At 36.4% G+C, this 57671-nt stretch carries 51 protein-coding genes, 1 tRNA gene, 4 pseudogenes and 1 riboswitch (2 of these 57 only partly in view); of the genes and pseudogenes, 6 read left to right on the top strand and 50 right to left on the bottom strand.

The features are described 5' to 3' along the window. The 21 genes and pseudogenes from TTE_RS05125 to TTE_RS05035 all read right to left on the bottom strand — a co-directional run. Positions 1-206: pseudogene (locus tag TTE_RS05125) on the bottom strand (IS110 family transposase); it reaches 1013 nt to the left of the window's first position. Between the two features lie 295 nt (positions 207-501). Beyond that, positions 502-2106 carry an amidohydrolase gene (locus tag TTE_RS05120; protein WP_011025426.1) on the bottom strand — a complete coding sequence of 535 codons (1605 nt, stop codon included), beginning with the start codon at positions 2104-2106 and terminating at the stop codon, positions 502-504. Positions 2107-2229: 123 nt separating this feature from the next. Further along, positions 2230-2615, bottom strand: a pseudogene (locus tag TTE_RS13770) (transposase); the annotation flags it as partial. Positions 2616-3280: 665 nt separating this feature from the next. Next, complete coding sequence (locus tag TTE_RS05115) at positions 3281-3667, bottom strand: response regulator (protein ID WP_011025424.1); 387 nt, start codon at positions 3665-3667, stop codon at positions 3281-3283. Positions 3668-4321: 654 nt separating this feature from the next. Then, positions 4322-4513 (bottom strand): helix-turn-helix domain-containing protein, encoded by a 192-nt coding sequence (locus tag TTE_RS14610; protein WP_011025423.1) that lies wholly within the window; start codon positions 4511-4513, stop codon positions 4322-4324. A gap of 83 nt (positions 4514-4596) precedes the next feature. Beyond that, complete coding sequence (locus TTE_RS05105) at positions 4597-4794, bottom strand: helix-turn-helix domain-containing protein (RefSeq protein ID WP_011025422.1); 198 nt, start codon at positions 4792-4794, stop codon at positions 4597-4599. 85 nt (positions 4795-4879) lie between these two features. Continuing rightward, a complete protein-coding gene (locus tag TTE_RS05100; RefSeq protein WP_011025421.1) occupies positions 4880-5293 on the bottom strand; it encodes a type II toxin-antitoxin system VapC family toxin in 414 nt (137 codons plus the stop codon). Next, entirely contained in the window at positions 5277-5528 is a 252-nt protein-coding gene (locus tag TTE_RS05095; RefSeq protein WP_011025420.1) for a type II toxin-antitoxin system Phd/YefM family antitoxin, read from the bottom strand. The genes TTE_RS05100 and TTE_RS05095 overlap by 17 nt, the downstream gene beginning before the upstream one ends. Before the next feature lie 700 nt (positions 5529-6228). After that, positions 6229-6438, bottom strand: a complete 210-nt coding sequence (locus tag TTE_RS13915; protein ID WP_157858513.1) for a hypothetical protein — start codon at positions 6436-6438, stop codon at positions 6229-6231. Between the two features lie 131 nt (positions 6439-6569). Further along, entirely contained in the window at positions 6570-6740 is a 171-nt protein-coding gene (locus TTE_RS14605) for a methyl-accepting chemotaxis protein (RefSeq protein WP_407636726.1), read from the bottom strand. Positions 6741-7065: 325 nt separating this feature from the next. Next, positions 7066-7479: a methyl-accepting chemotaxis protein gene (locus TTE_RS14200; protein WP_011025417.1), complete on the bottom strand. Its 414-nt coding sequence runs from the start codon at positions 7477-7479 to the stop codon at positions 7066-7068. A 62-nt stretch (positions 7480-7541) separates the two neighbouring features. Next, entirely contained in the window at positions 7542-8891 is a 1350-nt protein-coding gene (locus TTE_RS05080; protein ID WP_011025416.1) for an HD domain-containing protein, read from the bottom strand. Positions 8892-9517: 626 nt separating this feature from the next. Continuing rightward, positions 9518-10801, bottom strand: coding sequence for an IS110 family transposase (locus TTE_RS05075; protein WP_011024548.1), 1284 nt, complete (start codon positions 10799-10801; stop codon positions 9518-9520). Positions 10802-10988: 187 nt separating this feature from the next. Continuing rightward, complete coding sequence (locus TTE_RS05070) at positions 10989-12392, bottom strand: ISLre2 family transposase (RefSeq protein WP_011025025.1); 1404 nt, start codon at positions 12390-12392, stop codon at positions 10989-10991. 121 nt (positions 12393-12513) lie between these two features. Further along, positions 12514-13239: a GGDEF domain-containing protein gene (locus TTE_RS05065; protein ID WP_011025415.1), complete on the bottom strand. Its 726-nt coding sequence runs from the start codon at positions 13237-13239 to the stop codon at positions 12514-12516. Next, entirely contained in the window at positions 13239-13868 is a 630-nt protein-coding gene (locus tag TTE_RS05060) for a SpoIIE family protein phosphatase (protein ID WP_011025414.1), read from the bottom strand. Before TTE_RS05060 ends, TTE_RS05065 begins: the two co-directional genes overlap by 1 nt. 6 nt (positions 13869-13874) lie before the next feature. After that, the gene (locus TTE_RS05055) at positions 13875-14207 is read right to left on the bottom strand and encodes an ATP-binding protein (protein WP_011025413.1); all 333 of its coding nucleotides are present in this window, start codon (positions 14205-14207) and stop codon (positions 13875-13877) included. Then, entirely contained in the window at positions 14204-14638 is a 435-nt protein-coding gene (locus tag TTE_RS05050; protein WP_011025412.1) for an anti-sigma regulatory factor, read from the bottom strand. Before TTE_RS05050 ends, TTE_RS05055 begins: the two co-directional genes overlap by 4 nt. Positions 14639-14684: 46 nt before the next feature. Then, positions 14685-15044: an STAS domain-containing protein gene (locus TTE_RS05045; RefSeq protein ID WP_035175192.1), complete on the bottom strand. Its 360-nt coding sequence runs from the start codon at positions 15042-15044 to the stop codon at positions 14685-14687. Next, on the bottom strand, positions 15034-15768 hold the full coding sequence (locus TTE_RS05040) for an STAS domain-containing protein (protein WP_011025410.1): 735 nt from the start codon (positions 15766-15768) through the stop codon (positions 15034-15036). The genes TTE_RS05045 and TTE_RS05040 overlap by 11 nt, the downstream gene beginning before the upstream one ends. A 355-nt stretch (positions 15769-16123) precedes the next feature. After that, a complete protein-coding gene (locus TTE_RS05035) occupies positions 16124-17407 on the bottom strand; it encodes an IS110 family transposase (RefSeq protein ID WP_011025409.1) in 1284 nt (427 codons plus the stop codon). 530 nt (positions 17408-17937) lie between these two features. On the opposite strand from TTE_RS05035, the pseudogene TTE_RS05030 reads away from it, so the two are divergent. Continuing rightward, positions 17938-19181: pseudogene (locus tag TTE_RS05030) on the top strand (IS110 family transposase). Positions 19182-19588: 407 nt separating this feature from the next. After that, a pseudogene (locus TTE_RS14190) lies at positions 19589-19910 on the top strand (IS481 family transposase); the annotation flags it as partial. A gap of 52 nt (positions 19911-19962) precedes the next feature. Here the strand turns inward: TTE_RS14190 and TTE_RS05025 are convergent. From TTE_RS05025 to TTE_RS04980, 10 genes are read right to left on the bottom strand one after another with little or no spacing between them, the layout of a single operon-like run. Beyond that, on the bottom strand, positions 19963-20913 hold the full coding sequence (locus TTE_RS05025) for an Hpt domain-containing protein (protein WP_022588100.1): 951 nt from the start codon (positions 20911-20913) through the stop codon (positions 19963-19965). Between the two features lie 4 nt (positions 20914-20917). Further along, entirely contained in the window at positions 20918-23383 is a 2466-nt protein-coding gene (locus tag TTE_RS05020; protein WP_226990164.1) for a chemotaxis protein CheA, read from the bottom strand. Further along, positions 23341-23712, bottom strand: coding sequence for a response regulator (locus TTE_RS05015; protein WP_102008942.1), 372 nt, complete (start codon positions 23710-23712; stop codon positions 23341-23343). The genes TTE_RS05020 and TTE_RS05015 overlap by 43 nt, the downstream gene beginning before the upstream one ends. Before the next feature lie 10 nt (positions 23713-23722). Next, positions 23723-24541 (bottom strand): CheR family methyltransferase, encoded by an 819-nt coding sequence (locus tag TTE_RS05010; protein WP_011025405.1) that lies wholly within the window; start codon positions 24539-24541, stop codon positions 23723-23725. Between the two features lie 15 nt (positions 24542-24556). Beyond that, the gene (locus TTE_RS05005; protein ID WP_011025404.1) at positions 24557-25138 is read right to left on the bottom strand and encodes a HEAT repeat domain-containing protein; all 582 of its coding nucleotides are present in this window, start codon (positions 25136-25138) and stop codon (positions 24557-24559) included. Then, positions 25116-26219 carry a protein-glutamate methylesterase/protein-glutamine glutaminase gene (locus TTE_RS05000; RefSeq protein ID WP_011025403.1) on the bottom strand — a complete coding sequence of 368 codons (1104 nt, stop codon included), beginning with the start codon at positions 26217-26219 and terminating at the stop codon, positions 25116-25118. The genes TTE_RS05005 and TTE_RS05000 overlap by 23 nt, the downstream gene beginning before the upstream one ends. 32 nt (positions 26220-26251) lie before the next feature. Continuing rightward, positions 26252-27787, bottom strand: coding sequence for a chemotaxis protein CheW (locus tag TTE_RS04995; RefSeq protein ID WP_011025402.1), 1536 nt, complete (start codon positions 27785-27787; stop codon positions 26252-26254). Between the two features lie 32 nt (positions 27788-27819). After that, a complete protein-coding gene (locus TTE_RS04990; protein ID WP_011025401.1) occupies positions 27820-29754 on the bottom strand; it encodes a methyl-accepting chemotaxis protein in 1935 nt (644 codons plus the stop codon). A gap of 37 nt (positions 29755-29791) precedes the next feature. Continuing rightward, a complete protein-coding gene (locus tag TTE_RS04985) occupies positions 29792-30367 on the bottom strand; it encodes an HD-GYP domain-containing protein (protein WP_011025400.1) in 576 nt (191 codons plus the stop codon). 52 nt (positions 30368-30419) lie between these two features. Further along, on the bottom strand, positions 30420-31352 hold the full coding sequence (locus TTE_RS04980) for a PucR family transcriptional regulator (RefSeq protein WP_011025399.1): 933 nt from the start codon (positions 31350-31352) through the stop codon (positions 30420-30422). 379 nt (positions 31353-31731) lie between these two features. Here TTE_RS04980 and TTE_RS04975 point away from each other — a divergent pair, with 379 nt between their 5' ends. After that, the gene (locus tag TTE_RS04975) at positions 31732-33015 is read left to right on the top strand and encodes an IS110 family transposase (protein WP_011025398.1); all 1284 of its coding nucleotides are present in this window, start codon (positions 31732-31734) and stop codon (positions 33013-33015) included. A 1425-nt stretch (positions 33016-34440) separates the two neighbouring features. On the opposite strand, the gene TTE_RS04970 is transcribed toward TTE_RS04975, so the two are convergent. Together TTE_RS04970 and TTE_RS04965 are read right to left on the bottom strand one after the other, a co-directional pair. Next, positions 34441-34529 (bottom strand) — tRNA-Leu (locus TTE_RS04970). Positions 34530-34793: 264 nt separating this feature from the next. Then, entirely contained in the window at positions 34794-37244 is a 2451-nt protein-coding gene (locus tag TTE_RS04965) for an ASKHA domain-containing protein (RefSeq protein ID WP_011025396.1), read from the bottom strand. A 313-nt stretch (positions 37245-37557) separates the two neighbouring features. Between TTE_RS04965 and TTE_RS04960 the strand changes: the two genes are divergently transcribed. Continuing rightward, positions 37558-39045, top strand: a complete 1488-nt coding sequence (locus TTE_RS04960; RefSeq protein ID WP_011025395.1) for an aminotransferase class I/II-fold pyridoxal phosphate-dependent enzyme — start codon at positions 37558-37560, stop codon at positions 39043-39045. Between the two features lie 33 nt (positions 39046-39078). Here the strand turns inward: TTE_RS04960 and TTE_RS04955 are convergent, their stop codons facing one another. From TTE_RS04955 to nagB, 4 genes are all read right to left on the bottom strand, one after another. Then, a complete protein-coding gene (locus TTE_RS04955) occupies positions 39079-39654 on the bottom strand; it encodes a TlpA family protein disulfide reductase (RefSeq protein WP_011025394.1) in 576 nt (191 codons plus the stop codon). Positions 39655-39666: 12 nt separating this feature from the next. Continuing rightward, positions 39667-40323: a cytochrome c biogenesis CcdA family protein gene (locus TTE_RS04950; protein WP_009611141.1), complete on the bottom strand. Its 657-nt coding sequence runs from the start codon at positions 40321-40323 to the stop codon at positions 39667-39669. Between the two features lie 83 nt (positions 40324-40406). Continuing rightward, positions 40407-41744 (bottom strand): phenylacetate--CoA ligase family protein, encoded by a 1338-nt coding sequence (locus TTE_RS04945; RefSeq protein ID WP_011025393.1) that lies wholly within the window; start codon positions 41742-41744, stop codon positions 40407-40409. 92 nt (positions 41745-41836) lie between these two features. Further along, entirely contained in the window at positions 41837-42598 is a 762-nt protein-coding gene (gene nagB / locus TTE_RS04940; protein WP_011025392.1) for a glucosamine-6-phosphate deaminase, read from the bottom strand. A 112-nt stretch (positions 42599-42710) separates the two neighbouring features. Here nagB and TTE_RS04935 point away from each other — a divergent pair, with 112 nt between their 5' ends. Next, positions 42711-44063, top strand: a complete 1353-nt coding sequence (locus TTE_RS04935) for a PIG-L deacetylase family protein (RefSeq protein ID WP_041587137.1) — start codon at positions 42711-42713, stop codon at positions 44061-44063. Here the strand turns inward: TTE_RS04935 and TTE_RS04930 are convergent, their stop codons facing one another. Further along, positions 44064-44618: a gamma carbonic anhydrase family protein gene (locus TTE_RS04930; protein ID WP_011025391.1), complete on the bottom strand. Its 555-nt coding sequence runs from the start codon at positions 44616-44618 to the stop codon at positions 44064-44066. It abuts the gene before it with no gap. Positions 44619-44838: 220 nt separating this feature from the next. Beyond that, entirely contained in the window at positions 44839-45561 is a 723-nt protein-coding gene (locus TTE_RS04925) for a creatininase family protein (protein ID WP_011025390.1), read from the bottom strand. Positions 45562-45692: 131 nt separating this feature from the next. On the opposite strand from TTE_RS04925, the gene TTE_RS04920 reads away from it, so the two are divergent. Beyond that, positions 45693-46256 carry a TMEM165/GDT1 family protein gene (locus TTE_RS04920; protein ID WP_041587136.1) on the top strand — a complete coding sequence of 188 codons (564 nt, stop codon included), beginning with the start codon at positions 45693-45695 and terminating at the stop codon, positions 46254-46256. 46 nt (positions 46257-46302) lie between these two features. On the opposite strand, the gene TTE_RS04915 is transcribed toward TTE_RS04920, so the two are convergent. From TTE_RS04915 to sdaAB, 11 genes are all read right to left on the bottom strand, one after another. Further along, complete coding sequence (locus tag TTE_RS04915; RefSeq protein WP_011025388.1) at positions 46303-47109, bottom strand: cell wall hydrolase; 807 nt, start codon at positions 47107-47109, stop codon at positions 46303-46305. After that, positions 47109-47236, bottom strand: a riboswitch (cyclic di-AMP (ydaO/yuaA leader). Its footprint overlaps the gene before it by 1 nt. 54 nt (positions 47237-47290) lie before the next feature. Then, the gene (locus TTE_RS04910) at positions 47291-48670 is read right to left on the bottom strand and encodes a sensor histidine kinase (RefSeq protein ID WP_041587300.1); all 1380 of its coding nucleotides are present in this window, start codon (positions 48668-48670) and stop codon (positions 47291-47293) included. Further along, a complete protein-coding gene (locus TTE_RS04905) occupies positions 48660-49349 on the bottom strand; it encodes a response regulator transcription factor (protein ID WP_011025386.1) in 690 nt (229 codons plus the stop codon). Before TTE_RS04905 ends, TTE_RS04910 begins: the two co-directional genes overlap by 11 nt. Positions 49350-49367: 18 nt before the next feature. Beyond that, entirely contained in the window at positions 49368-50639 is a 1272-nt protein-coding gene (gene aroA / locus TTE_RS04900; RefSeq protein ID WP_011025385.1) for a 3-phosphoshikimate 1-carboxyvinyltransferase, read from the bottom strand. Positions 50640-50648: 9 nt separating this feature from the next. Beyond that, positions 50649-51494 (bottom strand): prephenate dehydrogenase, encoded by an 846-nt coding sequence (locus TTE_RS04895; protein WP_011025384.1) that lies wholly within the window; start codon positions 51492-51494, stop codon positions 50649-50651. Further along, complete coding sequence (gene aroF / locus TTE_RS04890; protein WP_011025383.1) at positions 51491-52507, bottom strand: 3-deoxy-7-phosphoheptulonate synthase; 1017 nt, start codon at positions 52505-52507, stop codon at positions 51491-51493. The genes TTE_RS04895 and aroF overlap by 4 nt, the downstream gene beginning before the upstream one ends. A gap of 16 nt (positions 52508-52523) precedes the next feature. Beyond that, positions 52524-53357, bottom strand: coding sequence for a prephenate dehydratase (pheA, locus tag TTE_RS04885; protein WP_041587135.1), 834 nt, complete (start codon positions 53355-53357; stop codon positions 52524-52526). A 115-nt stretch (positions 53358-53472) separates the two neighbouring features. Further along, complete coding sequence (gene aroB / locus TTE_RS04880) at positions 53473-54543, bottom strand: 3-dehydroquinate synthase (RefSeq protein ID WP_011025381.1); 1071 nt, start codon at positions 54541-54543, stop codon at positions 53473-53475. Between the two features lie 56 nt (positions 54544-54599). Beyond that, positions 54600-56390, bottom strand: a complete 1791-nt coding sequence (gene pepF, locus TTE_RS04875; RefSeq protein WP_011025380.1) for an oligoendopeptidase F — start codon at positions 56388-56390, stop codon at positions 54600-54602. 2 nt (positions 56391-56392) lie between these two features. Beyond that, positions 56393-57286: an L-serine ammonia-lyase, iron-sulfur-dependent, subunit alpha gene (sdaAA, locus tag TTE_RS04870; RefSeq protein ID WP_009611088.1), complete on the bottom strand. Its 894-nt coding sequence runs from the start codon at positions 57284-57286 to the stop codon at positions 56393-56395. A 16-nt stretch (positions 57287-57302) separates the two neighbouring features. After that, positions 57303-57671, bottom strand: partial view of an L-serine ammonia-lyase, iron-sulfur-dependent subunit beta gene (gene sdaAB / locus TTE_RS04865; RefSeq protein ID WP_009611084.1) — the 3' portion only. The gene runs 300 nt beyond the window's last position; the window shows 369 of its 669 coding nt (coding positions 301-669); its start codon lies beyond the right edge, outside the window; it ends in the stop codon at positions 57303-57305.

The following is a 57671-nucleotide window of genomic DNA, read 5'->3' as shown; positions in this document are numbered from 1 at the left end:
TTGTAAATGGGCTTCCAGTAAGAACCTGTACTTTCCATCGCTACATGTGTACACCTTTTACTTTTAATCCAGTCCACCATAGCTAGTATATCTTCAGTCATTGTGGAGAATGTACGTATTTCTTTTTCTTCTGGTGTAATTACACAAGCTACTACAGTCTTTCTATGAATGTCTAAGCCACAACAGCGTGGATATATAACTTCCATTTGTATCATTGTCCAGCGGCTTTTAAATTTGAAGGGCTGGTGCAACAACCTCTATCGATTATTCTATCCCGCGTGCTTCCATATTGGAGCAACAGTCTGTGGTGCACCCGGTCGTTGTGGTTCAGTCTAACCATCGAGCTCGAAGCATCAAAATAAAAACGACCTGCCTTCACCAGCCGCTAAAAAAATTATACTAGATTTTATGAGTATTTTCATCCTCTGCTGGTGATGCTTATTGCATCATAAATGTCTAACCAGAGGAATTTTACACAAAAATTTGGACCTGACCAAGGAATTAAAATACTCTCTTACCTCCAACATAGGTTTCCAAGATTTTTATTCCTTTCAGTTCATTTTCCTCGACTTCAAAGGGATCTCTATCAACGACTATGAAGTCCGCCAGCTTTCTTTCTTCGAGAGTTCCCAGATTGACCTCTTCGAACATTATGTAGGCAGAACCAAACGTGTAGGCATAGAGAGCTTCTTCTAATGTTAAGCACTCCTCTTTACTGTCTTCATAATAGGGCACATTTTCGTATTTTCCTCTAGTTACCGCTGCATAAACTGTCTCCCATGGGTTAAGGACCTCAACAGGGCAATCGGTTCCAAAGCCAATGCTTACATCATTCTCAAGCATACTCTTAAATGGATAAATCCACTTAACCCTTTCATCTCCAACCCTGCTCTTTGCCCACCAGTCAGTTATTACAAAGCGTGGCTGTACTGAAGCTACCACTCCAAGTCTTGCTATTCTCTTGATTTGGTCCTTTCTCAAAATCGACGCATGCTCTATCCTGTGCCTTCCATTCTTAATATCTCCAAGATTCTCGTAAGCGTCGAGGATCATATCTATTGTTTTATCCCCGATTCCGTGAATCGCCAATTGCAGTCCAGCTTCATGTGCTTCTTTAATAAGCTCTTTTAATGTTTTCTTATCAATGTTTGGATAACCGCTTGTAGATGGTTCATCACTATACGGTTTGGAAAGCCAGGCAGTTCTAGCCCCTAAGCTCCCATCGGCAAGAATTTTAATCCCATTAATCTTGAGCTTCTCATCTCCAAACCCTCTCTTAGTTCCAAGCTTTTTGAGTGACTCTAAAATATCTTTGTTCCCGTACATTCCCTTATTGCTCACTTCTCTTCTGCCCGGCTCTAGATAAACTATAACTCTTATTAAGAAGTTCACTTTTTCTTTTAGTCTGCTAAGTCCTTGTATCGATTTCTCATCACAACTTACAAAGCCTACTGTAGTTACCCCCTGGGAGGCAGCAAAGCTCATTGCATTTTTAAAGAACTTTTCATAATCTTCTAAAGTCAAGGTTTCCTTGAATTTCTCTCTCGCAAGTTCAAATGCCTCTTCTTCAACTATCCCAGTAGGTTCTCCATCCTCGTTCTTTATTACTCCAGGAGAGTCAATTTCTAAAAGTCCAGTGAGTTTCATTGCCTTAGTGTTAAGAACACCTGCATGTAAGCAAACTCTTGAAAGCATAACAGGCCTATCTTTTACAACTTCGTCTAAATCCCATCTTGTTGGCCAGCTCTTTTCCTCAAATAGTTCTTGATCCCAACCATGCCCGATAACCCAAGTAGTTTGCGCTTTTTCGGCATAATCCCCGATTTTCTTCTTCAGCTCCTTTATGCTTCTAACCCCTCTTAAGTCAACCATATTCAGGTACATTCCTAGTTCGTCAAGATGCATGTGGGAGTCTATAAAGCCTGGTAGAACGGTTTTGCCTTCCAAATCAACTACTTCCCCATTTAGAAATTTTACAATCTCCTTTGCTTTTTCATTTTCTCCTGCATAGACCACTCGTTCATTTACCACTACTAACGCATTTACGATCTTCTTTGGATTAAAACGTGTATAAATCTTTCCATTTACAAACCCTACAACATCCATACTTCATCCCTCCATTGTTGGGTATAGAATTGAAATATTGAAAAAGGTATTGAAAGGGTTCATCCTTATGTCCCTGCTTTTCGCTCGGTATCTTCTTTTGAGAAATGCTGCTCTTCAAATTCTTTCAATGAGCTTTTCTGACCTTTTCATGCCTACCCTGTTATTAGTGGCTTTCTTTAGCTTCCCTGCTATTTCTTCTTTGCTCAGTTTAAGGATTATGCTGGGAAATGGACAGTTCCTCAATACCCATAAGGCTATTTTCCCCCACAAATTCTTGAATACTTCTTCAAATTCAGGAAAGTATTCGTCTAATATTGCAATAATTTTATTCTTTACACTGTTTAAGTTTCTTTATTAACTGCTTCCTTGCAACTGAAAGGTTTCTTAAATCTGCATATGTGTTTTGAGGTAAAAGACAGTTTAGAAATTTCCCTTTCTTTTATTAGTCTTGCAATTATTAACGCGTCCTTTCTATCGTTTTTTGATGGGCTGTTGCCTTCTTCTTCTTTCCCTAAGGAAAAACATTTGCAGGAATAAAATTTTTAGAATGCCTATTGTGATATAACTATGTGATTCATCAATATCAGTGTCAATAGCAGATTAAAATGACCCATTTTCAACGGTTTTTAAATTGACCCACCCTGCGTTTTACCTGTTTCTCGTGCAATTGCCTAGATCCTTTTGCCTTTTACAAAGTTCAATTTCCCAGCCTGTATTGTTTATTTCTACATATTTCTTCAAATTCCTTCTTTTAAGAAAGATAAAAAATAAAAAGTACCTATCTGGTACTCAGACTGTTGACAAAATAAAGAAGTGGCATTTTGTGTGTAAATGCGACTTGTTGTCAAAGCGGTAACTAAACTTGGCGAACTTGAGGAGCGAAGGCGGGGCGAGCAAAGCGAGCGGCCACCTGAGCCTGAAAGGCGAATTGGCCGAGTACCTATCTGGTACTATGAATATCTTTTTAAGTCCAATTGCTTTTATTTTTCCTCTTTTTCTTTATCATCTTCCTGAGATGAATTTGATTCTCCCTTCATCAAGCTTTCTTTTGCAAAATTGATAAGTTCCTCTTCATCTTTCCCATTATCAGGATATGTACTTATGGCATAACGCCAGCTGCCACGCAGTTCGCCCTAAATCTTTTTCACTACAACTTCCGCGCCTTTTCTTCCCGTCACAGGAAGAACAAGCACCAGAGTATTTTCGTTAATTTCAAATACCGCACTATATCGCGAAGTTTACTTCTTATCTTCTCTGCTATTTTTGAAATTTGACCTGCAATTTTTCCTTCGCAATGTGCCAGAACCAGCGAGAGATTGACATTATCTCTTCTGGCACGGTTTACTTCTTTTTTCAGCAGGTCTTTAAGTTCGGGATAGCGATCTTCTTTTTTGACACTCCCTACTAATTTTACTACCCGCTTCACAAGTTCTTCTGCTTTAAAGGGTTTAACAAGATAATCCACTGCACCGGCTTCCACTGCCCGTCTAATTGAGGGTACGGTAGCATCTATGCTCAAAATTATCACAGGAATGTGTCTGTACTTTTCCTCTGATTTCAAGTTCCGAATAAATTCAAAGCCATTCTGATCTGGTAGATTGATGTCTGCAATTGTTAGTACTGAGTCTACACAACCAGTTAACCAACTTGGGTTCTATTTCAAATTCCTCTGCAAAGACTTTGCCTTCTATAAAAAGCGTCACATATCTAAAGTGTACCAGAAGACGTAGATTGCTGTCGTGAATTGCTTTCGTTGTTATTAAATGCCGGCACTGTAGGAGAAATAAGTTTTGATTTTGACACAAAGTATTTATTAATACAAGCAGCTGCCACCTGAAGGATAGGTTAAGAACTGGCCTATATGGTAACCTGCATATCAAGACTTAATTTTAAAAAGCTTGGTGGAGCAATTTAAAATCGTTGAAAATGGGTCAATTTAAATCCGCTATTGACACGCGTTAATTTAAGTCTTTTTAATGTTTTTTTAACGTTATTGCATTACTAACTGCATTACTACATTACCATGAAATCAGCACGCTATTTGCAAAGTCTCTTTCTTATCTAAAACTCGCAGCAAAATAGTAAAACTCCCAATCAATATCAAAAAAATTTCCAACATAATAAAAACAGGGCTAAACTACAGGTTTATTTATTATCTACTAACGTTGAAAGACTATTTTATATTTTATCATGTTACTTTTTATTCTTTTATTTTTTATGTTTGTCGATTTTTAGCTAATTCTTTTTCCCACCACCGTTGTAGTACCTCTTCATCCAGAAGGATACGGCTTCCTAGGCGTACATGAGGTATCTTTTTTTGTCTCACAAGAACATAAATCATTTCTTGTGATATTGTGCCACCAAAAAATTCTTGTGCTGCCTGTTTTACAGTGAGGATCTTGGACATTTCTTCTACCCTTTTGCAAAATTATTTTTCAAAAGCGTTTAATCATTCTGGTTTTAAATAAAAAAGAAGCTTTTTTAAATCGTTTATTTCTTTTTTATCTTTTGCTCTATCCTTTGTTTTCCCATAAGCCACTTTTCTAAAGCTTTTTTAGGAATGAGTATTTTACCCTTTTTTCCTTTACCCTGGGTCCGATTATGGGGAAGTACTCCACGGTAAACCATACAATAAATAACATCCCTTGATACCCCTAATGCTTCTGCAGCTTCTTTTATAGGATTCATCGCATTCTTCTTTCCGTTCTAATTTTTATCGATAAAAAAGAGGCGGTTGCTCCACCTCTTGTATGTGTTAATTCTTAATTTATTTTTATTTTCTAACAATTCTCAAAAATTCCTCCGGGGTAACAATCTTAACTATCTTGTCAGTAAATTCTATCTTGTCTCTAGTTACAATATAATCAACTTTTCTTCGTTTCCCACTTTGAAACATAGCAGCATCTTCAAAATCTGTGTTCTTCATCTTTAAAGCTTTTATAATATCTGTTTTAGTAGTACTTATTATTTCTACAAGTTTAAGATATTCTGACAACATAAGCACTCTTTCTTCTTGACTTTTGTATCTTCTCATAATATAGTAAATATCTGTAACTGACGAAGCAGTTATACAAGCTTTTATTTTATCGTCTTTAACCATTTCTAATATTCTACTAGCTGGTTCAAAAAATGGTTCTCTTTTGAGTAAAAAATCGAGAGAAATGTTTGTATCAAGTAGCACTATCATATTTGTTCAGTCTCTCCTCTCTTGCTGCTTTCAAATCAATTTCTTCGGTAACTGGTTTACTCTTTTTTATCATTTCTAAAAGCCTATCATAAGCAATTTCTTTCTCATTTTTTGATACAGCTGTAAGCTTTGCTACAGGCTTTCCGTTTTTTAAAATTAAAATGTCCTCCTTTTCTGAGAGTTTTAGAAACTTTCCTACATTGTTTTTAAATTCTGTGGAACTAACCTGCATCATCTTTGAACACCCCCGTGTATTGCCTATAATTATTATACTATATTTTAGCTGTTTTGTGCTACAATAATTTTAGCTATAATAATTTACTTCATTCCGTATATAAAAACGGTTTTCATTCTTTAAAAACCTCTAAATTAATGTTGAAAATTTTATAACTGCAGTAAATTCAAGTACTATTTATTAATTCTATAATTTCTTTTATTTCACTATTTTTTCTTGACTTTGTCAGTTCGAAACCCAAAAGGCTTGGAAATACAGGTATTGACAAAAAATGGGCGTGAAATTTGCCACTACATTATTTTCATATGCTAATTAATGCCACTTTATCAATGTCAAACTTTATCTTGGAATTTTGGGAGCTATACTGTTTGAGAAATTTACCTATCTCAAGCTCTTCCCAAAGTTTTCTATACACAATATATCCCCAGTTTTTAATAATCCCTTCTGAAACATCTTATGGAAAAAGCTTGATGGAACCTGTTTCTTCACTGGAGCTTAAAAATATTTTTTGCAATTTATCTACAAGATTAATGAAAGAGGGGTCATTTTTGAATACTTTTTCTCTCCCTTATCTTTTGTTCTTCCATATGAAGATAAAAAACTACGGAATCCTTTTTATTACACGGGATTCCGTAGAGTTTGTCTACAGTCTGAGGCAGTAATAATCAGTCATTACTACCTAACACAATTTTAGTTTAATTTAAACTTTAAATTTATCTACCACATTTGCTAAGCGTATAGCCATTGAATGTAAGTTCTGTGCTATTGCAGCCACTTCTTCTGATGATGCTGAAAGTTCTTCTGATGAAGCGGCCACTTCTTCTGATGCCGCAGAGTTCTCTTGTGTTACGGCACTTACTGATTCTACTTTAGATAATATTTCATCTTTAGATTTTACTATTTCATCCATTCCTTTATAAGTCTTATCCATAAATGGTGCTATGTTTTCAACCGATTCTAAAATTTTGCCAAATGCCTCAACAGTGTTTTCTACTACATTTGTTTGAGATTTTATAAAGTTATCTACTTCATTTGATGTTTTTATTCAATTATTTCGTTGGTTGATTTTTTAGATTCTTCCGCAAGCTTTCTAACTTCTTCAGCAACCACTGCAAATCCTCTTTCAGCTTCTCCAGCCCTGGCTGCTTCGATAGTCGTATTTAATGCTAGAAGGTTTGTTTGTTCTGATATTGATGTTATTACATTGGTTATGTTGCTAATTTCCTTAATTGATTTTGTAAGATTATTAATCTTTGATATAACTATATTGACTTAACAAGCTTGTCCATCTCTTTTTTACCATTGTTAGCCCTATCTGCTGTATTGCCTGTTTCATTTTTAACGTTTTGAAGTTCTTTATAGACATTTTCTACATTTCGAGTTAAACCATGTATTAAACCTACTATATCCTGGAGATCATTTGCCTGAGCAGTTACTCCTTCTGCGACTTCTTGTATAGTCTTTGCTAGTTCTTGCGAAGATGATGCTAATTCTTCTGATACTGCTGATAAGTTTTCTGAATTTGCTCTTAAAGTTTCTACATTTTTTTAACTGTTCTTATTGCTTCTTTTATATTTTCAATTACGGTTTTTAATGATCTATTCATTTCAGTAAATTCGTTTTTACCCTCATCATCAGTTTCAGCTGTAAAATCATATTTTGATAATCTCTCAGCAAGAATGTTGACTTGCTTAATAGAATTTCTCAGTAATCTTGTTATTGCAAGTGCCGTTATTACGGATATTGCTGTAAGTAAAATAGAGACTACTAAAAAAATTACTTTTGATTTTGAATATGCTAAATTTGCTTTATCTACAACATTTGCTGCAGTTTCAGCATTTAATTTGACTAAAGCTTCTATATTATTTTGTGTATTTGATGTAAGTTCAACAAGCTTTGCTATTTCTTGAGCATTAATAGTTGTATTAGATTTAAGTTTTTCTAAAAGCATCTGAGCATTTTCAATATATGCATTATAAATAGTAACTCAACACACCTATATTATTTTGCACTTTACAACTTCCTGCTATTGAAAAATCCAGTGTAAATGTCCATTTCAATTTCCTGATTGTAAGATGGAAAACTACTTTCTTCCTTCACATAAATTCTGGTACCGTTTATCTTCATCAATACTTTAGAACCTCTGCGAGTAATCCCAGCTGAAAGACCATCAATTAATCTGAAAAATCTGTACATTGGCAATAGAACCTCAGGGAAGTCGGAGGGCAGTTCGTTTTCAAGATGATGATGATACTTTATCAAATAATACACCTTATCGTCTATATTATATAACGCCTTGCTTAAATCAGCGCTTCGAAATGCATGAAAATAACCCTTTTCAAACACTTCTTTCGGATTTACTATATCTCCTATCTTCAAGTCCGGCTGTACTTTCCCAATATCATGCAGAACAGCTGCCTGTACAAGTGCATTCTTATCCATCCCAGGCAATTCCATCAGACCTTGTCTAAAAGCATCTGCAATTAATTTAAGCATGTTTACCACGTGCCTGAAACCACCATTTCTGATTATACCGGTTATCTTCACCATGCCTGTAGTTTCATCGTACTCATCCATATACTCTGGAATGGATTTTAATCGTGTCTCTATGCGCTGGTCCGGAAGCATAATCGAAAATGCCGTTTCCACTTCATTTTGACTACTTCTCAGTTTTTGCATCATATTGTATTCCGCTGTTATATCGGTAAATGTAACTAAAAAGTCATTTGTCTCACCTAAAATATTCGTACTCATCCTATAATAGGTTCCTGCCTTGGTTGTTAATATTTTTCCTCGATTATCGTTAATCATTTTTCTTATTTCTTCAACTTCTATTGGATTTTCGGATATTATTTCCATCGCAAGCTTATTCGCCCGTATGATTTCACCAATCTCCGAAACCAGCGCTACTCCAAAAGGTAAGAGGTCTATCACCATCCCTATTAAGCGTTCCAGCCCTTCCCTTTTTTCCTTTTCATCACTACGCGACTTTGCAAGTTCCTCAATTAAATTTTCAAGAGAAAGTCTAGCTATTACTCCTCCATTTGTGCTGGTAAATAACCGACAGTCTTTGTGTGTAATTACACTTTTGACAAGATCCTCTATATTCATGGTCGCTTCCACTTTATCTTCGTCTTTTATCAAGATAGCAACATCTTTAGCCTTAAACTTTGAAGCTTCATCTCCCATGAGAAACCATTTTAGCACTCCGTTATAGTCAATGTACCCCTTTGCGCCGTCTTCTTTTTCTACGATAACCACGCCTTCTTTACTTTCAAGCATTACTCTTGCAACTTCTCTTAAATCGGCATCTTGTGAAACTACAGGTAAATTAATATATCGGCCTATAGTTATATTTTCCATCAAATTACACTCCTCTAATCTTTTTGTTTGTTCAGATGGCTATAGAAAACAAGCCTGTTCTTGCCTTTTGTTTTAGCCGCATACAGCGCTGCATCTGCAAATTTTACGATCTCCTCCCTCTATTATCTTTTATTTTCTCTTAATATCTTAGTTTTTCTTTAATTTTCTCATCACAACAAGAGCATCTCATGGCTTATATTACCATTTCTTACTTATCTAACCATTAAATGGGTAAGCTTAATAAACCTCATATCCTATTTCCATATTATGGCGGGATAGCTCCACTTATCTCATGGGGTTTACCCTCCCATGTCTCACTGGATCTTAGTCCTTAATTCCTTCGTTCTACCTGCCATGAGGTGGATGTCATTTCTGCTCCATTGCAGGGTCTTTGCCCGTATGGTGATTATTTTTATGACAATTCCCGCTCTTGTTGTCAATATCCCATCTCTTGATTGGTTGTTTTTGTCTTATTCCTTCTTTTACCTTTTATGTCACATCGTTCACACTTTCGCTTTTCATAAAAATCAATTTCTTCTTAAGGGTCAGCTCTTTAGATGTGACTAAGTTAAAGCTGAAGAGAAGATGATTAACCCTTAATTGATTTGATAGTATGTTGGCACTTTTTATGCAGCTTCCTGTAAGCCTGGCCTCTTTATGTCCTTCATCATCTTGATTGGGTCATATTTTACTCCTTTCTTTAATATGACATAAAATATCCTTATCAGTTTGTTGCACAATACTATTAGTGATTGCTTCTTTTTTAGCGGGTTTTGCGCTCTGGTGGTGTAATATTTGTGTAGTTCACGAAATTCTTCGTTTTTTGCGACCAAGGCCATTACTGCATTAAATAGCACACTCCTCAATCGCTTCCTCCCTCTTTTACTTATTGTCGTTTCTCCTTTATGCTTACCAGAGCTATTTTCTATTAGGTTTAATCCCCCTAGTTTTTGTATCTGTTTTGGATGTTCATATTTTTCAATATCTCCTACTTCTGCAATAAAACCTGCTACTGTGTTTACTCCTATCCCTTTGATTTCTAGTAGTTCTTTAACCCCTGGTATCTCAACTATTAATTCTTCCATCTTCTTCTCTATTTCTTCAATTTGTTTTTTTAAAAATTCGTATTGTTCAATGAGAGTCTTTATCTCGTATTCCGCCATCTTTATGCCCTGCTTCTTCCCTATGCTCTCCTTAGCAGTTTCTATCAGCTTTATAGCCCTTTTTTCTCCTACCCCTCTTTGTACTTCTTTCTTCCATATCGATATTATTTCTTCAGCACTCTTTTTTGCTATCTTCTCAGGCGTTGGAAATTCTCTTAATGTGATAAGTGCTGCTTTCCCTTCCCAGTCTGAAAATACGGTGTTAAACTCTGGAAAGTATATGTCCAACCATCTTGTTATTTGATTTTTTGTCATCCCTATTTGTTTGTTCAACCTGTCTTTTATGCCCATCGCTACCCTTAATTCTGCATATACTCCTTCAGGTATTATCGGCTCTACATATCTCCCGTCTTTTACTAGCATTGCTATTGTTTTTGGGTCTTTCTTATCGCTTTTTGTGGGAGAATTGTCATCTAATTCTTTGCTCATCTTTACATGAAATGGATTAACCAATACTACCTTTATGTTATTGTCTTTAAGGTATTGGGCAAAACACAGCCAATATTGCCCTGTCGGTTCTATCCCTACTATTAGTTTGTTTTTCTTATGTCTCTCCATCAAGTCTTTTGCCCAGTTAAGAAATTTTGTCATACCTTCTCTATTGTTTTCAAATCTCAGGTATTTCCCATATTCTACTCCTCTGTAGTCAAATGCTCTGGCATAATGGCTTTCTTTTGCTATGTCTACTCCCGCAATTAATGTGTCTCCCGTTACTTGCAAAATCTTTTCATTTTGTTTATACTTCATTTTAGGTACCTCCTGTTTATTTTGATAATTCGAGGTAAGTTCTTAAACTTACACTCTGTATTTTATCAGGAGGTACTTATTTTTTCAAAGTCCATTCTCCCTTATGATAGTGTCAAGATACTGTAGGATTTTTTTAAGACAACCCCTGAAACTTAGTTAATTTCAGCCTTCAACTTATCATGCTTTTTTATATAACTTGTGCATATTTTAATGCTCTTAAAACCCTATATATTGGCGTTACTTTCCCTATATTCAAAACTGTAATATTGTTTATCTTTTCATTTGTAGACGTTTTAACTCTCCTTACCGCTTCTTTTATTTGCTTCTTCGTTAATTTGTAACTTCCTGCATTTATATTCTTTTTCTTGCCCCATTCTACTTCTCTTAAGTCTCCTCCATTCTTGCTAAATACCCTTAATTTCGCCATTAGTTTTAATCCTTCTCTGCTCCACCCTAATGGATTCCTGCTTAGTCTTGCTGAAAATACATGGCTTATATGTCCTTCTGCACTGCACCCTATTACATCTTCGTCTTCGTTGTATATTTTTATCCCTTCCCAATTGTTTAGTATGTATTTCTTTGCTTCTTTTATCTTCTCTTTCTCTCTCTCTTCCTCTGCTGCCTTTATTAACTCATCAAATACCTTCTTTACTCTTTCTTTATCCCCTTCATTTATTGCTCTCCATATCTTATCCCTATACTTTGGCTCTTTTGATGTAGCTTTTAATACGTATTTGTTTAAATGATATCTGTCTAGTACAAACCTTGATTTTAATATCCATTTTAATCCCTCTTTTATCCACGGTGCCCCATCTCCTGCTATGTATATCTTCTCTATCTTCTCTTCTTTGTAATTGTCTTCTATGTAATTTGCTACATCTATCCATATGTCTTCAGGTTTCTCTCCTACATATGCTTTGTAATAGACATTCTTCAGTACGTTCCTTCCGTTTTTCTCTTCTCTACCTTCATGTATGTATACTAATCGTGGAGTTTCATCTCTCCCGTCCTGTAAAGGTACATGGTCCTCGTCTGCCTCTATGTATAAAACCCTTACTTCTTTCTTTTCTTTTATTTCTCTCTTTACTTCTACTTCCCCTATTTCCCTTATTGCATTTAATACCGTCTGTTTACTTAACTCCTCTGGACATGCTTTTTTACTACTTCTCTCATATGATTCTTCTATTGCGTTTTCTACTAACTTTATCTTTACTCCCTTTTCTATCCTATCGTGCCGTCCTATCTCTAATGCATCATCCACCAAATATGTATATCTCCCATCCTCTTTAGATTTGTAATATGTCCTCTCATATTCAATATCCCCAAGGACTGTCGTTAATCTCTTTTTATCTTTCCTCTCTACTACCCATTTTTCTTTCCTTCTCTTGTCTTCTTTTATTATCCTATCTAACTCTTCAATAATTGCTTCTATTGCCCCTCTACCTAGTTTGTCCGTGAGTTCCTTTATCCTTGCTACAAGCTCTGTAATATTCATTCCTTTGTTTAACAAATCACCAAAAATTTCTACTACTTCCTCAGTGAAATTTAGAGCATTTTGTAGTATAATATCCTCAAAGATATGTTTTTTCACAAGAGACACCCCTTTCTGTGATGTTTTGTTTCCAAGTTCTATTTTATCACAGGGGTTGTCTCTTGTTTTTTTCACTCAAAAAATCCTACGATAATTTTACACTATGCACCCTCCTTATTTTTTATTCATTACAGGAATGCTCCATACTTAAAGGACGATCATCCGGATATACTGCCGCACCTATGCTGGCAGTAGCTTTAATCTTGGCTTCTGTAAAAATCCCTTCCTCTATTTTTTTCCTTACCCTTTCAAGAGCTTTTTTGGCACCCTCAATTTCTGTTTCTGGCAGCAATATGAGAAATTCCTCGCCTCCATACCTCATAACCACATCTTTATCCCTGAGGCAAGCTTTTATAACAGTGCTCACTTCTTTCAACAACTCGTCGCCGATCAGATGTCCGTATTTATCATTAACATGTTTAAAATCGTCCAAATCAAGCATGGCTACTGTAAGAGGTGTTTTGGTCATATTTGTATTCAGCCAAACTTTCGAAAGAATTCTATCAATAGCCAATCTATTGTAGAGCCCTGTCAATGGATCTCTTTCTACACTCTCTTTCAGAGAAAGGAGTAAAGCGTCTGTTGCTATAAGTATCTGGGCCAGAAATTCTGTGGCTCTTTCAATGTAAATCCACTGTACCATATCGTTATCCTGCTTTATATTAAGAACGTCTTTCAGAACTTGATTATGAATATCTAAAATATTTGCGGCTTGAGCTGAAGAATCGTCCAATAATTTTATAAGGTGCTGGTATGCCTCAAACAGTATCTCATCCTGTCCGCCTTTTAAAATGTATTCTGAAAGGTAATTTTTATATTCCATCATAAAACCTTTGAGATTTGTCATTACCCCATTTCCCCCCTTGCTACTAGTACGGTAGCATCATCTTCTTTTATGCTGAATTCCTTTATTATTTTTAAAGCAACGTCTCTAGGACTTAATGTTCTTATCCAATCCATATCAGGCGATGGAATAAACTGATTCTTTATTCCATCGGTACAGACCACTAATGTAGAATGAAGCAATGATATCGGTTCTTTAAATATTTTTAGGCTGATCGGCATCCTACCAATAACACCGCTCACTCCCATTGTTCTCCTTACAGTCCCAGCATCGACAATCCAAGCCTTTATATTGCCCACGTTTATATATTCTATCATAGATTCAGAAACCAGAGCAACAAAAGCAACGCAGCCCCGCGTACCCCTTACAAGCCTTTCAAGATCCGCATATATCTTATCTATATTTCCTTCGGTTGAATTCTTTACGTAAAGTTCGATAACTTTTGCAACTTCGTACGCCTTTCTTCCGTGGCCCAAGACATCCGCTACAAATAACATATATTTTTCGCCCATCTTCTTCCACACACATACATCTCCGCTCTCTTCCTCAAGATAATGCGGTTTTGATGCCGTCCCGACTTGCAAAACAAAATTCTTCCCCTTTTGGTTAGATGCTTTAAGAGTAGCTTTCACTCTTGTTCACCCGCCAGGTTTTCGCTCGATTTCAAACTCATTGCTACTTTTTTTTACCACTTCAAGTCCTATTCCAAGTCCTCCGGCCGGCCTTTTTTCGCCGTTATCCACGTCAGCTTTTCCTATGTCTTCAGCCACGAGACATAAACCATCTTCCTTTAACTTTACCTCTATAAAACCTTTTTTACCGTATTTCAAAATATTAGTGGCCAGTTCTCTGGCCACGAGCAAAGCGGAAGGAATATCTATATTGAATTTTTCCATAAATTTCTTGAGACGGTATTCGAGAATAAAAAGATCAGCTTTAACAGCAATATCAACCTCCAGCTTTTCTGTCAAAACACGCGCCTCCTTTTTTCAACAATAACAACCGTTCCCTTTCCAACTTCAGATTCAATATGAAAGCTGTCCATAAGTCTTCTAATTCCTGCAAGACCCAACCCCAGGCTTCTTTCCGAAGTCGTATATCCTCCGCTTATGGCTAGTTCCACATTTTCTATCCCAGGTCCCCTGTCGCACGCCAAAATCTCTATGGCGGGCGCTTTTTCTGAACCTCCTTCTTTTTTCCTGATGTAAATATATCCTTCTTTTGCGTATCTGTATATATTTCTTGCCAGTTCCGACACGGCCGTAGCTATTTTGGTAACATCCGCCAGAGAAAAATCCATTTTCTGTGCAAAATTTTTCGCCATCTGCCTTGATACCGCAATATCGCTTTCATCTTTTATCTTCAATACTATATCGTAATCCTGGGGATTCACTTCTATCACCTAGTATCACCCCTTTAAAAGCAAAAAAGCATCAAAAAAGTATCTCTTATTCCAATTTATCAAGAATATTTATAGCATCCTCAAGGCTCTGGGCAGTGATTATGTCTTTCAGTTTGATGCCCATCTGGGATAGCGTAAGCGCTACCTGAGGTTGAATTCCGCATATAACGACATAGCATCCCATAGCCTTAGCCATGCCAGCCGTTTCCGAAAGAACAAAAGATATATAGCTATCGATTACATCGACCATACTAACATCGATTATTATTCCCCGAACTTCCTTCTCATGTATCTCATGGAGTATCTGCATCTGCAGTCTCTCAACTGTATTGTCATCAAGTTCAATTTGTATTGGAACAAGTAGATAATCATAAAGCTTAATGGTTGGCACTACTTTATTCTTCATAGTCGCTCCCTCTTTTTTGTCCATATCTTCCTCCTCTGTTATCAGATGTTATCTCAATTGCATGTTTAAGAGCGCTTTCCAAGTCTCTTTTTATAATTACCATATTGAAATCGACACCCAGCTTTACAAGAGTATGAGCTATCTCCGGCTTTATACCTGTCAGAATTACGTCACTGCCAAGCAATTTTACTGCGTTAAACATTTCTATTAAAAATCCCCCGACAATCGTATCGATCATTGGCACTCCTGTCACATCCACAATAACCACCTTTGCCCTAGTACTTGCTGTTCTTTCAAGAAGTTTTTCAGCCATGCTCTGTGCTCGGTGGCTATCAAGTGTACCAATAAGAGGTACCAGGAGTACATCACGCCATATCCTTATTATAGGGGTTGCGAGTTCGGCAAGTACGTGTCCCAGCTCTCTTATGCGCATCTCCTTATCATTTTTTATCTCGTCCAATACTTCGATTACGACCTTTAACATTTCTGGAAGGGGGAACCCTTCAATTCTGGCATTCAAAAGCTCCATCCCTCTTACCAGAGCACTTACATCAATAAAATTCAGCAAATTTTTGAGAGGTTCTTTTATCCTTCCTTTCATATCCTCACTGCCAAAGGCATCTGCGAGACTAATCAAAAAATCCTCCCATTCTTTTTTAGTATTATCTGATTCTGCTATTTCTTCTACAAGCGTTTTTAAATTATAAATAATAGTCTCTTTCACCGTACCCACTCCTATCTCAATATTTTGTAATTAGCTCAATCAAGCTTGAAAAATCTCATTTTTTCACTAAATTTGAGCTCTTTTTACCTTTTTCAAATAAAGCCTTTTTAAAACAACACAACACCTCCCTTAGGCAACTTATTTCACGGTTGCCTTTTATTAGCATATTTTTATGTTTTTTTACTTAGCCCTCGGCTACCCTATCATGTCTCTCAGGGTCATGCCCTTAATTACATTCCTTCCTCCTGCCTTTGAGGGCTTTTGGGGAGCTTCTTACTCGTATTCAGGGTCTTGCCCTTATGGGGGGTACTACAGCTTCCCCAACCTTATTTGCTCTAAATTGATTTGTTGCCCCCTAGGCTACTAATTCCTTTATTTGCTTCATACGATATTCTCCAAGTACTTTTTGTGAATCGTATTTTTCTTTCTTCTTAGCAAGCGTAAACATAACTCTTATGAGTTTTATTGAAATCGCAATTAATGCTTGTTTCTTCTCTAAAGGATTTTCTCGCCTTCTTAAAAAGTAGTTGTAAAGTGCTTTAAATTCTTTGTTTTTGGCTACTAATGTCAGGCTTGCTTTGTATAGAAGATTTCTTAACTCAGGACGCCCTCTCTTTGATATCTTGGTCTTCCCCCTGTGTTTCCCTGATTGGTTATCCGTTATGTTTAATCCCCCAAGTTTCTGGATTTGTTTATAGTGTGTGTATTTCCCTATGTCCCCTACTTCTGCTAAAAATCCTGCTACTGTTATTACTCCTATGCCTGGAATGCTTAACAGATATTCTGCTATGTCTATTTTTTTGAGCAGTTCTTCCATAGCTTTTTCTATGGTTTCTAATTGTGTTTTTAAAAATTCTAATTCATCAAGGTAAATGTTTAAACGTATTTGTGCCCCTTTTATCCCTTCTTTTACACCTATTGACTTTTTTGCTGCTTCAATGAGCTTTTCTGCCCTTTTCATGCCTACCCTGTTATTAGTGGCTTTCTTTAGCTGTTCTGCTATTTCTTCTTTGCTCAGTTTAAGTATTATGCTGGGAAATGGACAGTTCCTCAATATCCATAAGGCTGCTTTCCCCCACAAATTCTTGAATACTTCTTCAAATTCAGGAAAGTATTCGTCTAATATTGCAATAATTTTATTCTTTACACTGTTTAGTTTCTTTATTAACTGCTTTCTTGCAACTGAAAGGTTTCTTAAATCTGCATATGTGTTTTGAGGTAAAAGACAGTTTACAAATTTCCCTTCTTTTATTAGTCTTGCAATTATTAACGCGTCCTTTCTATCGTTTTTTGATGGACTGTTGTCCTCCTCTTCTTTCCTTTGTTTTACGTGATATGGGTTTACTATCACTACTGTATATCCTTTTTCTTTTAAAAACCATGCAAGTGGCTTCCAATAATGACCGCTTGGTTCGAAACCTATTAATATTTTTGTTGCTTTCGATTTTTCTTTGGCTTCAAGTATTTTGGATACTAGACGTTCATATCCATCTATGCTATTATTAAATTTGAAGGGTTTTATTACTTCAAGTCCTATGTGATTTATTATTCTTGCATAATGGGTCTTTTTAGCTACATCGACCCCGACAAAAATTATATCAGAACTGTGGACTAAAAGTAGTTTTTGTACTTTGTTCATGTGTATCACCCTCCTGGTTATTGTTTTTCCTTTTCACTTTCTTTTTTACCAGGAGGGTTTTATTTTTGCAAAGGCTGTTTTAATTTATTACAGGAATGCTCGTATAATATGATTGTAATCCACATTAAAAATTTAATAATAAACACACAAATTAAATCCTTAAAAACCATTTTTACCCTGGTAAAACAATCTCATAATTAAATTTCTCATTTTTATTTAAATGGTCCTTTGTCTCTGATAAACTTAAAAGTAGAAGGTCCCTTTTAAGTTTACTGAGGTATTTTTGACTCACTCCTGTGGCATGCTGGTAAAGCAGCATTACCACTCGGCAAAGACTGAACCTCTGGAGTTATTTGAGTAATACATACTCGTTTGTTGTGCCTCTTTAGCTTATCTGTCCATCGCTTGAGCATCGATGGTCAGGCACCCTATAAGCTAAATCTGAGCACTAATCACGGCGAGGGTGTATTACAAAAACTTAAGAGACAAAGGACCTTCAAAAAACTTTTTGCAAAAAGGAGCGTGAATTTATCCATGAGCTCTACACTTATTGTGGGCATGATATCTCTAGCGAATTAAATGCTGCTTCCTTTATTGATGAGGCCGGTAACCGCTTAGTTAAAAAAGCTTTATTCTTCCCCAATGATTTAGATGGCGCTCAGCAGCTTATAGATTTCACTATCTCTCTTGCTCAACAGTTCAATATTTCATCCATTAAATTTGGCATGGAAGCTACTTCACACTATGCCTGGCATTTGCATACTTTCCTGGCTTCTTCTCCTGAACTTGCTCCCTTTAATCCTCTATTCTACGTCATCAATCCTTCTATCATTAAATCTTTCAAGGGTGCTTATATCCATCTCCCTAAAACAGATTCTGTTGACGCAACTGTTATCGCTGAATGTGTTAGATTTGGTCAAGTCAAACCAACTCCGCTGCCAGATTTAAGATACGCTGCACTGCAAAGACTCACTCGCATGCGTTATCATATTGTCCGCAGTCTGGTCCGCGAAAAAAATCGCGCCCTAAACCTTATTTCCTTCAAGTTCTCAACCTATCCTTCAGAGTGCCCTTTTAGCAACATATTTGGTAAAGCTTCCTTAGCTATCATTGAAAATTTTACTCCTGATGATATTGCTTCCATGCCTCTTGATAACCTTATCGACTTTATTGTGAAAAACGGCAATAACAGACTCTCAGACCCTACTCAAATCGCCAAAACTTTAAAAGCTGCTGCTAACAGAGCTTACAGGCTTCACCCTGATCTTGCTGAAGCAAACGACTTAGCTCTTTCTATGACACTTGAAAATATTCGCTTCCTTGAATCCCAACTTAAAAAGCTTGACGGCAAGTTTAAAGACAGCTTAAAGCTTTTAATCAAACTCTAACTACTATCCCCGGCATTGGGGACGTCCTTGCTGCTGGTATCATCGCCGAAATTGGAGATATCAAAAGGTTTAATAATGAAGCTGCTCTTGCCAAGTATGCCGGCCTCATCTGGAATAAATACCAGTCTGGTAATTTCAATGCCCAGGATACTTCTTTGGTTAAGTGTGGTGATCAGTACCTGCGATACTATCTTGTTGAAGCCGCTAACTGTGTTAGGGTGCACACAGTGAGGTTTAAAGAGTACTACAACAAGAAGTATCGCGAGGTACCTAAACACCAACATAAACGTGCCCTCGTCTTAACTGCTAGAAGATTAATCCCTCTGATCTTTGCAATGCTCAGCAAAGGTCAAATATATCAAGAAAGAGGTGTTGTTAGTATTTAAATACTCTTTTGTTAAAAATTAATAAAGAACTCTATTTTGGAACTTCCAATTCCATTTATTGGCATGTTGGAAGAAGGGTATTTTTTTGTCTTTTTGCCCTTTAAATGCCTCAAAAATTTTTTAATTACCCCCTTGACATTTTACCGTTTGTCTTTGTTATTTTACTTTTACTTATTCCAATTAATATATTTTAACCAATCTTTTTCATTATGGTTATTCCAACAGAACCAATCTCTCTGGTTTTTCTTAAAATTCCGTCAATTATTAGAAAACTCCACTCATATACTAAAATACGACCAGCCATATTATCTCTTTCATTATAGATAGGTTTGTATCTATTGTCAATTATCATAACCAGTAGAAATTCTCGTAATACAAAAACAGTGAAGAAAACATTATATCAGCCGATAAATATTATAACATACAATGACCTTAAAAAAATATCCCCTGAAAAAACTAGAGAAGTTGTAAACAGCAAAAATATTGAGTATCTCAAGTCACACTGTTCGTAGAGCCATTAATGGGTCCTTTACATGATAAATTAAGAAAACTTAAAAAATCCTCCCAGAAAAACTTCTTCTGAATTAGAAAATCTTATCATCTCTGAAGCAAAAAAAAACTGTCTTTAGATATAGCTGTTTATTTTCGTACTTTTATAGAAAATATAGCTTAAAAGTAAGCAGAAATACAATAAAGTCTATCCTTAAAAGAAACTACTGTTGGCAAAAATAAAAAAACAAAAAAGGAGAAAGAAGTCTTTATGATGGGAGTAATAGAAAATTCATTCACATAGTGCAAATTGTGGCCTTATCCCCATTAAATTAAGCATTTTTGCCACATTGCCTCTAGTTGTTTTATAATAAATTTCTTTATTTTCTCTATATGCAGCAAGTATAAGCTGCAATAATGCAAAACTCATCTTGGATTTTTCTTCAAATTCGAGCTCTACCGCGTTAGCTTTCATCATAACTTCTTTTAAATGCATAATATCTTCTATTTTATTCTGCGTACTTATATTTATTTTGACAACGTCTTTGCTTCTATAGTCCTGCTTCACCTCTACGTTAACAACATCTGGTATATTTTGTAACTTCCAGACTACATCTTCGATTTTTAGCCGACTTTCCAATATTGCCGTTATCTTTTCACCTACAACTTCTTCTCTTTGTAGCATATCAACAGAAGGTTCAAAACTTATCACATTTCCCATTTCCTCAATATATTTTTCAATTATAAGAGCCCGTGCATTTTTCATTATGCAATCCTTGCTTATTTCAACTGATATTTCCAAAATATTGTTATTTACCTGGTTTTCTTTTTTTTCAACCTCTATGTTCTTACCATTATTATTGGCATTCATTTGTTTAAAACTATCTATAGCGTTAATCAACTCTTCTAGTATATAGCTATCATAGTTTTCTCCTTTTATAGATGCTGACACCATTTCTTTCAAAGTATCAAAACTTTTAAACAGTACATCTATCAAATAGTCATCTATGCCAAATTCACCCTTCCTCAGCTTGTCAAAAAGATTTTCTAATCTGTGGCAAAAATCTGCCACCATGCTGAAACCCATTGTAGCTGAGGAACCTTTTATTGTATGTATAATCCTAAAAATTTCATTTAAAATTTCTGCTTGGTTGGTATTTTTCTCTATTTCCAAAAAAAGCTGTTCCAATCTTGAAAGCTGTTCTTCCGTCTCCTCAACATAGGCATCAAGATAGTCCAACATCACTTTAAATGCCTCCTCCTAATTTTTCAGGATTTAGAACAAGAACAATATCCCCATCTCCCAATATAGCCGCACCCAAAAAATATACTGAAGATAGTTCCTCCGGAAGTGGCCTTATAATGATCTCCTGCTCACCAATAAATTCATCTACCATCACCGCCACGCCATTATTTAGTACAACAAGTGAATATTCTGTATCAAATTTTTCTTCCGCATCATTTTGAAGTCCCATAAATTCCTTTAGTCTCAAAAGTGGCATTATTTCTCCCCTCAATACTACTACTTCTTTTCCTTTCATCTTTCTTATATCCTCAGCCTTTATTTTTACTAGTTCTCCTACACTTTCAAGGGGCAAGGCATAACGGCGCTCTTTCAAAGTAAATAACAGCACCCTGGATGTTACCATTGTCACAGGCAGTTCCAGGTATACAGAAGTACCTACTCCCGCTTTACTCATCAAACGCACATTACCACCCAGTCTTCTCACTGTATCACGCACGACATCCATTCCCACACCTCTACCAGACAACTCCGTTACGTCATCTGAAGTACTAAAACCAGGTATAAACAGAAGTTCCAAAACAGCGTGTTCATCCATCGTCGCTCCTTTTTCAGCAGATACAAAACCTTTTTGAACTGCCTTCGCTTTTACTACCTCAGTATCGATGCCACGTCCATCATCTCTGACCTCAATAATAACCTTATCTCCTATTTTTTGTGCCTTTAGAACCAACAAACCTTCTTCGGATTTTCCCTTTTTTAACCGTTCTTCTGGTTTCTCAATTCCGTGATCGATTGCATTCCTTATAATGTGTAACATTGGATCATAAAGCGCCGTTACAATATTCTTGTCTATCTGGGTTTCCTCCCCCTCGGTAACAAGACGTACCTTCTTGTCAAGTTTTCTGCTAATCTCGCGAATCATTCTGGGAAAACGATCAAATATATATTTTATTGGAAGAAGTCTCAAGCTCATTACTATGTCCTGTAAGTCATTTCCTATCCTCTTTAACAAAACCTGCTTATCTTTTAATTCTTTTGTTACATCTGTTGATCCATATTCCATTTCGATTTTTTTTATCATAAACGAAAGTCCATTATTGACTGCAACCAGTTCTCCTACTAACTTCATAAGCTCATCGATTTTAGTCTGGTCTACTTTCAGCGTCTTCGTAGTTTCGATTTCTGAAAAACCTTTATTGTTCGTCATATCTCTGGAAATACTTTCATTATACTCTTGCAAGATTTTCTCTTCACCTTGTTTAATTTCACGCCTTTCTATTTCTTCATTCTCAGTTCTTGCTGCATAAACTCCCCTATCTTTAGACTCATTTTCCTGCAATTTTTTGTCGTTGTTTATTATAAGATTCACAAGATTTACAAATCTTTCTGGTAATTTGATTTTGTTTGTTTTAATCATTTTAACTAAATTTCCACTTTTTGTAACCCAACCCATGTATTCTGCTATCCTTTGAAGCACATTTATAACCATGTTTCCTCTCCAGCGCCGGTCTTCTGGCGTCTCTGCAATCTTATAGAACTCCTCCTGCTGTGAAATTATCATATCCATGACTTCTTGTACCTTGTCTTCTCCAGCCGACATAGCTGATAAAGAATCGCCTTTCGATGTCGTAAATTTTTCAATTGCATCAGGAAATACCGGTGACACAAGTACCTTTACATCAGTATCTGTTCCTATTACTTTATACAGTGTATCTTCTATTTCTTGGGCATTTTTATCAGATATCAATACAAAAGTCAAAGATATATAAGGGATAGAAGGATCAAGCTCTTCTAGTAAAGGTAATTTTCGCGTATCAGCATCAATATGTGTAACCTCTCCAATTTCTTTTAATTTGTCAAAAAATTCCGTTACATCAATTTCTACAGCTTTTGTACCTACTACTTGAAGTAGTATTTCATAAACATTTTCGCTTTTTTGTATTAATTCATTTAAAAAAATCTTTTTGTCTTTGGAAATAGTGCGTAACATGTCGTCTGTATGTATCACAGAAGCTTGAGGCATTTTATCCATTTCATCCAAAAACTCTGATATTCTGCCTTCAAATTCTTTTAGCTCCGGCGCTTTTAATGTCTCAAGTCCTTCTTTTTCAGCGTTTTCAACTAAACTTATTATCCTCTCAAAAGAATCCAGTAAAAAATCACTTATCTCCGTATCGAGAAATTTCTCTTTTTGTGCTATTTCCTTAATCAGTTTTATTAAACTTTCTATAAAAGAACTCAGTTTATTAAAATCATAGGACTTGCATAATTGCAATAACTCACTCAATCTGCTTAAAATTTCTTCAGCTGCTTTATCTTTCTCATAAGCATCTTCTAACCCAAGCACAAAAAAGCCTATATTGTCAAGCAATTTTTTTGCATTCTTTATAAATCCATTGGATTCATTCTTCATTTCAGTCATCCCTACCTTATCCCTGTAAGCATTTTTGCAGAAAGTTGCAAGCATATCGGATCAACCGGTTTTTCTAAATAAAGATTTGCCCCAACTCGAAACGCTTCTAAATAGTCATTTTCTCCTGATTCTGTAGATATAACAATCACTGGCACAAAACCATGAAGCTCTTGTTCTCTTATCTGCCGTATCAACTCGTATCCATGCATTTTGGGCATATTCACATCAACTAATAAAAGGTCAAATTTTTTTGCAAGATACTTTTCTAAAGCCTCATAACCGTTGGCAGCTTCTTCGACCTCAAAGCCAACATTCCGAAGTATCGAGCCATGAAAACCACGCACTGCCGCAGAATCATCCACAATTAATACGCTGGGATTCACTCTTTTCACCTCATTTCTGGTACACAAACGCATTTTTAAATTTTCGCAGTTTAAAGATGGGTGTAATACGGCTCATTGACTCTGAATGGCCTAAAAATATATAACCTCCTTCTACAAGAGCTTCATAAAAATAAATTGCTACTTGCCTTCGAGATGCATCATCAAAATAAATGAGTACATTTCTGCAAAAAATCACATCAAAATTCCTCATTTTTCGCATTTCCACTGCATCCATTAAATTTAACTGAAAAAATATAATTTTTTCTTTAAGGTCTGGTATTACCTCATAAAAATCTCCTTTTTTATATAAATAGCGCTTTTTATACTCTTCTGGTACAAGTCGAACAGCTCTTTGTGAATATAATCCTCTCTCGGCTTTTTGTAAAACCTCAGTGTTTATATCTGTTGCATAAATTTCCCAGTCTATATCATCTACATCTTCAAGCATTTCCTTCATAATTATGGCAAGTGTATACGGTTCTTCTCCCGTGGAGCAACCTGCAGACCAGATTCTGATTTTTCGGCTGTTTTCTTTACGTTTTCTCTCCAAAATTTCAGGCAAAACTTCTTCTGCAAAACATTTCAATTGGTAATATTCTCTAAAAAAATATGTTTCATTGATTGTTAAAGCATTAAGCAATTGTTGAAGTTCTCGACCCGTTACATCAAATCGCAGCCAAGTAAAATAGCTCCTAAAATTTTCATATCCGGTAGCCTCCATCCGGCTTTCTACCCTGTTTTTTACATAATACATTTTTTGCTCCTCAAAATATATTCCTGTTTTCCGGTAGATAAAATCTCTTAACTTGATGAATTCCTCAGCTGTCACTTGTACACCTCATTTCTATCCTCCCAATTTTTTTAGCGCAACTTCTCCAACATATTGAAAAAAAGGACTAGAAAATCGATTTAAAGCTTGCTTTATTGCCTTTTTGTCCTCATCACTACCGCCAATCTCGCCTAAGTATTCAACTGCTGCCGCCACAACATTTTCTTCTTCATCTTCCTCTACAACTTTTCTTAAAATCATGACAGCTTCTTTCAATTGTCCTTCTCCTATAGCATTAACCACTAGCTGTCGCACATCTTTGTCAGGATGCATTATCATTCTTTCAAAAACCTCAAGAGCCGAATCCCCTATGGTTGCCAATATTTCTACTCCAACATTCCTAAGATAAGCATCATCGCTTTTAAGTAACTCTACAGCAAGCTCTGCAACATTTTCGTTTCCTATTTTTATAAGAGAACTTACTATTGATTCTTGTACTGCTCTACTTGTCTCTATACAAAGTTGCTCCACCAAGGCTTTTACTACCTCCTTGCTTTTAAAATTCCCCAAATCGAGTGCTGCCGCGATGCGTTCGCTTTCATTTCTGCCGTTCTTCATTAGCCTGATTAATTCATTAATATTCTGAGGTTCTTGCATACTCATTCACCTTCTTTAACAAGATATCACTTATCTTATAAGCAGGTGCCACTATCTCAGCTCCACCACGCTCTACAGCTGCTCTTGGCATACCATATACTATAGCAGTTTCTTGTGATTCTGCAATAGTTAATCCACCTCGTTTTCTTATTTCAACCATCATATCTGCACCGTCGTCACCCATACCCGTCAAAAGTATACCTATAATATTCCGGCCATCTACATTTTCAAGTACCGATTTCATGGTAACATTAATAGAAGGCTTATAAAGTGTCTCTTCAGGCTTCTGAGTTAATCTAGTAATAAGCTTAGAACTTCTTGAATCTCTTTCCACCACAAGGTGCCATCCACCTTTTGCAATGATAACTGTTCCAGGTTCTATAAACGCTTTGTCTTCCGCTTCCTTTACCTTTAAATTGCAGCTTTGATCTAGACGTTGAGCAAAAGATTGGGTAAAACCTGGCGGCATGTGCTGAACTACCAACACAGCTGCCGGAAAATCTGAAGGAAGATAAGGTAAAATTTCCATCAATGTTTTCGGTCCCCCTGTAGAAACTCCAATTACTACCACAATTTCTTTTTTAGAAATTTTATTTTCATATACTTTCCTAGTTACTTCCTGATTTCTACGTTTCAATAACTTTTTAAAGTTTCTTGAAGAACTTAGTAGCTCCTTATTAGATAAGGCAGCTATCCTCACTTTTGATACAATTTCGTCTGCAAGCTGCTTTATTCCCAGCGAAACTGTGCCTCCTGGTTTTGCCACAAAATCAACAGCTCCAAGTTCGAGAGCTTCAAATGTGGTTAAAGCTCCTTCTGTAGAAAGAGATGAAATAATTACAACAGGACATGGCGCAAGAGACATTATGTACTGCAGCGCAGTAAGCCCATCCATTACTGGCATATTTATATCAAGAGTTATCACATCAGGGCGAAGTTCTACTGCCTTCTTTACTGCCTCATTGCCATCACGAGCGGTATCAATTACTTCCATGTCTTCCTCATTTTCAAGTATATCCTTTAAACACCTCCGCATAAAAGCAGAGTCATCCACTACGAGTACGCGAATTTTTTTCTTCATAATTAACACTTCTCTCCTATCAAACCCTTGCGTCAATTATCTGCTTCCTCTATTGCCATTAGTTCTTTTTTCTCCTTTCCTGACAACACCTCTTCCACAGATAGCAAAATAATCATTCTATTCGTTTCATCAAACTTCGCAATTCCTTTTATAAACCTTTGGTCTATTTCATCCATCAGAATCTCTGGCGCATCCTCTATCTGAGAATGTCCAATTTTTACTACTTCTTTAACTGAATCAACGATTAGACCGGTGTGCCTTCCAGAAATTTCAACGATCACTATCCTATTGCGATCATCCCGATTTTTCTCTTTTAATCCAAATTTTTTTCTAAGATCGATAACAGGTACAATCGTACCTCGCAGGTTTATAACACCCTCCACAAAATCCGGTGCCTTAGGAACCGCTATTATTTCTGTTGGTCTTATTATCTCCCTTACATCCTCTATAGAAAATGCGCATTCTATACCATCTACCAAAAAAGTTACAAGTTGCTCCTCTTCGTCCTTCGTATCAACAACCTTCATCTCTTCATCACCACCCTGTGCCCTCAATATATCAGCACTTTCTCTTAACCTATATGAAAATAGCTTTTTGGGATCAAGTATGTAAACTAGGCGGCTACCTTCATTCAGCTTACATATACCACTTATTTCTTCACTATCTTTTGTCTTTAATAAAGGTGGCACAGGAGTAACCGCAACTTTATCTATTCTCAACACTTCCAAAACCAAATCAACTTTAAGCCCCACAGCATATGTAAAACCATTTTCACTTATACTTGTAACTACTATTCTCGACCTCTCATCAAAAGAGCATTCCTCCATATTAAACAATCGTCGTAAGCTAACAATGGGTAATACCTTATTTCGAAGAGAAATAACACCAAGGACATAAGGTGGTGTATTGGGGACCTCACTAACTTCACCAGAAAAACGAACAATTTCCTGTACACTGCCTACCTCAATACCGTATTCTTCCTCTCCTATCTTAAAACTTATCATCTCCAATTGTTCACCGTTAGCATCTGTGTTCTTCTTTTCGCTTTCTTGAACTATGTCAATTATATTGTTCTTACTAACTTCCACCTCTTCTTTGATAGTTTCTCCATCGCGGAAATTTAGAAGTTTCTTGGCATCTAGCAGCATGATCAACTTTTTGCCTTTTTCAATTTTGGCAATACCTTCAACAAAGTCTGCAGCAGTTTCTGAGCCAGACCCCTTTTCTATTTCCTTTTCATGGATAGATATTACTCCAACCACCTGATCAACCACATACCCTAATTTCTTGTTACCCGCTGTCAGCACGATCACACGACTTGCCTCAGTATCCTCATTTCTTTTGAGTCCCAAACGTAGTCTGCAATCTACGATCGGTAAGATTGTACCTCGCAAGTTGGCAAGACCACGAATATATGAAGGAGTGCCGGGAACTTTTACTACATCAGGAACCCTTATTATTTCTTGGAGATATCGCATATCTATGCCATATATTTCATCGCCCAAATGAAATGTAACACACTGAAGGCCATTTTTCCTTGCCACATCTTTTGTGTTTATCAGTTCCATAAAACCATCACCTTAACCAATATATTTAAATCTTAAAGCTGTTGCATTTCATCGGCTAGTGCTGCAATGTCTTCAATAGCTTGTGCTAACTCCCTTATACCCGCTGCTTGTTGCTTACCGGCTGCAGCTGCTTCTTGTGCAGCCCTTGAAGCCTCCTCGGCTGCAGATGCAATCTGGTCTATTCCTTCCCTTATTTGCCCTATCGCTAATATACTCTGATTAGCCTCTTCTGCAATTTCTTCGCTAGCTTTTACCATTTCCTTCATATCCTTTTCTATCTGCTCCAAATCTTTTGAAGTACTTCTAGCTTTTTCTACCTCTTCAACAGTAGAATCGCCTATTGCCTCTGCATCTTCAAGCACTATTTCTATTTGCTCCTGTATAGCTCTTACCAGTTCTTTGATTTGCTCTGCATTATTCGTACTATCTTGCGCCAAATTTCTTATGTCCGATGCAACAACTGCAAAGCCTTTACCGTATTCTCCTGCTCTTGCAGCTTCTATAGCTCCGCTTACCGCAAGCATGTTTGTTTGAATACCAACTGTGACAATAGTATCCACAATTTTATTGATCTGTTTAGCCATAGACTCCAACGTTTTTATTTTTTCTATATTTAGCTTGTTTTCATTAAGAGCATCTTCAATACCAGCAATAAGCTGATCTACATTGCTCTTGTTGGTTTCAAGTAACCTTGAAAGTTCCATCACTTTATTTAAAGCCGACTGCGCCTGCTCGCCAATCGTCTTCATTCCTTTTTCTACCTGAGCAACAGCGCTGGAAGATTCTTCTGCTGCACTTGCCTGCTGTTCAGCACCTTTGGATATCTGGGAAAGTGCAACCATTATTTGATCTGCTGATTTGCTTAATTCTTCTATCGCAGCGGAAAGTTCTTCTGCCGCAGCTGCAAAGCTTTCAGCCGATTTTTGAGTATCAGTGGACGTCCTTAAATCTTCTGCCATCTCAGCAAGTTCAGCAGCCGCCTGACTTACATCAGCGAGAGCTTTTGCTTGTTGTTCTATCGCTTGAAGTGACTCTTCTGTAGCACTAGCCTGCTCTTCGGCATTGCTTGCTATTATTTCCGCTCCTTTTTGGAATTCTTGTACAGCTTGAAACGATTGACGACTGAGATCATTTATCAAAGACACCCCTTTTACTACCTCATCCATTGCCGTGAGAATAGAAACAAGACCTTCACTTATAGTTTTCCCTCTTTCAACCTGTGAACGTGCTTTGGCTGCTGCTCCATTAATGGCATCTACTACCACCTTAACTTCTTGCTGAATTTGGTTTACTACTTCTCTTATATCATTAGCCGCCTTTTCCGAAGTTTCAGCAAGTACCCTTACCTCATCAGCGACTACGGCAAATCCTCTGCCGTGATCTCCAGCCCGTGCTGCCTCTATGGCTGCATTCAATGCCAGTAAATTAGTTTGATCTGCTATTCTCCCAACTGTCTTGACTATATCACCTATATTCTCTGCTTGCTTTTCTAGTTGTGCTACAAGTCTTGCTGATTCTTCATTTTTAGCCGATGCTTTATTTACACCTTCTACAAGCTTTTCTATGTCTTCAGCTGTCTTTTTTACAAGTAACTGAATAGCCTTAGCCCTATCCAATACCCTCTGGGCATTCTCTGCTGAACGTTCTGCTCCTTTGGTTACTTGTTCAATTGCTGCGAGTGACTCCTGAATTGCTTTGCTTGCTTCCTCTGCCCCGCTAGCAATTTGTTCCATAGAAGATCTCAATTCTTCAATTGCTCCTGAAGCTTCTTCAACTCCAGATGAAAGCTCTTCTGTTGCTGCTGCAATTTTTTCCGCTGCCTGTTGCCTTTTTGCAAAGGTGCGCGCCTTTTTCCTTTGTATTTCAATTTGCTTTTTATCTACCCCCTCCATGGCTGTATTTATGCTAGTTGTACTTGTGGTCTCTCCGCTCAAAGGAGCAAGTGTCTTATGATTTTTTTCAGCCATATTTTAAACCTCCCATAATATTGTAAAATTTTTGAATTTAAATATTTTTAACAGTATCGACATATGATTTGTTAATATATCTTAAAAAAATGTCCAACAATTCTTCATCAAACTGTCCTTTTGATTCTTTTAATACGTCAATAGCCTGTTGAATGGATAACGGATCTCGGTAAGGTCTTTTGCTTGTAAGCGCGTCAAATACATCTGCAATAGCAATTATTCGTGCGAAAAGTGGTATGCTTTCACCCCTTAAACCTTCCACATAACCCATACCGTCGTATCTTTCGTGATGATAATAAATGCCGTCAATAATCTTTTTGGGGAAACCGAGATTTACTAACAACTTTTTTGCTATTACTACATGCTGCTGCATCATTTGTTTTTCCCAACGTGTATAGCTTCTAGACGTTTTTAAAAGCTTGTCTGGCAATGCAACCTTGCCGCAATCATGCAATAGAGCAGCTATATATAGTTCTTTCATATCCTCTGAATCTAAGCCCAATGCAACGCCTATCGTCATAGCGTATTTTGCCACATTTCGAGAATGAATGGCTGTTGCTCTATCTCTTGCTAGTAGCATGTAAAATAAAGAATGAGTAACGTCAGATGTCATGCTCTACCTTCCTTTAACATTTTTTCTTTTGTGCTTTTATGCTATCTAAAGTTCACCTCCTATAATTTTGGAGCTTTCGCTTAAATTTAATTATAATAACAGTATTGGAAAAAACATATGTCTTAAAAGGACAAAAAAAATAGCATGTTGTGTATTTTTTGCTATGAATAGTAAACACATTACTCAAATCCAAAATTAGTCTTATTGCTTTTGTCAATAGATAGTAGTAGAATCTCTTACTTTCGTCCTTTAGTATATCTTCTCCTGCCAATTCCTTTATTTTATTTAACCTATATTTAATCGTATTTGGATGCATAAAAGTTTTCTCAGCCGTCTTCTTTATACTTCCATTATTATCCATAAATGCTTCTAAGGTTTCTAGTAGATTTGTATTGTGCTTTTTGTCATATTCGTAAATACAACGGATACTTTCGTCTTTCAAAATATCTTCTCTATCAACAAAACGCAAAAATTTGTATATACCTAAATCGTCATAAAAAGTAAGGGTTTCTTCCTTGTAAATCCTCTTTCCTACCTCTTTCGCTACATGAGCCTCAGTATAGGCTTTTTTAAAGGAAAACTCCCCTTTTATTGATGAACTGACTCCTACTACTAATTTGAAATGTGAAGTTAAAGTGCGTATTTCTCTTTGCAGTTTACAAAAAACTTCTCTTAACATATTCCTATATGTCCGATTTTCATATCTATTTCTATCAAACCCAAGAAATAATAATATTTCATCGGTTTTAGGTAAAGTAAAAAGAAAATGTGTATCTAACGCATTTCTTAAAAAATCTTTTGTTTTTCTCTTTATGAACTCTTCCTCGTGCTTGTTTTGTGGCATGTCTATTTGTAGTTCACAAATTAGAGCAAAATTCTCATCATAAAGAGGTAAATTTAAGCCATTAATTTTTCTCATTAACTTCTCTAACTCGTTACCCAAATCTTTAATCGCATATGATTGCTCAAATGGGATTTCTCCCATGCAATAAACCCTCCCCATAAATAACCTAATCCTCTTTTTTTATTTATATTCGACAAAATTCGATAAAATCCTTTTGAATTATCTAATATTTTTTTTTTTTTTTTTTTTTTTTTTTTTTTTTTTTTTTTTTTTTTTTTTTTTTTTTTGAAAAATTATTAAAATTTGTAATATAGAGAATCATTTACTGCATTTCTGAAACCGATTAATCCAGCTAGAAAAAATAGTCAAAAGTAAAATATAAAAAATAATGGAGCATTCCTGTAATGAATAAAAAATAAGGGAGAATGGACTTTGAAAAAATAAGTACCTCCTGATAAAATACAGAGTGTAAGTTTAAGAACTTACCTCGAATTATCAAAATAAACAGGAGGTACCTAAAATGAAGTATAAACAAAATGAAAAGATTTTGCAAGTAACGGGAGACACATTAATTGCGGGAGTAGACATAGCAAAAGAAAGCCATTATGCCAGAGCATTTGACTACAGAGGAGTAGAATATGGAAAATACCTAAGATTTGAGAACAATAGAGAAGGTATGACAAAATTTCTTAACTGGGCAAAAGACTTGATGGAGAGACATAAGAAAAACAAACTAATAGTAGGGATAGAACCGACAGGGCAATATTGGCTGTGTTTTGCCCAATACCTTAAAGACAATAACATAAAGGTAGTATTGGTTAATCCATTTCATGTAAAGATGAGCAAAGAATTAGATGACAATTCTCCCACAAAAAGCGATAAGAAAGACCCAAAAACAATAGCAATGCTAGTAAAAGACGGGAGATATGTAGAGCCGATAATACCTGAAGGAGTATATGCGGAATTAAGGGTAGCGATGGACATAAAAGAGAGGTTGAACAAACAAATAGGGATGACAAAAAATCAAATAACAAGATGGTTGGACATATACTTTCCAGAGTTTAACACCGTATTTTCAGACTGGGAAGGGAAAGCAGCACTTATCACATTAAGAGAATTTCCAACGCCTGAGAAGATAGCAAAAAAGAGTGCTGAAGAAATAATATCGATATGGAAGAAAGAAGTACAAAGAGGGGTAGGAGAAAAAAGGGCTATAAAGCTGATAGAAACTGCTAAGGAGAGCATAGGGAAGAAGCAGGGCATAAAGATGGCGGAATACGAGATAAAGACTCTCATTGAACAATACGAATTTCTCAAAAAACAAATTGAAGAAATAGAGAAGAAGATGGAAGAATTAATAGTTGAGATACCAGGGGTTAAAGAACTACTAGAAATCAAAGGGATAGGAGTAAACACAGTAGCAGGTTTTATTGCAGAAGTAGGAGATATTGAAAAATATGAACATCCAAAACAGATACAAAAACTAGGGGGATTAAACCTAATAGAAAATAGCTCTGGTAAGCATAAAGGAGAAACGACAATAAGTAAAAGAGGGAGGAAGCGATTGAGGAGTGTGCTATTTAATGCAGTAATGGCCTTGGTCGCAAAAAACGAAGAATTTCGTGAACTACACAAATATTACACCACCAGAGCGCAAAACCCGCTAAAAAAGAAGCAATCACTAATAGTATTGTGCAACAAACTGATAAGGATATTTTATGTCATATTAAAGAAAGGAGTAAAATATGACCCAATCAAGATGATGAAGGACATAAAGAGGCCAGCCTTACAGGAAGCTGCATAAAAAGTGCCAACATACTATAAAATCAATTAAGGGTTAATTATCTTCTCTTCAGCTTTAACTTACTCACATCTAAAAAGCTGATCCTTAAGAAGAATTAATTTTTAGGGAAAACGAAAGTGTGAACGACGTGACATAAAAGGTAAAGGAAGAAATAAAGCAAAAACAACTAGTCAAGATGGTATATTGACAACAAGAGCGGGAATTGTCATAAAAATAATCACCATACGGGCAAAGACCCTGCAATGGAGCAGAAATGACATCCACCTCATGGCAGGTAGAACGAAGGAATTAAGGACTAAGATCCAGTGAGACATGGGAGGGTAAACCCCATGAGATAAGTGGAGCTATCCCGCCATAATATGGAAATAGGATATGAGGTTTATTAAGCTTACCCATTTAATGGTTAGATAAGTAAGAAATGGTAATATAAGCCATGAGATGCTCTTGTTGTGATGAGAAAATTAAAGAAAAACTAAGATATTAAGAGAAAATAAAAGATAATAGAGGGAGGTGACATTATATTGAAAATCCCCATTATTTTAAATAATCAACGCTAGTTCTTCTTCGCTTTGGTTTTTGATTCTCTCCCGGTGAGGTCTTTTTTCCACATTCATACTTAATTTTCCTGCTCAGTTACTTATTGAAATTTTACGCTATCCGTTCATTTCTAATTTCCAGCTTCACCTTCCGCCTCTAAATTTCTACAAAAATAAAAACGCCTTTTTCAGTGCGTTTACTTTTTCCTTATAAATTTCTAAAATTTTATTGCATAATTTTCTGCAAATGTAGCCTTTCCCTATATCATCTCATTTAAGAGCGGTTTTACTTTTTTAAAATTCCTTTTTCTTTCGCCTTTATCAAAACTCCCAATGTGCTTACTACAGTTAATTCCAAATTTTTAATAGTCCCTTTACACACAGAAAAAATTGCTAATAGAAAAGTATTCCGTTTCCTTTTAAGGCACAAGAATAGCCTAAGCTCACAACTCATTCAATTCCAACTATTCATTTTCTGCAAACACTGTATTTCTCATCATAATAGCCATTGTAACTCCAAACTTAAAATGCCCATTATAAACTACTGCTTGATAAACATAGGACAGACTTTATTATTTTTTGGAGACTAGATTTCATTTCAGGTATACCTTTTTTCTAAGATATTTTCTTAATTAAATTTCCCAAAAAAGCTATTTTTTTCGCTCAATCAGTGAACACTCTTACTTTCTGCCTTTAATTCATGTATCATGGTGACATCCTATTATATACGGTTAGCGGTATGTAATTATTTAACAGGTATTGCAACAAGCAATAAAAAAAGGTATCCTCTTCAGGGATACCCTTTAAAGCATAATCTAATTGCATTACTGGGTCTATATTTAAAGGTCTTCCAGAAAGTTCAAAACTCTGGAAACCTTGATTTTTAAGCTGGTGCCGAAGGCGGGAGTCGAACCCGCACGGGGTGTGAGCCCCACTGGATTTTGAGTCCAGCGCGTCTGCCAGTTCCACCACTTCGGCAACTGTTACATTTGATATAATACCACAGACTAATAAAAATTTCAATACCTTTTTCTCTCCTACTTTGATACTTTGCCGAAAAATGTTATGATTCCATTGATACTATACTAAAAGGAGTTGAAAAACTTGCAATATCTGAAGCTTCCATTGAAAGTTGCCTTTTTGTTTGTCGGCTCTTCAAAGAAGATTACCTCAAATATTCCAATAAGACTCCCTTGCTTTTTCCAAACTTAAGCTTAATTTTCCACGATTTAATTTCCTTACTTAGAAATACATCCCGTCCATAAACTTCTTTTGAAAATCAGGATGCGTAGAAAGTTCTATATATCTGATCTTGTCCTTTAGGCCAACAGCTCTTTTTAACTCTTTTTCTGAAAGTAGGCACATGACAGCCCCCATTCCCGCACTGTTTCCTATTTGTAAAACTTTTCCTTCCAACTCTTTTGGTATAAGGCCTATCTCAACAGCGCTTTTAGGTGAAATGTAATTCCCAAAACCTCCCGCCAAAAATACTTTCTTAACATCTTTTACGTCTATTCCCATTTCTTTGAGCATGATGTCAATTCCTGCCCTTATAGCCCCTTTTGCCATCTGTATCTGCCTAATATCTCTTTGCGTTATATATATATCTCCTCCTATCAAAAAAGCATCTTCTCCTTTAAAAACCCCGACTCTCTCTTTAAAAAGCTCCACATCTTTTACAATTCGCCCTGTCTTGTCTATAATTCCATACCTTAATAATTCAGAGATGGCATCTACAATGCCAGACCCGCATATGCCTTTTGGCTCTTTCCCCCCCACAGTAGTGTAAGGGGGAACTTTAGCAAAATCTACATGATCTATTGCTCCTTCAAGAGCAGGCATGCCAAAAGTAATACCTCCTCCTTCAAAAGCAGGACCTGCCGCCGCAGAAGAAGCTATCATTTTATGTTTATTGCCTAAGACCATCTCTCCATTAGTCCCTATATCTATGAGCAAGCTCATATCCTCTTCTAAATCCATTCTGCTGCCCAACACCGCTGCTATAGTATCTGCACCTACATAGGCTGAAATCAATGGCAATGTGATCACATACCCTTCTTCGTTTATCTTTATCCCCAAATCTTTAGCCTTTATCTCCATCATAGAAGTAAAAGTAGGTACATAAGGTGAAACAGCTATATTCTTCACATCCACCTTCAGCAAAAAGTGTATCATCGTGGGATTCCCAACTGCTACAATCTCGTAAATATTATCTCTTTCTATTTTATTCCTCCAAGAAAATTCTGAAATTGCCTTATTTATTTCTTCAATCAGCAGAAAATGCAAAGTATTAAGCCCATCTCTCTCTTTAAGGGCATATTCTATCCTTGAAATTACATCTGCTCCAAAATTTCTCTGAGGATTTAAAGAAGAATATACATCTATCTGTTTCCCTGAATCCAGGTCATACAAATAGGCTACAATAGTAGTAGTTCCTATATCCAAGGCTATCCCGTATTTTTTATTTGCCAGATCTACCCTTTCTATGGCAATAAGCTCACTTTTCCTCAAAACCAAAGTAACCTTCGAATTTTCCTTTTCCAAAAAAGAAGGTATATTTCTTACCACACTCAAAGGAATCTCTAAAAATTCTCCTACAGCTTCTTTCACCCTTTCAACAAAATCTCTTTGGTCTTCCAACGTAGGTAAAGCAATAACTACAGGTCTTTTATCTATTCGACTATCAAGAGGCACTTCAATATCTTTCTTATTTTCAGTCAAGATCCTGGCTTTGCCTTCTTTATACAAGACCTGTACCTTCAAGTCCTCGTGAACTTCTACAAAACAAGCAAGCCTTACATTCTTTTCTATTTCTTCTCTTGACAAAAAATAGGCTTCTTGCTCAGAAACTTCATAAGATTTATCTACTCTAACTCTACATTTGCCACAAATCCTGTTTCCTCCACAAGAGTTAGGTAAGTATATGCCATTTCTTGAAAGCAAGTAAAAAAGGTTCTCTCCTTCTCTCGCTACCAACTCTTTTTCTTTCCCCTCAAAGTATACTACGACTTTGTATCTCTTTTCCCCCAACTGTTTTGACATAATTTTTTTCCTGTATATACAATCTACTAAAGGGCAATTGTCACAACTTGCTGCTATCTCACAGGTCTTAACATTTTCCCCTATCCCACATACAAAGGAGACGCTTTTCTCTGGCAATATCATAAAATTTTCATTTATCTTCAGCCCAATTTCCTCTGCCCTTGCTAACCTAAAAATAGCCAACTGATTTTTTATATCCCAGTTATTTCCTGGGAAAAATACTGGAGTTATTTTCTTCCCGTAACTTTCCGATTTCTTCTTTAAGTCCTTCCAAAAGTCCAAGGTAACTTCTTCCAAAAACACATTTGAGATGGTATCTAAAATAAATCCCTTTGTATACTCTCCTTTTTGAAAAAATTCTTTTATTTTGCTTTCAATCCCCTCCCCCAAGCTTATGACTGCAGCAACTATATAATCACTGCCTTTCAAATTTTCAACCACATATTCTCCATGTAGAAATTCCCCATTACCTACACTTATCCTGTCTTTTGATATATTGAATTCATCATACACTTCATATTTTACTTTATAATCAACAAACTCCTCAAACTCTTCTATCAATTGTTCAACCTCGCCCTGTATTTCCTCTACATCAAATCCCATGTTTTTCAATTTTTCCGTACTTTCTTCGATCAAATGCTTGTTGAGCATACATTCACCCCTTTTTTTGAGCGACTTTCTTATATTATACAAGCAAATTAATAAAAATCAAATTAGAAATTATGCCTGTAAACCTCTTCCTTCAATAAAATGTATTTGACATTTTAAGCTTATTAACATAGTATATAGTATAGTGCCATAAGCCTTTTAGATGTCACAAAAATTTTACAAACAATTTACTCCTCAACGCAAAATTTATTATTGAAATTTGAATGGATATGTCTTATAATGAATTGAAGTTATTAATAAGTTTCAATCCGGAGGTTTTTTAAAGATTAAAAACTATGAAAGAGGTGTAAAAGGGTTGAAAAAGCTAGATCAAACTCAAACCCCTTTATTTGACGCTCTAATGGAATATGTGAATAATAATACAATTCCCTTCCACGTACCGGGACACAAAAAAGGGGAGGGAATGGCCAAAAAATTTCTAGACTTTGTTGGAAAAAATGTGCTCTCAATGGATGTAACTGTGTTTCAGCAAGTAGACAGCTTGCACAAACCAACAGGTCCTATCAAATACGCTCAAGAGTTGGCAGCAGAAGCTTTTGGAGCAGACGCAACATTTTTCTCAATACACGGAACCTCTGGAGCCATCCAAGCTATGATTTTAAGCGTAATGGGAGAAGATGAAAAAATCATTGTACCAAGAAACATTCACAAGTCTGTGACCTCCGGAATCATATTAAGTGGCGCTATACCAATTTACATGCAGCCAGAAATTGACAAAAATATCGGGGTTGCCTTGAACGTCACCCCTGAGACGGTCGAAAAAACTTTAAGACAGCATCCTGATGCAAAAGCGGTTTTAATCATCAACCCAACTTATTACGGAGTTTCTACAGACATAGTAAAAATTGCTGAAATTGTCCACGATTATGGAGCAATTTTAATGGTAGATGAAGCTCATGGCCCTCACCTTAAATTTAACGAAAAATTGCCCATTTCGGCTATGGAAGCAGGAGCCGATATATGCGCTCAAAGCACTCATAAAATTATTGGTTCTATGACACAAAGTTCAATGCTTCATGTAAAAGGAGACAGGATAGATATAAACAGGGTAAAGCAGGTGATGAGCTTATTACAGACCACAAGCCCTTCATATATACTCCTGGCGTCACTGGACGTAGCAAGAATGCAAATGGCTACAGAAGGAAAGGAACTTCTGGACAGGACTATCGAATTAGCTGAATACGCCAGAAGAGAGATAAATAAAATTAAAGGGCTTTACTGCTTTGGCGAAGAAATAGTAGGTCGCGATGGCGCTTATGATTTTGACCCTACAAAAGTGACCATAACTGCCAAAGGATTAGGTATAACTGGGCATCAACTGGAAAGAATCTTAGCAGAAAAATACTACATTCAAGTAGAGCTTTCGGACATGTACAATGTCCTCTGCGTATTCTCAATTGGAGACACAAAAGAAAAAGTAGATTACTTGCTTCGCGCTTTAAGAGAGATAAGCGACGAATTGTACGACGAAAACATAGAAGTAGCAAAGCCAATAGATATTCCAGAAATTCCCGAATTAGTAGTTTCACCTAGATATGCCTTTAACGCTCCTACAGTGGCTCTTCCTCTGAGAGAAAGTGTAGGGCAGATAAGCGCAGAATTTTTAATGGCATATCCACCTGGAATACCAGTGCTCTGCCCTGGCGAAAGAATAACAATGGAAATTATAGAATACGTCGAAAAAATGAAAGAGGCAAATTTAAGCATTCAAGGCACAGAAGACCCAGAGGCAAATTATATAAAGGTGGTAAATTACAGACAGGCTCTAAATGTAATCGCATAAAAAAGAGTATCTCCCCACGAGAGATACTCTTTTTTATTCTGAAAGCGCTTTGTAGTACTCCTCTATTTCATCGTAGGTCATAGCCCCGTTGCTGATGGCCCTTATTACCCCATTTTTGTCTATAAAATAAGAAACCGGTATAAACTGTATTTTATAATCGTAGGCTGTGCTCAAATCTGAATCCAAAAGCACAGTAAACTGGTATCCCTTTCCTTCTAAATACTGTCTAACTTTCGCTTCGCTCTCCCCTAAATCTATAGCCAACAAAACAGTGTCATCTTTATGCGCCCTTATAAACTTATCCAAAGCAGGCATCTCAATCTTACAGTAAGGGCAAGTAGTAGCCCAAAAGTTGAGTATTACTTTCTTTCCTCTCAAACTTGATAAGGTAACAGTATTGCCATTAAGGTCCTTTAAAGTGAAATCAGGAGCTATATCCCCTATTTCATTTCCTACTTTGCGCTCCTCATTGGAAGAATTTGATTTAGTTTGATTTTCCACTTTTGAAGGGGTAGGTTCTGCGGTTTTAGTGTAGCTATTTAAAACAAAAATCAAAGCTCCTATAAGCGCAATTGCAACAATTGTAAAAATTAAACTTTTATTCTTCACTTTTACCACCTCTTAATAAAGATATCCTGTTATTTTTATAAGCATATTAAAATACAGTAAAATGCCAAATATTATCAAAATAACACCACTTGCGACTTCTATGTAGGGAAGTATCTTATTAATTTTCTTGTACATGGTTTTAAACTTGTCAATCAAAAGGGCTGTAACAATAAAAGGAATCCCTAACCCCATAGAATAGGCAAAAAGAAGTATTACCCCTACGCTTAAAGTACTTACAGAACTAGCATATAACAAAATAGAAGCCAAAATAGGACCTACGCAGGGCGTCCAGCCTGCTGCAAATGTAACCCCGAGTATAAATGAACCTATATAGCCTGTCTGTATATTTTCCATATTTATTAGCTTCACTTCTTTATTCAAGAAAAGAGGCCTAAAAAGTCCTGTCATCTGAAGCCCAAAAATTACTATTATTATCCCGCTAATCTTCCTAAAAGCATCTTTATAAGATAAAAAAAGTTTCCCCAATTGGCTTGCAGTTGCTCCCATCAACACAAAAATTAAACTAAACCCCAGTACAAAGAGAATCAAATTCACTATATTGTTCTTTCTATTGCCGAAAATATAGGAAACATAAGCGGGAATGAGCGGAAGAACGCACGGCGACAAAAAAGAAACAATCCCTGCCGCAAAAGCAGTGTAAATTGGCACAGGTACACCTCCCTCCCCTATGGGGTATAACTAGTAAATATTATATTACATTCTTCTGAAAATAACAATAAAAAAGCTAAAAATTACCTTCTATCTTTTGTGTAATCTATGACCATTTTCGCCTTCCCTGTCTTTTTATCGATTTGCAATTCTTTTACAAAGCGTATCTCATACCTCACATTTCTTAACCTTTTTTTCATCAAAAACTCATCGATTTGCCTTCTTATCTGCTTTTCTATGTCACTGCTGTAATCGTCAAATTTTACACAATTTAACACAAAACTTTCCTCTGAAGTTTTGACAAATTGATATTCCTTTAGCCCCTGAACGTCAAGGTCATCAATAAAAAGCGGATGGAGAAAATCACTTCCCCCTTTTTCATTTTTAAACCACATCATCTCTTCTTCTCTTCCAACAACTCTTTTGATATAAGTGTAAGGCAAAACGCCTTTGTGAAATTTGTCAAAGCCTTCTACCACATCTTTCAATCTATACCTTATGAGAGGAAAAGCCTTATTGTAAAGAGGAGTTATGATGAGTCTGCCCAATTCATCTACTTCCACATAATTCATGTCATCCATCAAATACATGCCTTCATACCAGCTAGATCCCATTCCTAAAAATATGGACTCAGTACAGCCATAATAGTCTATTATATCGGCGTCAAAGACAGAAGCCAAATATTCTTTGACTTCTTTGTTTAAAGGCTCTCCTCCTGTTATTACCTTTTTAGGTTTTATATCAATTTCTCCCTTTTCTTTCATATCCGCCAGTATTTTTACACAAGAAGGATAGCCAGCTACATACACAGGTTTAAAAGATTCAATTTTTCCCTTCCAAGTATCAATAGGTTCTTTTATGTCTACTACAATGCTTTTAGCTTTATACTTTTTAATTCCACTCATTGCAAGAGTTGTAGCAGCATAACCACTTCCTACAGCGGCGATGTACAGCACTTTTATGGGAAAATCTTTAAGCTCAATTGAATTTTTACCTCCTACGCTTATGCGAACCATATTCGCCTCTATTGTATCAATTCCTTCCTCGTCATAAAGAAAATTACATGGTTTTCCTGTACTTCCCGAAGTATGAACAAGGATATATTTGCCTACTTTAACCATAAGTTCATCACTTTTAATAGCATTTTCTATATCTTTCATAGATATATTGCCAGTTATTATCTCAAGAAAATTGTTTTTAACCAAATCCTTGTCTATCATAGGCAATTCTTCAATTGGTATGACATCTAAGTCTTTTTCTTTTATCCCATGCTCTGTATAAAATTCCTTATAAAATCTACTTGAATTGTAAGCATATTTTACAATTTCTCTCATTTTCCTTTCACTGTACTTAAGAACTCTTTCCCTATTCCACTTGTTATGGCTTAAAAGTTCAAATCCTTTTAAAAACATCTTTATCATCTTTCTCACCACTATTAAGCCAATTTATGTAATCCTCTAACCTATTATACCCCAAAGTAAAAAGCTATACAAAATAAAAAAGGGCTTGCGCCCTAATCTATCAATTCCACATTGGCTAGCTCCTCATCCGTGAGAAGAGAAGCTGCCCTTTTATCTATTATTATAGTGACATCAGGATGTAGGGCTAAAACAGTAGAAGGTACTTTTGTTGTCAATCTCCCCTTTAAAGTTTCCTTTATCGCCTTAGCTTTATTACTTCCTGATGCTAAAAGCATAATTTTTCTTGCCTTCATAATACTGCTCAATCCCATAGTGATTGCTCTTCTTGGTACTTCCTCTATGCTTTTGAAAAACCTCTTATTAGCATTTATAGTCTCTTCCGTCAACGTCACTATATGGGTTTTCGTTTCAATGCTTTCATCTGGCTCATTAAAACCTATATGGCCGTTTACCCCAATACCTAGTATCTGCAGGTCAATCCTGCCTATTCTCCTTATCTCCCTTTCATATCTTTTGCATTCCTCTTCTAAATCTTCGGCGACTCCATTTGGAATATGTATATTTTCTTTTTTAATATTTATGTGATTGAATAAATTTTCATACATGAAATAATGATAGCTTTGCGGATGGTCAGGAGAAAGTCCTATGTACTCATCTAAATTAAAAGTAATTACATTTGAAAAATCAATTTCACCATTTTTATGCATTTCTATTAAATACTTATACATGCCCAAAGGAGTAGAACCTGTGGCAAGCCCTAAAACAGTGTCGGGTTTTTTCAGAATTTGCTCTTTTACAATTTCTGCAGCTCTTCTGCTCATTTCATCATAGTCTCTTACTATCATCACTTTCATCATCTTGACCCCCACTAATTTTCTGTTATTTCATTTCTCGGCTCTATTATACCATAAAAGGGCTGGAAAGTGTAAATAATAAAGTCTAGAAGGCAGAAAGGAAGGGAGAAAAATGTCAAAAAAAGTAAGACATGTTGCTGTATTTTTATTAATTATTCTGGCAATATTCGGTTCAATAGAGATTAGCAGTTACAATTACGAAAGAAAAAGTGCTGTAAAAAAATTATACCCTGTTCCCTCTATGTATCAAAGGGTATTAATCATTGCACCACATCCGGATGACGAAACTTTAGCAGCTGGAGGCTTAATTCAAGATACCCTAAAGTACGGCGGAGAAGTGAAGGTGGTAGTGATGACCAATGGAGATTCCTTTAAAAGGGCAGTGATAGAAAATTACAATACTATAAAACCTACTCCTCATGATTTTTTGCGCTTAGGATATGAAAGACAGAGAGAAACTATTTCCGTTCTGAAATATCTGGGAGTCAAAGAAGAAAACATCATATTTTTGGGATATCCCGATAAAGGTCTGGTACTCTTATGGTGGAAAAATTTTGAAAGAACTTTAGAAAGCGCAGGAACTAAAAAAACTCACAGCCCTTATATAAACTCTTATTCAAAAGGCACAGAACATAAAGGAGAAAATGTTTTAAAAGATTTGAAATCAATCATAAAAGAGTATAACCCTACATTAGTTGTTTATCCTCATCCGAATGAACTTCATCCAGACCATTGGGCAACAAACAGCTTTGTAAAATACACACTGTACACGCTGAAAAAAGACCAAATACCTCAGTTTTTGTACATTGTTCATCGCACTGACTGGCCTTTGCCTTTAGGGAAGCACCCCCATTTAAATCTAAACCCTCCTAAACCTCTTTTAAAAACAGGTACAGAATGGCACTTATATCCTCTTTCTGAAGAGGAGGTAGAGAAAAAAGGTAAAGCTATAATCATGTACAAAACCCAAATGAAAGTAATGAAAGATTTTCTACTCGCTTTTGATAGAAAAACAGAGCTTTACGGCTTTTATAGAAATGGCACATTGAGAAAGTACAACAAAAATTTGAACTTCGAAGAATATAAAATCATACTGGATCCTGAAAGAGATAACTTAAGAGATTATGAAAATGGCAGTGTAGATATCACGGCCGTATACGGGTATGTAAAAACTAATATCTTAACCACAGCGATAAAATGCAGAAATAATGCGAAAAAAGAATATGAGTACAATTTAAACGCTATACTGTTCAAAGACCACAGTGAAATTGGCAGAATAAATGTTAGATTTAAAAATGGAAAAATTTCTTCCTCAGAGGGAAAAGGCTATATAAAAAATGGAATAGTTTATATATCTATTCCTGTAGATAAAGATTTTGACGCAATTTACCTTTCTACCTTTACTACTTCAGGAAAAAGCCTCATTGATAAAACAGCATGGAGACTTCTGGAAAAAGAAAAATGATTAATATCCTGATAATTTGTACCAGTTTATCAGGACTTTATTTGAAAGAGTTATTTTTCCAGCAATATTAATCTTGCCTTCAGGGACAGGTTTTATCAAACTAGCTATGTTATCTTCCCTTAAAAACACACCTGATTCCACCATAGTATTCTCTGGCATTTTTACATTTTCCAGCACAGCGCTTATCCCTACATAGCAATTATCGCCTATATAGGAATTAAATATTATGCTCTTTACATTTATACTACAGTAATTTCCTATGTGGCACTCTCCTTTAATTATGACGCCGTTGGAGATTACTGTTCCTTCTCCTATTGTTATTTCAGAAGCCCCTGTGGTATTGATATTTGCTCCGTCGTAAATCGCTGCTTTATCCTTTATGACTATCTTGCCTACTCTGTAATTTTCATCAACTTCATCTGCTCTTATGACGACATTGGGCCCAATGTATACATTCTCCCCCACCACAATATTACCTATTAAAATCGCTGTATCATCTACATAAGCGCTGTGAGCTATCTGAGGATAGTTCCCAAATATATCCTCTCTAATCATAATTTCACCCCATATAAGTTAATCATTATACCAGGTTATAATAGTTGTTTATATTATACCACGAAAAAGTTAAATCTACAATAAAAAATGCAATTTAGAAGAGAAAAAATTTCAAAATAAAAGCCATAAAAGCTAAATAGCTTTTACGGCTTAGACTGCAAACAACTTTTTAAATAGAAAAAATGTAATTCGTTACAAGACAACTAAACTGGCAATTTATCTAATCTGCAATGTATTTTCCATTTCGCACATTTAAAATTATTTCAACAATCTTTTCTGTCAGAAGTTTAAAGATTTTCTCCCCCTTTTCTTTTGTAGCAAGTGTAGCATCACCTGACATAGCATTTTCATAAAGTATTTTTCCCCTGTCCTTAAAATAAACCCTGTAAAGAGGTTTCTTGAAATTCTTTGTCGCTTTGTCCATTTGCACAAGCCTCTCATCGTAATATAAAATAGCCGACGTCTCGTCTTCTCCCGCATGTCCCTGCCCTTCTGTGATGGTAAGAATCTCTTTTGAAAAGTCTAACCACCAGTTTATTGTCAACACCGTCATACCCAGCTGCGCCAGTTTTTCACTGGCAAGGTTCAAAGCATTGATATTTCCTCCATGCCCATTTAAAAATATAAGCTTTTTAAGCTCGTTTTCATACAAGCTTTTTCCAACAGCATATACGTATTCTGCTAATACTTCTGAAGGCACGTGAATTGTTCCGGGATAGACTGAAAGGTCATAGCTTTGACCATAGGGTATCTCAGGAGCAATCCACACATAATCACCAATTTTTTCTTCAATCATCTGGCAAAAAAGCCTGGGGGAAAAAATGTCTGTACCCAGAGGAAGGTGGTGACCGTGAGCTTCCACAGAACCGATAGGCACTATTACTGTATCTGATTTTTGCAGATGTTTTTGAAAGTCATCAGAAGTGTAATTTATTAAATACATAAAAACACCTCCAAAATTTTTCTAATCTAAAAATAACATTTTTTAGGTGTTAAAACAACTGACTTACAAGTTGACACGAAAAGATAATTTTTTTACAATAACTACTGTATAATACTTTGGGAGGAACTAAAATGGAAACGTTGTTTACCTCGTTTTTTCTAGTATTCGCTTCTGAAATGGGAGACAAATCACAACTCATGTCAATAGCATTTGCCTCTTTATTCAAAGCCAGAACCGTTTTAGTAAGTGTATTAATTGCAGCACTAATAAATAACGGTATTGCAGTATTATTTGGTTCATATATGGGAGAACACATACCAAACTTTTATATGAAATTTTTGGCTGCTCTTTTGGTTTTATTTTTTGGAGTCTTTTCTCTGAGCCATAAAGAGTCAGAAAACGGAAAAATAATAACCTCTCATTATCCTCCTCTTTTAACTATAATAATCACTTACGTCCTTTCAGAATTTGGAGACAAAACACAGCTGACCACTATTGCTTTAACTGCTTCCTATCGTCAGCCTTTTTATATACTTCTGGGAACAACTCTAGGCATGTTCATGGCAGATGTGATAGGAATAATTATAGGTTCTTATTTCAATAAAAAAATTTCTCACAACTATTTAAAATACATATCTTCTGCAGTTTTTATAGCATTTGCCTTTTCCCTGTTATATAAGCTCTTTTACAAATAAAAGTAAAAAAGAGGCGGTTACTCCGCCTCTTACCCCTCTCATCGCTTTATTTCCCGTAACAAAAAACCATATTGCCTATTCTTGCCGCTATGGGTAAGGACCACAACCAGGCATTAGTGGAGCTCTGGTCAAAATAATATAAAGCTCCATTAGTGGGGTCAATGCCATTTAGAGCATCTCTTGCAGCAGCTATAGCATCTGTAGATGCAGGCCTATTTATCCAGCCATTGAGTACAGGAGTAAATTGGTAATTCCCCCACGCATCCACTTGATATATGACATCTTTTATAGTATTGGGAAAAATACCGCTTTTCACTCTATTTATCACTACAGCTGCTACTGCTACTTTAGCCTGATACGGCTCTCCATCCGCTTCTGCTGTAACGAGTCGCGCAAGAAGGTCAAATTCCTCTGGAGTGTAAGGTATTACACTCCTTTGAACATAACCTCTGCTGACATCATTATATGTTCGAGAGGAAGAATTAACAGGCTTTGGTATGATAAACACCTGACCTGGATATATGATATCGCTTTTATAATCGTTTGCAGCTTTTAACGCATCTACGGTAATTCCATATTTTTTAGCTATTAAGTACAAGCTATCGCCTTTTTGAACCACATATGTGTTATCATTACCAGGCACTTGCAACACTTGGCCAGGATATATTGTAGTAGTCTGTAACCCGTTTAGAGCCATCAATTTAGTGTAAGTAATGCCGTATTTTTGACTTATCCCCCATAAAGTATCTCCTGGTTTCACAGTATAAGTAGCGGCAAAGGCAGCTTGAAATAAAAATAGTCCTCCGATAATTAATGCGATGAGAGGCTTTACTTTGAGGTGAACTTTGGACATGATTTACCCCCTTTGCCTCCGAGGTTAGTTGACGGGTTCGGGTGAGGGCCACCCTACCACAATACGTGGATTCACCCCAAATTTACATCCCCCGTACCCCTTATCGGGGATTCGGCATGTTTTAACTAAATTATACACGGAATACAAAAACTCTGTCCATATTAAACTGATGGGAATAGAGTCATTTGCTGTCATTGATAAGCGGAAGCATCACGGTAAACTCCGTTCCTTTCCCTACCTCGCTTTTTACCCCAATCACTCCACCGTGTTCCTCTACAATCCATTTTGCGATAGAAAGACCTAAGCCCGTGCCCCCTGTATCTTTAGACCTAGCTTTGTCTACTCTGTAAAATCTCTCAAAAATATACGGCAAATCCTCTTCGGGTATTCCTATCCCATCGTCTTTAACCTTTATATAGGCCTCGTCACCACTTCCTATTTCAATTTCTATGTTGCCATTTTTTGAGGTGTACTTTGCCGCATTATCAAGGAGTATCCTCAAAACCTCTTTTATAAGCTTCTTATCTGCATTTATTCTCACATTTTCCCCTTTTAATGATACATTTTTTCCTTCGTAAATCAGTTTAATCTCTCTGACCACTTCTTCTGCTATCTCTTTCAAATCAAAACTTTCCCTCTCCAGCTTTATTGACCTGTCATCGCCCTTCGCTAAAAAAAGAAGTTTTTCAACAAGACTTTCCATCTCTAAAGTTTCCTTCTTTATGGCTTTAATTCCTTCTTCTAATACTTCTCTGTCGTCTTTTCCCCATCTATCTAGCATGTCAATATATCCTTTTATGACAGAAATAGGAGTCCTCAATTCATGGGAGGCATCAGACACAAATCTATTTTGACGCGCAAAAGACTCTTCAAGCCTGTCCAACATGTCATTAAAGGTCTTTGCCAGCCTTGTGAGTTCATCCTCCTCTCCGTAAACTTTAAGTCTTTTATTTAAGCCTTTTGCATCTATGTCTTTCACTTCTTTTATCATGTAATCTACAGGTCTTAATGCCCTTTTTGTAACAAAATAACCTGTCACAAATGAAATGAAAATACCAGCTCCATCAGCAAAAAACATCAAAATAAAAAGAAGCTTTAAAAAAGCGTACTCATTCTTCATATCCTTTATAACTTGTATATAAAATGTAGCATCGCCTTTTTTAAATACTGTATTTAAGTAAACTAAATCCTTATCAAATTCATCAACCTTAACAGGAACTTCTAGATTAGTATTATATGGAATCGCAACTCTTTCTAATTTTTTAGATAAATACAGCAATCGCCCTTTTGAATCAAATATTTTTACATAAATATTTTCATCAGGTATCCCAGAAAATGCTGTGTCTTTTAAAGCTCCGTCCATATTTTGTTTTGCTTCACTAAGTTTTGCCTTTATAACCTCTGCTTGAGTTGACACCTGTTCCATTGATTGGTATATAAGGTAATACTTCAAAGTGTAAAGCACTGAGGCATTCAAAGAAATCAGCACAAATGAAAAAACTGCTGAATAAAGAAGCGCTATTTTTAAAGTTATGCGCTGAGGTAACAATTTAATCTTCATCTTCACCATCTCTCAAACTGTAACCTACTCCCCTTATAGTGTGAATCAATTTTCTGTCAAATGGGTCGTCAATTTTGCTTCTCAAATACCTTATGTACACGTCTACTACATTGGTATCCCCATAATAGTCATATCCCCAAACTGACCGCAGAATTTTTTCTCTAGAAAGAGCAATATTCGCATTTCTCATTAAAAATTCTAAAAGGTCAAACTCTTTTTTCGTAAGGTCAATTTTTACTCCCTGCCTCCTGACCTCATGAGTAGTCAAATCCATAACAATACCAGCAAACTTCAGCACATCTTTTTTAATACTGGGATTTCTCTTTCTCAATGCAGCCCTCACTCTAGCGAAAAGCTCCTCTATAGAAAAAGGCTTAGTTACATAGTCATCTGCACCAATGTCTAGCCCTCTTACCTTGTCTTTCACCTCATATTTTGCTGTAAGCATTATAACAGGTATGTCAGAGTTTTCTCTTATTTTTTTCAAAACTTCATATCCATCCATTCCTGGAAGCATTATATCCAAAAGCACAAGGTCATAATCGCCCTCTAAAGCTTCTTTCACGCCTGAGGTTCCGTCGTAAACTATTTTTACTTCATAGCCTTCGTGTTCGAATTCCAATTGTAAAAAACGCGCTATCTGTCTTTCATCTTCTACAATCAGTATCTTTTCCTTCATTGGCCATCACCAATAAAATTATAGCATATCAAATGTCTTATAGAAATCGGGATATGAAACGTCGACGCATTCAGCCTTCTTAATTATGGTCCGACCTTCTGCTAAAAGGCCAGCAATCCACAAGGACATGGCCACACGGTGGTCGTTGTAACTCTCAACTTCGGCTCCTCTTAAAAAGCCTGTCCCTTCTATAATCATTCCATCTTCTGTCTCAAAAATTTTAGCTCCCATTTTCCCAAGCTCTGATGTCATTGATTTTATTCTGTTGCTCTCTTTTACCTTCAATTCTTCTGCATTTTTTATCACAGTGGTTCCTTCAGCAAAAACTGCTGCAACTGCGATAACAGGAATTTCATCAATAAGCTTAGGAATAAGGTCTCCGCCGATTTCTATACCCTTTAATTTAGAACTTTTAACTACAATGTCCGCTATTTTTTCATTATTCACATATCTTTCATTTATAAGCTCAACATTTCCTCCCATACCTTTTAAAACATCTATAATTCCTGTTCTCGTAGGATTTACATTCACATCTTTTATAACCACCTCTGAATTAGGAAGCAAATTTGCTGCCACTATAAAATAGGCAGCAGAAGATATATCTCCAGGCACTATAATTTTCTGCCCTTTTAATTTACTTCCCGGATAACAAAATATTTTCTTTCCATCTATCTCTATCCTTGCACCAAAAGTTTGAAGCATAAGCTCCGTATGATTTCTCGATAAAGCAGGCTCTTCAATCACTGTCCTTCCTTCTGCATAAAGGCTTGCAAGCATTATGCTAGATTTAACCTGTGCACTGGCAATAGGCATTTTATACTCTATTCCTCGAAGTTTTCCACCTCTTATTTTGACAGGAGCAAAATTCCCTTCCCTTGCCTCTATTTTAGCCCCCATGAGAGTAAGAGGCACTATCACTCTTCCCATAGGCCGCCTCTTGATAGAATCATCCCCTGTGAGTATTGTCTCAAACTCTTGCCCTGCAAGTATTCCCATCAAAAGCCTAATTGTTGTCCCAGAATTTCCTACATCTAACACTTCACTGCTCTTACTAAGGTACAATCCTTTTCCATACACTTTCACTCTATTTCTTTCCAATTTAATGTCTACACCCAGTTTTCTCATACACTCTACAGTAGAAAGAGTATCCTTAGCAACAAGAAAATTTTCTACTTCTGTTAGCCCTTCAGCTATTGAACCTATCATAACAGCTCTGTGAGATATAGATTTGTCTCCCGGGACAGAAATAACACCTTTTAAGCTGTTTTTCTTTTTTACCTCTACATCCATTTTCTCACCTCATACCTCTAGTATTTTTCTGCATTCTCGGGCCTTGTCAAGGAAGTCCACTAAAAACTCTTCATCTCCTCTCTCCAGATGATACACAAATTCTTCGAGGAGGTTTTTATAATTTCTTAGTAAATCAAGAACCACTTCTCTATTGCTAAAAATTATGTCCTTCCACATTTCAGTCTGAGAAAGAGCGATTCTCGTAGTATCTTTAAATCCTCCTGCAGCGTATTTTAAGGCATCTTTGCATTCTCTGTGTGCAAAATTAGAAAGTGCCGTAGAAACTATATGAGGAACATGGCTTATAACTCCTACTATCCTGTCATGTTCATTATAATCTACAATGACAGGTTTTGCACCTATCTTTTTTATTATTTCTTTTACAAAAATCTCTAAAATCCCTTCTTCCACACTGCTAGAAGGAATCAAGAAATAAAAAGAATTTACAAAAAGGTCAGGGTGAGAATAATCGTACCCTGCCTTTTCAGTGCCAGCCATAGGATGCCCTCCAATGAAGTAAAAATCCGAAGGTGGAAATTTTTCTATCTCTTCCATGACAACTTTTTTAGTGCTCCCAACATCAGTTATTATGCATCCCTTTTTAAGATGAGGATATATCTTCTTAACACTATCAGCTATTTTACCAACAGGAGTGCAGATAAAAAGAGCATCTACATCAAGTGCAAAATTTATTTCCCTGAAGGCTTCAGAAATTGTACCCTCTCTTAAAGCCTTATCTAAAGTTTTTGTATCAATATCCACCCCGACAACATCTATATCTGTATACTTTCTTAAAGCTTTTGCGATAGACCCGCCTATAAGGCCCAGTCCCACAACAGCTACCTTCTCTATCATGCCAGTTCCCGCCCTACAGCTTCAGCAATAATTTTTAATTCTTTCACCAAGCTTTCAAAGTTGTCTGGGGTCAAAGATTGAGGCCCATCAGAAAGAGCATTTTTAGGGTCAGGATGCACTTCTATGATAAGTCCATCCGCTCCTGCAGCAACAGCCGCTTTGGCCATGGAAGGCACAAGGTGCCACCGACCAGTTCCATGGCTGGGGTCTACTATTATAGGTAGATGACTCAGTTTTTTTATGGCTGGAACCGCACTCAAATCTAAAGTATTGCGGGTATAAGTCTCAAAAGTCCTTATACCTCTTTCGCAGAGAATTACATCCTTATTTCCCTCATTTAAGATGTACTCTGCAGCGCTCAACCACTCCTCCAAAGTCGCGGCAAGCCCCCTTTTTAAAAGTACAGGCTTATTCATCCTCCCTACCGCCTTAAGAAGTGAGAAATTCTGCATGTTTCTTGCTCCAATTTGAAGGACATCCGCATACTCCGCAACTTTTTCCACTGAATGCACGTCCATCACTTCCGTGACAATTTTAAGACCCGTAAGCTCTCTCGCTTCACTGAGCATTTTTAATCCTTCCTCCTCTAACCCTTGGAAAGAGTAAGGCGAGGTCCTGGGTTTATATGCCCCTCCCCTTAAAAAGTGAGCTCCCGCCCTTTTCACTGCCATAGCACTCTCAAAAAGCTGTTCTCGGCTCTCTACAGCACAAGGTCCTGCCATTATGACAATATTTTTGCCTCCTATTTCAATATCGCCAACTTTTACAATAGTAGGCTCTGGTTTGAATATCCTGCTAGCTAGCTTATAAGGGTCGACTATTGGAATTACTTTCTCTACTCCTTCCATCATCTCTATCGCTTTTCCATCAAGTTTCCTTTTATCCCCTATCACACCTATTACTATTTTTTCTTCCCCTCTTGAAATGTGATAACCCAGCCCGAGAGAAGTTAAAAGATTTGTAATCTCGGAAATTTGTTTCTCACTAGCATCTATATTCATTACAATTACCATACCTCTTCTCCTCCCTTTATTTTCCCATCTTGAACTTTGGATAAGAACCTATCACTTTCAAAAAATCTGCCTTTATCTTCAGATCTTCCAAAGCCTCTTTTATCCTCTCCTCTTTTCTGTGGCCTTCTATATCTACCCAAAAGACGTACTCCCCAAACTTTTTGCGAGAAGGCCTTGACTCAATTTTTGTCATATTGATATTCTTTTCTGCAAACACTCCTAAAGCCCTATACAAACTTCCAGGAACATTCGGCACAGAAAAAACTATTGAAGTCTTGTCCTCCCCTGTATAGTCACTGTCTCTTTTCGCAATAACCAGAAACCTTGTGTAATTCTCCTTTATATCCTGCACATCTTTTTCTAATATCTTAAGGTTGTAAAGCCAAGCAGCTCTTTCCGGCCCAATAGCAACTATCCCTTTTTTAGCATTTACCCCTAACAAAGCCTTTACAGTGCTTTCTGTAGTTTTTACTTCAGCCGTTGGGAAATTATTCAATATGTATTCCCTGCACTGGGCAAGAGCCTGAGGATGAGAAAGTATACAATGTACATCTTTAAAGTCAATAAAGTCATCGCAAATCAAACATTGTGAAATAGAAATTATCACCTCTCCTCTGACCAAAATACCCTCGGCATCGTTTATCAACAAATCCAGTGATACATTGACAGAACCCTCAATAGAATTTTCAACAGGCAAAATGCCCTCATCGCACGTCCCTTCCGCTACACTTTTAACTACATCTTGGATGGTAGCAAACTCTATAGCTTCACACTCTTTCATTCCTTCTATATATTTAAAAACAGCCTCTTCAGAAAAAGTACCTTTAGGCCCTAAATACCCAACTTTCATCCTACACCCCCTTATCATACTATATTGCTGATATTTTAATACTTTGCCTAATTAAAGTCAAGTAAATTTTTCATAAACCTTATAAAAGGATAATAAAAAAAGCGGTGTACCCGCCTTATTTCAAAACTTTTAATACATCTTCTTCTTTCACACTCACAATATCCACTTTGCCTAAACCTACAGGTAGAACAAAATTTATTCTCCCTTCTCTCATTTTTTTATCAAGCTTTATGGCATTTAGCATATCCGTCTTTTCAATACCCTCATAGTCAGCTGGCAGTCCCGCTCTTTTAATTAAATTCAATATGCGCTCTAAATATCCTTCATCAATATATCCCAAGTTAAATGCAAGCCGTGCCTCATACGCCATTCCTATTGCCACAGCTTCTCCGTGAATATATCTCTCATACCCTGTTAAAGCCTCAATAGCATGACCTATTGTATGCCCAAAATTTAATATCGCTCTTAAATTCTCTTCTTTTTCATCCAATGATACAACCTTAGCTTTTATCTCACATGACCTTTTAACTATATAAGTCAAATCCTCCTTTTTTAATCTCAAAATATCACCCAAATTTTCTTCAATATAGGTAAACAAATCAAAGTCCCATATAACTCCATACTTGATTACTTCAGCTAATCCACCAAGAACTTCTCTTTTATTCAAAGTCCCCAAAACTGAAGTATCAATATACACCATTTTAGGTTGATAAAAAGCTCCAACTATATTCTTACCTTTTTTTAGATTTACCGCTACCTTACCACCAACACTGCTGTCTACCTGAGCTAACAATGTCGTAGGAATCTGAATAAAATCAATTCCTCTCATATAGGTCGCAGCAACAAACCCGGCTATATCTCCAACAACTCCTCCCCCCAGTGCAATGATAGAACTATCCCTTAAAAGACCACTGTCATAAGCTACCTCAAGAAGTCTTTGTGCCATTTCCATAGTTTTGCTCGTCTCACCAGCAGGTATAACTTCATATAAGACATCGAATCCACTTTTTCTAAGGCTTTCTTCAATCTTTTCAAAATACAAAGGATAAACATTAGAATCAGTAATAACAAATGTCTTGCTGCTTCTCACATGTTTTTTAATTAAATCTCCAACTCTATCAAAACCTTCATAGTCAAAATAAATAGGATAAGACCTTTCCTTCAATTCAACAATCACTTCATCCATACTCCCACCTCTTTTTACACCAGACAAAGGGGACGGTTCCTTTTGTCCCCCTTGTCTCATGCCATCTTTTCAAACTCATCAAGTAATTTTTCAAAAACATCTAATGCGTCGTTCACTGGCTTTGGAGTAGTCAAATCTACCCCTGCCTTCTTTAAAAGGTTCAGTGGATAGTCAGAACTTCCGCTTTTTAAAAATTCTTTATATCTCTCCACAGCCTTTTCTCCTTCATTTAGTATCATCTGTGAAATAGCTATTGCCGCAGAAAATCCTGTAGCATATTTGTAGACGTAGAAATTTCTATAAAAATGTGGAATTCTCGCCCATTCGTAGCTTATTTCTTCATCTACTACTATATCATCTCCGTAATAAAGTTTATTTAGTTCATAATATTTTTTGTTCAATACCTCTGCCGTAAGAGGCTCTCCTCTTTCTGCCATTTCATGAATTAATTTTTCAAATTCTGCGAACATGACCTGTCTGAAAACTGTCCCTCTAAATTCCTCGAGAAAATGATTTAGTACGTAAAGTCTTTCCTTTTCATCTTTGGAATTTTTCAAAAGATAATCCATAAGTATAGCTTCATTGCAGGTAGAAGCTACTTCTGCCACAAAAATCTTATAACCTGCATACACATATGGTTGTGTCGCATTTGAATAATACGTATGCAAAGAATGTCCCATTTCATGGGCAATTGTAAATACATCATTTAATTTACCCTGAAAATTTAAAAGCACATAAGGATGTGTACCATAAGCACCCCATGAATAAGCTCCAGAGGTTTTGCCTCTATTTTCATACACATCTACCCAACGAGATTCAAAACCTTTTTTTAGTAAATCTATGTACTCTTCCCCCAAAGGCTTAAGGCCTTCCAAAACTAGTTCAATTGCCTCTTCATATGTAAACTCTTTATCATACTCTTGTATCAAAGGAACATACAAGTCATACATGTAAAGTTCGTCTAATTTTAAGAGTTTCTTTTTAAGCCTTACATATCTATGTAAAACATCAAGCCTACTATGTACTGTTTCTATGAGGTTATTATAAACCTCTACACTGACATTGTCTTCAAAAAGTGAAGCCTCCAAAGAAGAATTGTATCTACGGGCTTTAGCATAAAAAATATCTTTCTTTACACTGCCAGCCAGAGTAGAAGCAAAAGTGTTTATAAATTTTTTGTAAGTATCATACAGTGCTTCAAAGGCAGCCTTTCGGACATTTCTATCCTTACTTTGCATAAAGCTTATAAAATTTCCATGAGTAAGCTCCACTTCATTACCATTTTCGTCCTTAATTGTCGGGAATCTCAAGTCCGCGTGATTCAACATAGAATATATAGTTGAAACAGATTCTGCCAGTGTCTCTGCTTCTGCTAGTATTTTTTCTTCCTCCGGTGAAAGCACATGAGGCTTGTATCTAATTAAATCCTCAATATACTGCTTATAAATTTTTAACTCCTCTAATTCTTCTATCATGTTCCTCAATTTTTCAGTCTCAATAGACAAAATCTCTGGAACTATAAAAGAAGTAGCACTCATGACTTCAATATTAAGTCTCATCGCTTTATCAGACAATGCCTGATATTTAGAATTGGTATTATCTTCATCTCTTCTCATTCTGGCATAGGCGAAAATCTTGCTGGCTGTCATCCCAATTTGGTCATTAAGCTTCAAAACTTCCAATAAGTCCTTAGAAGTTCTAATTTTTCCTTTAAACTTTACAATCTCTTTTAGGAGCTCTTTTACCTTCCTGTAGTCTTCTTCCCACAACTCTTCATTTTCATATATGTCTTCCAACCTCCATTTATATCTTTCATCTATTTCACTTCTCTCTCTTAAATTTCCCATGTTTAATCCCCCCGCTTTTCTTTTTCAAATATTTCTTTTTTAAGTCTCATTGCTGTTGGAGTTTTGGCAAGCCCCCCTTCTGCTGTTTCTCTTAAGGCACTTGGGATAGCCTTTCCTACCCTGTACATAGTTTCTACAACCTCGTCAAAAGGTATTACACTGTCCATTCCCGCTATAGCAAAATCAGCACATATCATTGCATTGAGAGCTCCTAAGGCATTTCTCTTCTCACAGGGAATTTCTACTAATCCGGCAACCGGATCGCATACCAGTCCCAATAAGTTCATTATGGCAAAAGAAGCAGCTGTCAAGCATTGCTCAGGGGTTCCCCCCATGAGTTCCACTAAAGCCCCTGCTGCCATAGCCGAGGCAGACCCTACTTCTGCTTGACACCCTCCTTCGGCTCCCGCTAAAGTAGCATTTTTTGCTATTATAATTCCTATTCCTGAAGCTGTAAAAAGCGCTTTTGTCATGTCATCTTCACTCTTGCCAAATTTCCTTGCAACAGTAATTAAAGCACCTGGTATCACACCACTTGAGCCTGCTGTAGGAGCAGCCACGATCCTCCCCATTGAGGCATTTACCTCTGTTACGGCAAGAGCAGAAGCTGCAGCTTTTGCCATTGTTTCACAGGACAAAGTATTTCCAATCACAATCCTCGCATAAAGCTTTTTGGCATCTCCTCCTGATAAACCGCTCACAGACTTTATATCCTCATTTAACCCTTTATTTATAGCTTCTCTCATCACCTGAAGATTTTTCTTCATTTTTTCAAAAATAACTTCTAAGTCCTCTCCTGTTCTTTCCTGTTCGGCCAGCATTACAATTTCCGATATAGGCTTATTGAACTTTTTTGTAAGCTCTAAAAGTTCATATCCGTAATTGAATTGATACATAAAAGCATGCCCTCCATTACACAGGATTTAAAATTATGGCATTCAAAATTCCATCAATATTTTTAATCACTTCTTTAGCTCTTTCAGGGATTTCCTGGTCAGACTCTATGACCATTATGGCTTTATCGCCCTTTGCATGCCTGTAAACTCTCATGAAGGCAATATTTATATTGCAGTCTGCCAGCACTTTGGTCACAGCAGCCACAATCCCAGGCTTATCTATATGGGTGGTAATTAAAGTCTCATACTCCCCAGTAAACTCTACTTCTATGCCATTTATTTCTTTTAAAAGGACATTACCTCCGCCTACAGAACAGCCTAAAATATTATAAGTCTTTCCATCAGAGGTCTTAATTATCATCCTCACTGTGTTTGGATGGGGAGC

The organism is Caldanaerobacter subterraneus subsp. tengcongensis MB4 (assembly GCF_000007085.1).
GTDB classification, from domain to species: Bacteria; Bacillota; Thermoanaerobacteria; order Thermoanaerobacterales; family Thermoanaerobacteraceae; genus Thermoanaerobacter; species Thermoanaerobacter subterraneus.
The sequence above is the reverse complement of the archived record's forward strand: the minus strand, read 5'-3'. Positions and strand labels throughout refer to the sequence as shown.

Bases quoted from the DNA above. Each gene is read 5' to 3' on its own strand.
- TTE_RS05120 (WP_011025426.1), bottom strand. From the start codon at position 2,106: ATGGATGTTGTAGGGTTTGTAAATGGAAAGATTTATACACGTTTTAAT.
- TTE_RS14610 (WP_011025423.1), bottom strand. From the start codon at position 4,513: ATGTCCAAGATCCTCACTGTAAAACAGGCAGCACAAGAATTTTTTGGT.
- TTE_RS05105 (WP_011025422.1), bottom strand. From the start codon at position 4,794: ATGAATCCTATAAAAGAAGCTGCAGAAGCATTAGGGGTATCAAGGGAT.
- TTE_RS05100 (WP_011025421.1), bottom strand. From the start codon at position 5,293: ATGATAGTGCTACTTGATACAAACATTTCTCTCGATTTTTTACTCAAA.
- TTE_RS05095 (WP_011025420.1), bottom strand. From the start codon at position 5,528: ATGATGCAGGTTAGTTCCACAGAATTTAAAAACAATGTAGGAAAGTTT.
- TTE_RS13915 (WP_157858513.1), bottom strand. From the start codon at position 6,438: ATGGATGAAATAGTAAAATCTAAAGATGAAATATTATCTAAAGTAGAA.
- TTE_RS14200 (WP_011025417.1), bottom strand. From the start codon at position 7,479: ATGCTTTTAGAAAAACTTAAATCTAATACAACTATTAATGCTCAAGAA.
- TTE_RS05080 (WP_011025416.1), bottom strand. From the start codon at position 8,891: ATGGAAAATATAACTATAGGCCGATATATTAATTTACCTGTAGTTTCA.
- TTE_RS05075 (WP_011024548.1), bottom strand. From the start codon at position 10,801: ATGAAGTATAAACAAAATGAAAAGATTTTGCAAGTAACGGGAGACACA.
- TTE_RS05065 (WP_011025415.1), bottom strand. From the start codon at position 13,239: ATGACAAATCTCAAAGGTTTTATGATGGAATATAAAAATTACCTTTCA.
- TTE_RS05045 (WP_035175192.1), bottom strand. From the start codon at position 15,044: ATGAAGAATAAAGTAGTGCCAACCATTAAGCTTTATGATTATCTACTT.
- TTE_RS05035 (WP_011025409.1), bottom strand. From the start codon at position 17,407: ATGAACAAAGTACAAAAACTACTTTTAGTCCACAGTTCTGATATAATT.
- TTE_RS05025 (WP_022588100.1), bottom strand. From the start codon at position 20,913: ATGTTGGACTATCTTGATGCCTATGTTGAGGAGACGGAAGAACAGCTT.
- TTE_RS05020 (WP_226990164.1), bottom strand. From the start codon at position 23,383: ATGCTTGCAACTTTCTGCAAAAATGCTTACAGGGATAAGGTAGGGATG.
- TTE_RS05005 (WP_011025404.1), bottom strand. From the start codon at position 25,138: ATGCAAGAACCTCAGAATATTAATGAATTAATCAGGCTAATGAAGAAC.
- TTE_RS05000 (WP_011025403.1), bottom strand. From the start codon at position 26,219: ATGAAGAAAAAAATTCGCGTACTCGTAGTGGATGACTCTGCTTTTATG.
- TTE_RS04995 (WP_011025402.1), bottom strand. From the start codon at position 27,787: ATGGAACTGATAAACACAAAAGATGTGGCAAGGAAAAATGGCCTTCAG.
- TTE_RS04990 (WP_011025401.1), bottom strand. From the start codon at position 29,754: ATGGCTGAAAAAAATCATAAGACACTTGCTCCTTTGAGCGGAGAGACC.
- TTE_RS04985 (WP_011025400.1), bottom strand. From the start codon at position 30,367: ATGACATCTGACGTTACTCATTCTTTATTTTACATGCTACTAGCAAGA.
- TTE_RS04980 (WP_011025399.1), bottom strand. From the start codon at position 31,352: ATGGGAGAAATCCCATTTGAGCAATCATATGCGATTAAAGATTTGGGT.
- TTE_RS04975 (WP_011025398.1), top strand. From the start codon at position 31,732: ATGAAGTATAAACAAAATGAAAAGATTTTGCAAGTAACGGGAGACACA.
- TTE_RS04965 (WP_011025396.1), bottom strand. From the start codon at position 37,244: ATGCTCAACAAGCATTTGATCGAAGAAAGTACGGAAAAATTGAAAAAC.
- TTE_RS04945 (WP_011025393.1), bottom strand. From the start codon at position 41,744: ATGATAAAGATGTTTTTAAAAGGATTTGAACTTTTAAGCCATAACAAG.
- nagB (WP_011025392.1), bottom strand. From the start codon at position 42,598: ATGAAAGTGATGATAGTAAGAGACTATGATGAAATGAGCAGAAGAGCT.
- TTE_RS04935 (WP_041587137.1), top strand. From the start codon at position 42,711: ATGTCAAAAAAAGTAAGACATGTTGCTGTATTTTTATTAATTATTCTG.
- TTE_RS04930 (WP_011025391.1), bottom strand. From the start codon at position 44,618: ATGATTAGAGAGGATATATTTGGGAACTATCCTCAGATAGCTCACAGC.
- TTE_RS04925 (WP_011025390.1), bottom strand. From the start codon at position 45,561: ATGTATTTAATAAATTACACTTCTGATGACTTTCAAAAACATCTGCAA.
- TTE_RS04920 (WP_041587136.1), top strand. From the start codon at position 45,693: ATGGAAACGTTGTTTACCTCGTTTTTTCTAGTATTCGCTTCTGAAATG.
- TTE_RS04915 (WP_011025388.1), bottom strand. From the start codon at position 47,109: ATGTCCAAAGTTCACCTCAAAGTAAAGCCTCTCATCGCATTAATTATC.
- TTE_RS04910 (WP_041587300.1), bottom strand. From the start codon at position 48,670: ATGAAGATTAAATTGTTACCTCAGCGCATAACTTTAAAAATAGCGCTT.
- TTE_RS04905 (WP_011025386.1), bottom strand. From the start codon at position 49,349: ATGAAGGAAAAGATACTGATTGTAGAAGATGAAAGACAGATAGCGCGT.
- aroA (WP_011025385.1), bottom strand. From the start codon at position 50,639: ATGGATGTAGAGGTAAAAAAGAAAAACAGCTTAAAAGGTGTTATTTCT.
- TTE_RS04895 (WP_011025384.1), bottom strand. From the start codon at position 51,494: ATGATAGAGAAGGTAGCTGTTGTGGGACTGGGCCTTATAGGCGGGTCT.
- aroF (WP_011025383.1), bottom strand. From the start codon at position 52,507: ATGGTAATTGTAATGAATATAGATGCTAGTGAGAAACAAATTTCCGAG.
- pheA (WP_041587135.1), bottom strand. From the start codon at position 53,357: ATGAAAGTTGGGTATTTAGGGCCTAAAGGTACTTTTTCTGAAGAGGCT.
- aroB (WP_011025381.1), bottom strand. From the start codon at position 54,543: ATGGATGAAGTGATTGTTGAATTGAAGGAAAGGTCTTATCCTATTTAT.
- pepF (WP_011025380.1), bottom strand. From the start codon at position 56,390: ATGGGAAATTTAAGAGAGAGAAGTGAAATAGATGAAAGATATAAATGG.
- sdaAA (WP_009611088.1), bottom strand. From the start codon at position 57,286: ATGTATCAATTCAATTACGGATATGAACTTTTAGAGCTTACAAAAAAG.